At 73.1% G+C, this 56,140-nt stretch carries 53 protein-coding genes (1 of these 53 only partly in view); 36 read left to right on the top strand and 17 right to left on the bottom strand.

The features are described from left to right. Positions 1–1,006 carry the 5' portion of an ABC transporter ATP-binding protein gene (locus tag ACFWIC_RS18865; RefSeq protein WP_380519466.1) on the bottom strand. Its footprint begins 728 nt before the window's first position, so only the first 1,006 of its 1,734 coding nucleotides appear in the window; its start codon is at positions 1,004–1,006; its stop codon lies off the left edge, out of view. A gap of 339 nt (positions 1,007–1,345) precedes the next feature. Between ACFWIC_RS18865 and ACFWIC_RS18860 the strand changes: the two genes are divergently transcribed. Together ACFWIC_RS18860 and hemW are read left to right on the top strand one after the other, a co-directional pair. Next, positions 1,346–3,268 carry an AMP-dependent synthetase/ligase gene (locus ACFWIC_RS18860; RefSeq protein ID WP_380353952.1) on the top strand — a complete coding sequence of 641 codons (1,923 nt, stop codon included), beginning with the start codon at positions 1,346–1,348 and terminating at the stop codon, positions 3,266–3,268. Positions 3,269–3,325: 57 nt separating this feature from the next. Continuing rightward, positions 3,326–4,555 carry a radical SAM family heme chaperone HemW gene (gene hemW / locus ACFWIC_RS18855; RefSeq protein ID WP_380519464.1) on the top strand — a complete coding sequence of 410 codons (1,230 nt, stop codon included), beginning with the start codon at positions 3,326–3,328 and terminating at the stop codon, positions 4,553–4,555. A 50-nt stretch (positions 4,556–4,605) separates the two neighbouring features. Here the strand turns inward: hemW and ACFWIC_RS18850 are convergent, their stop codons facing one another. From ACFWIC_RS18850 to htpX, 3 genes are read right to left on the bottom strand one after another with little or no spacing between them, the layout of a single operon-like run. Then, positions 4,606–5,433, bottom strand: coding sequence for a DUF3097 domain-containing protein (locus tag ACFWIC_RS18850; RefSeq protein WP_380519462.1), 828 nt, complete (start codon positions 5,431–5,433; stop codon positions 4,606–4,608). A 30-nt stretch (positions 5,434–5,463) separates the two neighbouring features. Next, positions 5,464–6,048 (bottom strand): hypothetical protein, encoded by a 585-nt coding sequence (locus tag ACFWIC_RS18845; RefSeq protein ID WP_329885177.1) that lies wholly within the window; start codon positions 6,046–6,048, stop codon positions 5,464–5,466. Between the two features lie 30 nt (positions 6,049–6,078). After that, the gene (htpX, locus tag ACFWIC_RS18840; protein WP_329885178.1) at positions 6,079–6,999 is read right to left on the bottom strand and encodes a zinc metalloprotease HtpX; all 921 of its coding nucleotides are present in this window, start codon (positions 6,997–6,999) and stop codon (positions 6,079–6,081) included. A gap of 259 nt (positions 7,000–7,258) precedes the next feature. On the opposite strand from htpX, the gene hrcA reads away from it, so the two are divergent. The 15 genes from hrcA to ACFWIC_RS18765 all read left to right on the top strand — a co-directional run bounded on the left by hrcA (position 7,259) and on the right by ACFWIC_RS18765 (position 21,885). After that, the gene (gene hrcA, locus ACFWIC_RS18835; RefSeq protein ID WP_329885179.1) at positions 7,259–8,293 is read left to right on the top strand and encodes a heat-inducible transcriptional repressor HrcA; all 1,035 of its coding nucleotides are present in this window, start codon (positions 7,259–7,261) and stop codon (positions 8,291–8,293) included. A 75-nt stretch (positions 8,294–8,368) separates the two neighbouring features. After that, complete coding sequence (gene dnaJ, locus ACFWIC_RS18830) at positions 8,369–9,505, top strand: molecular chaperone DnaJ (protein ID WP_329885180.1); 1,137 nt, start codon at positions 8,369–8,371, stop codon at positions 9,503–9,505. A 90-nt stretch (positions 9,506–9,595) separates the two neighbouring features. Next, positions 9,596–10,345, top strand: coding sequence for a 16S rRNA (uracil(1498)-N(3))-methyltransferase (locus tag ACFWIC_RS18825; protein ID WP_329951502.1), 750 nt, complete (start codon positions 9,596–9,598; stop codon positions 10,343–10,345). 128 nt (positions 10,346–10,473) lie between these two features. Then, on the top strand, positions 10,474–13,749 hold the full coding sequence (locus tag ACFWIC_RS18820; protein WP_329951503.1) for a S41 family peptidase: 3,276 nt from the start codon (positions 10,474–10,476) through the stop codon (positions 13,747–13,749). A gap of 325 nt (positions 13,750–14,074) precedes the next feature. Then, positions 14,075–14,428, top strand: a complete 354-nt coding sequence (locus tag ACFWIC_RS18815) for a histidine triad nucleotide-binding protein (protein WP_329885184.1) — start codon at positions 14,075–14,077, stop codon at positions 14,426–14,428. Positions 14,429–14,432: 4 nt separating this feature from the next. Then, positions 14,433–15,356 carry a ribonuclease Z gene (locus tag ACFWIC_RS18810; RefSeq protein ID WP_329885185.1) on the top strand — a complete coding sequence of 308 codons (924 nt, stop codon included), beginning with the start codon at positions 14,433–14,435 and terminating at the stop codon, positions 15,354–15,356. Between the two features lie 230 nt (positions 15,357–15,586). After that, on the top strand, positions 15,587–16,705 hold the full coding sequence (locus ACFWIC_RS18805; RefSeq protein WP_380353965.1) for a PhoH family protein: 1,119 nt from the start codon (positions 15,587–15,589) through the stop codon (positions 16,703–16,705). Positions 16,706–16,719: 14 nt separating this feature from the next. After that, entirely contained in the window at positions 16,720–17,214 is a 495-nt protein-coding gene (gene ybeY / locus ACFWIC_RS18800) for an rRNA maturation RNase YbeY (protein WP_238741059.1), read from the top strand. 19 nt (positions 17,215–17,233) lie between these two features. Continuing rightward, positions 17,234–18,559: a hemolysin family protein gene (locus tag ACFWIC_RS18795; RefSeq protein ID WP_329885186.1), complete on the top strand. Its 1,326-nt coding sequence runs from the start codon at positions 17,234–17,236 to the stop codon at positions 18,557–18,559. Between the two features lie 33 nt (positions 18,560–18,592). Further along, entirely contained in the window at positions 18,593–18,829 is a 237-nt protein-coding gene (locus ACFWIC_RS18790; RefSeq protein WP_329885187.1) for a hypothetical protein, read from the top strand. Positions 18,830–18,841: 12 nt separating this feature from the next. Beyond that, positions 18,842–19,381, top strand: coding sequence for a DUF4383 domain-containing protein (locus tag ACFWIC_RS18785; protein WP_329885188.1), 540 nt, complete (start codon positions 18,842–18,844; stop codon positions 19,379–19,381). Positions 19,382–19,416: 35 nt separating this feature from the next. Beyond that, positions 19,417–19,770 (top strand): cytidine deaminase, encoded by a 354-nt coding sequence (locus ACFWIC_RS18780; RefSeq protein WP_329885189.1) that lies wholly within the window; start codon positions 19,417–19,419, stop codon positions 19,768–19,770. 208 nt (positions 19,771–19,978) lie between these two features. Then, on the top strand, positions 19,979–20,140 hold the full coding sequence (locus tag ACFWIC_RS18775) for a hypothetical protein (protein ID WP_329951505.1): 162 nt from the start codon (positions 19,979–19,981) through the stop codon (positions 20,138–20,140). A gap of 55 nt (positions 20,141–20,195) precedes the next feature. Next, positions 20,196–21,125, top strand: coding sequence for a GTPase Era (era, locus tag ACFWIC_RS18770; protein ID WP_329885191.1), 930 nt, complete (start codon positions 20,196–20,198; stop codon positions 21,123–21,125). Between the two features lie 46 nt (positions 21,126–21,171). Beyond that, positions 21,172–21,885, top strand: coding sequence for an alpha/beta fold hydrolase (locus ACFWIC_RS18765; RefSeq protein WP_355402292.1), 714 nt, complete (start codon positions 21,172–21,174; stop codon positions 21,883–21,885). A gap of 132 nt (positions 21,886–22,017) precedes the next feature. Here the strand turns inward: ACFWIC_RS18765 and ACFWIC_RS18760 are convergent, their stop codons facing one another. Then, positions 22,018–22,284, bottom strand: coding sequence for a protealysin inhibitor emfourin (locus tag ACFWIC_RS18760; RefSeq protein WP_329885193.1), 267 nt, complete (start codon positions 22,282–22,284; stop codon positions 22,018–22,020). A gap of 67 nt (positions 22,285–22,351) precedes the next feature. Beyond that, complete coding sequence (locus tag ACFWIC_RS18755) at positions 22,352–23,371, bottom strand: M4 family metallopeptidase (RefSeq protein WP_380353972.1); 1,020 nt, start codon at positions 23,369–23,371, stop codon at positions 22,352–22,354. Positions 23,372–23,705: 334 nt separating this feature from the next. Here ACFWIC_RS18755 and leuA point away from each other — a divergent pair, with 334 nt between their 5' ends. The 4 genes from leuA to ACFWIC_RS18735 all read left to right on the top strand — a co-directional run bounded on the left by leuA (position 23,706) and on the right by ACFWIC_RS18735 (position 28,432). Next, on the top strand, positions 23,706–25,502 hold the full coding sequence (gene leuA / locus ACFWIC_RS18750; protein ID WP_380353974.1) for a 2-isopropylmalate synthase: 1,797 nt from the start codon (positions 23,706–23,708) through the stop codon (positions 25,500–25,502). Positions 25,503–25,937: 435 nt separating this feature from the next. Further along, positions 25,938–26,477, top strand: a complete 540-nt coding sequence (locus ACFWIC_RS18745; RefSeq protein WP_355402299.1) for a TerB family tellurite resistance protein — start codon at positions 25,938–25,940, stop codon at positions 26,475–26,477. A 334-nt stretch (positions 26,478–26,811) separates the two neighbouring features. Further along, positions 26,812–27,558, top strand: a complete 747-nt coding sequence (gene recO, locus ACFWIC_RS18740) for a DNA repair protein RecO (RefSeq protein WP_329885196.1) — start codon at positions 26,812–26,814, stop codon at positions 27,556–27,558. A gap of 4 nt (positions 27,559–27,562) precedes the next feature. Next, a complete protein-coding gene (locus ACFWIC_RS18735) occupies positions 27,563–28,432 on the top strand; it encodes an isoprenyl transferase (protein ID WP_329885197.1) in 870 nt (289 codons plus the stop codon). Positions 28,433–28,530: 98 nt separating this feature from the next. On the opposite strand, the gene ACFWIC_RS18730 is transcribed toward ACFWIC_RS18735, so the two are convergent. From ACFWIC_RS18730 to ACFWIC_RS18715, 4 genes are read right to left on the bottom strand one after another with little or no spacing between them, the layout of a single operon-like run. Beyond that, the gene (locus ACFWIC_RS18730; RefSeq protein WP_327676752.1) at positions 28,531–28,941 is read right to left on the bottom strand and encodes a Fur family transcriptional regulator; all 411 of its coding nucleotides are present in this window, start codon (positions 28,939–28,941) and stop codon (positions 28,531–28,533) included. A gap of 35 nt (positions 28,942–28,976) precedes the next feature. After that, the gene (locus tag ACFWIC_RS18725; RefSeq protein ID WP_355402302.1) at positions 28,977–29,897 is read right to left on the bottom strand and encodes a metal ABC transporter permease; all 921 of its coding nucleotides are present in this window, start codon (positions 29,895–29,897) and stop codon (positions 28,977–28,979) included. Continuing rightward, positions 29,894–30,661, bottom strand: a complete 768-nt coding sequence (locus ACFWIC_RS18720) for a metal ABC transporter ATP-binding protein (protein ID WP_329879026.1) — start codon at positions 30,659–30,661, stop codon at positions 29,894–29,896. Before ACFWIC_RS18720 ends, ACFWIC_RS18725 begins: the two co-directional genes overlap by 4 nt. Positions 30,662–30,678: 17 nt before the next feature. Then, positions 30,679–31,641 (bottom strand): metal ABC transporter substrate-binding protein, encoded by a 963-nt coding sequence (locus ACFWIC_RS18715; RefSeq protein WP_329951510.1) that lies wholly within the window; start codon positions 31,639–31,641, stop codon positions 30,679–30,681. Between the two features lie 191 nt (positions 31,642–31,832). On the opposite strand from ACFWIC_RS18715, the gene ACFWIC_RS18710 reads away from it, so the two are divergent. Continuing rightward, on the top strand, positions 31,833–33,215 hold the full coding sequence (locus ACFWIC_RS18710; protein ID WP_329879024.1) for a glycine--tRNA ligase: 1,383 nt from the start codon (positions 31,833–31,835) through the stop codon (positions 33,213–33,215). A gap of 187 nt (positions 33,216–33,402) precedes the next feature. Here ACFWIC_RS18710 and ACFWIC_RS18705 read toward each other — a convergent pair whose 3' ends face one another. Both ACFWIC_RS18705 and ACFWIC_RS18700 read right to left on the bottom strand, forming a co-directional pair. Further along, positions 33,403–34,854, bottom strand: a complete 1,452-nt coding sequence (locus ACFWIC_RS18705; protein WP_380519453.1) for a hypothetical protein — start codon at positions 34,852–34,854, stop codon at positions 33,403–33,405. Positions 34,855–35,053: 199 nt separating this feature from the next. Further along, positions 35,054–35,635: an NADAR family protein gene (locus ACFWIC_RS18700; protein ID WP_355402307.1), complete on the bottom strand. Its 582-nt coding sequence runs from the start codon at positions 35,633–35,635 to the stop codon at positions 35,054–35,056. 204 nt (positions 35,636–35,839) lie between these two features. On the opposite strand from ACFWIC_RS18700, the gene ACFWIC_RS18695 reads away from it, so the two are divergent. Continuing rightward, complete coding sequence (locus ACFWIC_RS18695) at positions 35,840–36,247, top strand: VOC family protein (protein ID WP_329879021.1); 408 nt, start codon at positions 35,840–35,842, stop codon at positions 36,245–36,247. A 38-nt stretch (positions 36,248–36,285) separates the two neighbouring features. On the opposite strand, the gene ACFWIC_RS18690 is transcribed toward ACFWIC_RS18695, so the two are convergent. Both ACFWIC_RS18690 and ACFWIC_RS18685 read right to left on the bottom strand, forming a co-directional pair. Next, positions 36,286–37,068, bottom strand: a complete 783-nt coding sequence (locus ACFWIC_RS18690; RefSeq protein WP_380519451.1) for an SMI1/KNR4 family protein — start codon at positions 37,066–37,068, stop codon at positions 36,286–36,288. A 147-nt stretch (positions 37,069–37,215) separates the two neighbouring features. Continuing rightward, positions 37,216–38,574, bottom strand: coding sequence for a hypothetical protein (locus ACFWIC_RS18685; protein ID WP_380353987.1), 1,359 nt, complete (start codon positions 38,572–38,574; stop codon positions 37,216–37,218). A gap of 174 nt (positions 38,575–38,748) precedes the next feature. Between ACFWIC_RS18685 and ACFWIC_RS18680 the strand changes: the two genes are divergently transcribed. The 3 genes from ACFWIC_RS18680 (at position 38,749) to ACFWIC_RS18670 (ending at position 40,286) form a co-directional block, all read left to right on the top strand. Beyond that, positions 38,749–39,186, top strand: a complete 438-nt coding sequence (locus ACFWIC_RS18680) for an ATP-binding protein (RefSeq protein ID WP_329879018.1) — start codon at positions 38,749–38,751, stop codon at positions 39,184–39,186. Between the two features lie 277 nt (positions 39,187–39,463). Next, complete coding sequence (locus tag ACFWIC_RS18675; protein WP_380519449.1) at positions 39,464–40,027, top strand: RNA polymerase sigma factor; 564 nt, start codon at positions 39,464–39,466, stop codon at positions 40,025–40,027. Then, on the top strand, positions 40,020–40,286 hold the full coding sequence (locus ACFWIC_RS18670; RefSeq protein WP_329951516.1) for a hypothetical protein: 267 nt from the start codon (positions 40,020–40,022) through the stop codon (positions 40,284–40,286). Before ACFWIC_RS18675 ends, ACFWIC_RS18670 begins: the two co-directional genes overlap by 8 nt. Before the next feature lie 175 nt (positions 40,287–40,461). On the opposite strand, the gene ACFWIC_RS18665 is transcribed toward ACFWIC_RS18670, so the two are convergent. Further along, on the bottom strand, positions 40,462–41,967 hold the full coding sequence (locus tag ACFWIC_RS18665) for an MFS transporter (RefSeq protein WP_380519447.1): 1,506 nt from the start codon (positions 41,965–41,967) through the stop codon (positions 40,462–40,464). A 101-nt stretch (positions 41,968–42,068) separates the two neighbouring features. On the opposite strand from ACFWIC_RS18665, the gene ACFWIC_RS18660 reads away from it, so the two are divergent. Further along, a complete protein-coding gene (locus ACFWIC_RS18660) occupies positions 42,069–43,016 on the top strand; it encodes a helix-turn-helix transcriptional regulator (protein ID WP_380519445.1) in 948 nt (315 codons plus the stop codon). 407 nt (positions 43,017–43,423) lie between these two features. Here the strand turns inward: ACFWIC_RS18660 and ACFWIC_RS18655 are convergent, their stop codons facing one another. Continuing rightward, entirely contained in the window at positions 43,424–44,074 is a 651-nt protein-coding gene (locus tag ACFWIC_RS18655) for a hypothetical protein (RefSeq protein ID WP_380519443.1), read from the bottom strand. 134 nt (positions 44,075–44,208) lie between these two features. On the opposite strand from ACFWIC_RS18655, the gene ACFWIC_RS18650 reads away from it, so the two are divergent. From ACFWIC_RS18650 to ACFWIC_RS18615, 8 genes are all read left to right on the top strand, one after another. Continuing rightward, positions 44,209–45,438, top strand: a complete 1,230-nt coding sequence (locus tag ACFWIC_RS18650; RefSeq protein WP_329951519.1) for a histidine kinase — start codon at positions 44,209–44,211, stop codon at positions 45,436–45,438. After that, the gene (locus tag ACFWIC_RS18645) at positions 45,426–46,070 is read left to right on the top strand and encodes a response regulator transcription factor (protein WP_329879012.1); all 645 of its coding nucleotides are present in this window, start codon (positions 45,426–45,428) and stop codon (positions 46,068–46,070) included. The genes ACFWIC_RS18650 and ACFWIC_RS18645 overlap by 13 nt, the downstream gene beginning before the upstream one ends. A gap of 3 nt (positions 46,071–46,073) precedes the next feature. Then, positions 46,074–46,958 (top strand): DUF4097 family beta strand repeat-containing protein, encoded by an 885-nt coding sequence (locus tag ACFWIC_RS18640; protein ID WP_380519441.1) that lies wholly within the window; start codon positions 46,074–46,076, stop codon positions 46,956–46,958. Between the two features lie 196 nt (positions 46,959–47,154). Further along, positions 47,155–48,324 carry a tRNA dihydrouridine synthase DusB gene (dusB, locus tag ACFWIC_RS18635; RefSeq protein ID WP_329879010.1) on the top strand — a complete coding sequence of 390 codons (1,170 nt, stop codon included), beginning with the start codon at positions 47,155–47,157 and terminating at the stop codon, positions 48,322–48,324. A gap of 563 nt (positions 48,325–48,887) precedes the next feature. Further along, complete coding sequence (gene ppdK / locus ACFWIC_RS18630; RefSeq protein WP_329879009.1) at positions 48,888–51,596, top strand: pyruvate, phosphate dikinase; 2,709 nt, start codon at positions 48,888–48,890, stop codon at positions 51,594–51,596. 363 nt (positions 51,597–51,959) lie between these two features. Continuing rightward, positions 51,960–52,511, top strand: coding sequence for a ribonuclease domain-containing protein (locus tag ACFWIC_RS18625; RefSeq protein WP_380354004.1), 552 nt, complete (start codon positions 51,960–51,962; stop codon positions 52,509–52,511). Between the two features lie 157 nt (positions 52,512–52,668). Continuing rightward, positions 52,669–53,145, top strand: coding sequence for a hypothetical protein (locus ACFWIC_RS18620; RefSeq protein ID WP_329879007.1), 477 nt, complete (start codon positions 52,669–52,671; stop codon positions 53,143–53,145). Further along, complete coding sequence (locus ACFWIC_RS18615) at positions 53,145–53,537, top strand: transcriptional regulator (RefSeq protein ID WP_329951523.1); 393 nt, start codon at positions 53,145–53,147, stop codon at positions 53,535–53,537. Before ACFWIC_RS18620 ends, ACFWIC_RS18615 begins: the two co-directional genes overlap by 1 nt. Before the next feature lie 109 nt (positions 53,538–53,646). Here the strand turns inward: ACFWIC_RS18615 and ACFWIC_RS18610 are convergent, their stop codons facing one another. Then, complete coding sequence (locus tag ACFWIC_RS18610; protein WP_380519438.1) at positions 53,647–54,648, bottom strand: hypothetical protein; 1,002 nt, start codon at positions 54,646–54,648, stop codon at positions 53,647–53,649. Positions 54,649–54,760: 112 nt separating this feature from the next. Here ACFWIC_RS18610 and ACFWIC_RS18605 point away from each other — a divergent pair, with 112 nt between their 5' ends. Further along, complete coding sequence (locus tag ACFWIC_RS18605) at positions 54,761–56,014, top strand: ADP-ribosylglycohydrolase family protein (RefSeq protein ID WP_380519436.1); 1,254 nt, start codon at positions 54,761–54,763, stop codon at positions 56,012–56,014. Positions 56,015–56,140: the final 126 nt, after the last annotated feature.

The following is a 56,140-nucleotide window of genomic DNA, read 5'->3' as shown; positions in this document are numbered from 1 at the left end:
GTTCGAGGTGGCCGCGGCGGAGCACCTCGGTGACGGGCTCGGACGGCGGGACGACGCTGGAGCCGGTGGTGAGCACCTCCTGGATCCGTTCGGCGCACACCTCGGCGCGCGGCACCATCATGAACATGAAGGTGGCCATCATGACGCTCATCAGGATCTGCAGCAGGTAGGAGAGGAAGGCCGTGAGAGCGCCGATCTCCATGTCGCCGCTGTCGATCCGGTGGGCGCCGAACCAGAGCACGGCGACGCTGGAGACGTTCACGACCAGCATCACGCTGGGGAACAGGTAGGCCATCAGCTTGCCGACCTGGAGCGAGACCCCGGTGAGGTCCTCGTTGGCGCCGGCGAACCGGGCCTGCTCGTGGTCGTCCTTGACGAAGGCCCGGATGACCCGGATACCGGTGATCTGCTCGCGCAGCACCCGGTTCACGGTGTCGATCTTCTCCTGCATGCTGCGGAAGCGCGGGCGGAGTGCCCGCACCAGCACGATGACGACCGCCCCGAGGGTGGGCACGACGGCGAGCAGCAGGCCGGAGAGCGGTACGTCCTGGTTGAGAGCCATGATGATGCCGCCGATGCACATGATCGGCGCGGCCACCATCATGGTGAAGGACATCAGGACCAGCATCTGGACCTGCTGGACGTCGTTGGTGGTCCGGGTGATCAGCGAGGGGGCGCCGAACTGGCCCATCTCGCGGGAGGAGAAGCTCTGCACGCGGTCGAAGATGTCGGCCCGGACGTCCCGGCCGACTGCCATCGCGGTGCGTGCGCCGTAGTAGACGGCGCTGATGGCGCAGAGGGTCTGGAGCACGGTGATGCCGATCATCACCGCGCCCACGCGCAGGATGTATCCGGTGTCACCCTTCACCACGCCGTCGTCGATGATGTCGGCGTTGAGCGTCGGCAGGTAGAGCAGGCCGAGGGTGGAAATCAGCTGGAGCAGCACCAGCAGGGTGATCGGTCGGGTGTACGGGCGAAGGTACGCCCTGAGCAGTCTGATCAGCACTGGCTCACTCTTGTCGTCGGCGGCGGCTTTGGCATCCCAATTCTCGTTCTTCGGCGGGCTCGTTCAGGCCATTCCCGCCAAGCGAGCCGGATCTTTGTCCAGCCCTTTGCCGAACGTTCCGGTGGGCGGGGTGGTGCCGTGCACCGGGGGATCGGGAGGGTGCCAGCTGGCCGCTCCCTCTTACGGAATGACCGGTTTCCCCCTAGGCTGCTGATTGCCCCCTTGTTACTCACCGGTACCGGCCTGGTTGCCGAAGGGGGTCGGTGACCGCCCCCACGGACGCCGCGACAATCCCTCAGAGCCTTCCCTCAGACGGCCACCCGCTCCCGGAGGTCCTCGTTGAGTTCCGCGCACTCCCTGATCGACTCCGGCCGCGCCGACATCGTCGCCGGGCGTCCTGCCTCCGTCGCCCACCTGTTCCTGGAGCGGGTCGCCGCCACCCCGGGCGCCGAGGCCTACCGTTACCCGGCCCCGGTGGACGAGCAGGCGGCGGACAGTGCCCCGGGCGCCGAGCAGTGGCGTTCGGTGACCTGGGCGCAGGCCGCGGCCCGGGTGTACGCGGTGGCGGCCGGCCTGCTGTCGCTGGGCATCCGTTCGGAGGACCGGGTCGCCCTGTCCTCCTCCACCCGGCTGGAATGGATCCTCGCCGACCTCGGCAACATGTGCGCGGGTGCGGCGACCACCGCCGTCTACCCGAGCACCAACGCCGACGAGACCGCGTTCATCCTCTCCGACTCGGGCTCCCGGGCGATGTTCGCGGAGAACGCCGTGCAGCTGGCCAAGGTGGTCGCCGAGCGTGAGCGGCTGCCCGAGCTGCAGACCGTGATCCTGTTCGACGCGCCGGCCGAGACCCCCGACGCCGCCGGGCTCAAGATCGTCACCCTCGCCGAGCTGGAGCAGCTCGGGGCCGACTACCTGGCCGAGCACCCGGGCGTCGTCGAGCGGACCGTCGCCGCGCTCGACAAGGAGCAGCTGGCCACCCTCATCTACACCTCCGGCACCACCGGCCGTCCGAAGGGCGTGCGCCTGGTGCACGACTGCTGGGCGTACGAGGGGAGAGCGCAGGAGGCGAGCGGGCTGCTGGCCGCCGACGACGTGCAGTTCATGTGGCTGCCGCTGTCGCACGTCTTCGGCAAGACGCTGATCTCGGGGCAGATCGCCACCGGCCACGTGATGGCCGTGGACGGCCGGGTCGAGCGGATCATCCACAACCTGCCGGTCATCCGGCCGACCATCATGGCCTCGGCGCCGCGCATCTTCGAGAAGGTCTACAACGGCATCGCCGGCAAGGCCCGGGCCGAGGGCGGCGCCAAGTACAGGATCTTCCTGTGGGCCGCCCGGACCGCCCGCGAGTACGCCCGGACCGCCCAGGCCAACCGGATCGCCACCGGCAGCGACCGCGTCCCGTTCGCCCTCGGCCTGAAGCACTCGCTGGCCGACCGGCTGGTGTACGCGAAGATCCGGGCGGCGTTCGGCGGGCGGCTGCGCGGTGCGGTCTCCGGCAGCGCCGCGCTCGCACCCGAGATCGGGTACTTCTTCGTCGGCGCCGGGGTGCCGATCCTGGAGGGCTACGGCCTGAGCGAGACCAGCGCCGGTTCGAGCGTCAACCGGGCGGAGGACATCCGGGTCGGCACGGTCGGCCGCCCGCTGCCCGGCACCGAGGTCAGGATCGCCGAGGACGGCGAGATCCTGCTGCGCGGCCCCGGCATCATGCGCGGCTACCACAACCTGCCGGAGAAGACCGCCGAGGTGCTGGAGGCCGACGGCTGGTTCCACACCGAGGACATCGGAGAGCTGTCGGCGGACGGCTTCCTGCGGATCACCGACCGCAAGAAGGACATGTTCAAGACCTCCGGCGGCAAGTACGTCGCGCCCAGCGAGGTGGAGGGCAAGTTCAAGGCGGTCTGTCCGTTCGTCAGCAACATCCTGGTCATCGGCAACGGCCGCAACTACTGCACCGCGCTGATCGGCCTGGACGAGTCGGCGATCATGCCGTGGGCCGCCGAGCGCGGCCTGGCCGGCAGGTCCTACACCGAGGTGGTCGCCGACCCGCAGGTCCACCAGCTGATCGACGGGTTCGTGCAGCGGCTCAACGCCGACCTCCAGCGCTGGCAGACGGTGAAGAAGTTCCACCTTCTGCCGCGCGACCTGGACGTCGAGCACGGTGAGCTCACCCCGAGCCTGAAGATCAAGCGGCCCGTGGTCGAGCGCGAGTACGCGGACGCCGTCACCGCGATGTACGCGGGCAGCAACGAGGCCTGACCGCCGCCGTCCCGTACGGACCGGAGGACCACCCGGGCCGTACGGGACAATGGGGTCATGCCCTCCGCACTCCCCGACGGCGAACCGGTGCCGTCCGACGGTTCCCTGCCCGCATCCGCGCTCGACGGACTCGGCTCCCGGCCGTTCGGCTTCTACCTGCACGTGCCCTACTGCGCGAGCCGCTGCGGCTACTGCGACTTCAACACCTACACCGCCACCGAGCTGCGCGCCTCGGGCACCGTCGCCTCCCAGGAGACGTACGCCGACAACGTGGTGGCCGAGATCCGCCACGCCCGGAAGGTGCTGGGCGGTGCCGACCTGCCGGTGCGCACCGTCTTCCTCGGCGGCGGCACCCCCACGCTCCTGCCCGCCGGCGACCTGGTGCGGATGCTCGCCGCGATCCGGGAGGAGTTCGGGCTCGCCGACGGCGCCGAGGTGACCACCGAGGCCAACCCGGAGTCGGTCGACCCGGCCTACCTCGCCGAACTGCACGCGGGCGGCTACAACCGGGTCTCCTTCGGCATGCAGAGCGCGCGGCCGCACGTCCTCCAGCTGCTCGACCGCCACCACACCCCCGGCCGCCCCGAGGCGTGCGTCGCCGAGGCCCGCGCCGCCGGCTTCGAGCACGTGAACCTCGACCTGATCTACGGCACCCCCGGCGAGTCCGACGACGACTGGCGGGCCTCCCTGGACGCCGCGATCGGCGCCGGGCCGGACCACGTCTCCGCGTACTCGCTGATCGTCGAGGACGGCACGAAGCTCGCCGCCCGGGTCAAGCGCGGCGAGCTGCCGATGATCGACGACGACGTGCACGCCGACCGCTACCTGATCGCCGAGGAGGCGCTCACCGCCGCCGGCTACTCCTGGTACGAGGTCTCCAACTGGTCCACCACCCCGGAGGGCCGCTGCCGTCACAACGAGCTCTACTGGACCGGCGGCGACTGGTGGGGCGCCGGCCCCGGCGCCCACAGCCACGTCGGCGGCGTCCGCTGGTGGAACGCCAAGCACCCCGCCGCCTACGCGCAGGCCCTCACCGGGCACCGCAGCCCCGCCCAGGGCCGCGAGCGGCTCACCGCCGAGGACCGCCGGGTCGAGCGGATCCTCCTGGAGCTGCGCCTCGCCGAGGGCATCCCGCTGGACCTGCTGACGGACACCGGCCTGAAGGCCGCCCGGCAGCACCTCGCCGACGGCCTCCTCGACGCCGGATCCCACTCCGCGGGCCGCGCCACCCTGACCCTCCGGGGCCGCCTGCTGGCCGACGCGGTCGTGCGTGACCTGGTGGACTGATCTTCGCTGGCGCCGACACCGCCGACTTCCGGACGTACGCCTGACGCGCCTCAGTCCGGCAGGGTGACGAAGTCGATCAGCTCCTCGACCCGGCCGAGCAGCTCCGGCTCCAGGTCCCTGTAGGAGTCCACCGAGGCGAGGATCCGCTTCCAGGCGGCGGGGGTGTCCACCGGCCAGCCGAGACGGCGGCAGACGCCCTCCTTCCACTCCTCGCCGCGCGGGACGGCGGGCCAGCCGGGGATGCCGACACTGGACGGCTTCACGGCCTGCCAGACGTCCACGTAGGGGTGTCCCACCACGAGCACGGCCTCGCCGGTGACCCGGGCGGCGATCCGGTGCTCCTTGGTGCCGGGCAGCAGGTGGTCCACCAGGACGCCGAGACGCCGGCCGGGGCCGGGGGCGAAGTCGGCGACGATCGCGGGCAGGTCGTCGATCCCCTCCAGGTACTCGACCACCACGCCCTCGACCCGCAGGTCGTCTCCCCAGACCCGTTCGACCAGCTCGGCGTCGTGCCGGCCCTCGACGTAGATCCGGGACCCGCGGGCCACCCGGGCACGGGCGCCGGGCACCGCGACCGAGCCGGAGGCGGTCCGGCCGGGCGTGCGCGCGGGGGCCGGCCCGGTGGGCCGGACCAGGGTGACCACATGCCCCTCCAGCAGGAAGCCGCGCGGGACCAGCGGGAAGACCCGGTGCTTGCCGAACCGGTCCTCCAGGGTGACGGTGAACCCCTCGGCGGTCTTCTCGCAGCGCACCACCGCCCCGCAGAAGCCGGTTTCCGCCTCCTCGACCACGAGGTCCCGCTCGGCGGGCACCTCGGGGGCGGGCTGCTGCCGCTTCCACGGCGGGGTCAGGTCGGGTCCGTACCGGCGGCTGTGCATGCAGCGACTATAGGGAAGACGGACGGAGGGTCAGAGCCCTGGCGCGCCCCAGACCGGGAACCAGCGGGTGAGGTCCTTCTCCAGCCGCAGGTCGTTCCCGAGCAGGGCGTTGACCTGCAGTTCCAGCGGGCTGTCGCGCTTCTCCCCGCCGCCCGCCGCCGGCGCGAAGGGGTAGAAGGTGCCGCGCTTGTACAGGTAGACCAGCGCCAGCGGCCGGCCCCCCTCGTCGCGGAAGGCGACGAGCGAGCAGAGCAGCTGCGGCCCGAAGCCGTTCGCCTCCAGCTCGCTGTTGACCGCGTGCAGGTCGTTGACCAGCTCCGGCAGTTCCCCGGGAGCGTGCCGGGCCAGCAGCCAGGAGTAGCCGTACGCGTCCTTGGACGCCTCGACGGGGACGCCGCCGCGCTCGGTGTCGGCGTCCAGGAGGGCCCGGACCTGCCGTTCGACCTCGCCGAAGGCCCCGCCCTCCACGGAGGCGAAGCAGACCGACCCGACCCCGGTGGGCCGGAAACCGGCCGCGGCCTCCAGGGTGATCGCGGCGGACGGCACGCCGAACAGCTGGTCGAGGTCGGGCCGCACGGGCTTGGTGCGGCCGAACAGGGCGTCCAGGATTCCCACGGTGGTCCCTTTCCCGGAGGAGGAGGCGGTTCAGTGGCCGAGCCGGGTGGAGATCTCGGCCAGCTGCTCCAGCCGCTGCTCCAGCGTCGGGTGGGTGGAGAGCAGCCGGCCGGCGGTCTCCCGGGCGCTCAGCGCGGGGGCGAAGTAGAAGGCGTTGTAGGCCTGCGCCTGGCGCAGGTCCCTGGTCGGGATGGCGGCGATCTGGCCGGTCACCTTGGTGAGCGCCGAGGCCAGCGCGCTGGGACGGCCGGTGAGCTGGGCGGCGGCCCGGTCGGCCGCCAGCTCCCGGTAGCGGGAGAGCAGCCGGGTCAGCAGGAAGCTGATCGCGTACACGACCACCGACACCAGCGGGACGATCAGGGCGGCGATCGCGGCGTTGGAGTCGTTGCTGTTGCGGCCGCCGCCCATGAACCCGCCGTACATGGCGATCCGGGTCATGGCTCCGGCGAGGACACCGAGGAACCCGGCGACGGTCATCACCGCGACGTCCCGGTGGGCGACGTGGGACAGCTCGTGGGCGAGCACGCCCTCCAGTTCCTCCGGCTCCAGCCGGCGCAGCAGCCCGGTGGTGACGCAGACCACCGCGTTCTTCGGGTTGCGGCCGGTGGCGAAGGCGTTCGGCATGTCGTTGTCGGCGACCGCCACCCGGGGTTTGGGCATGTCGGCCAGCGCGCAGAGCCGGTCGACGGTGCCGTGCAGCTGCGGGTACTGCTCGGGGGTGACCCGGTGCGCCCCCATGGCCCGTTCGGTGATCTTGTCGCTGAACCAGAACTGGGCGACGAACAGGCCGCCCGAGATCAGGACGACGATCGGCCAGGCGCCGCGCAGCAGCACGATCAACAGCCCGGTGAATCCGACGTACAGCAGCCCGATCACGAACATCGTGCCGACCATCCGGCCGGTCAGGCCGCGGTCCGGCGCGAAACGGGAGTGCTGGCCCGAGGTCGACATCGCTGGTCCTCCGTTCGCCGTCCGCTTCCGATGCTGCCACCAGGCCGGGCCCGCGGCATCACCCGCGCGCCGCGAACTGCGGGCAGGATCACTCCGGCCGGGCCGTTCCTGCCGTCGGACCCGGGCCTTACACTGGCAGGTAGGGTCCTGGCACTCGTATGTTCCGAGTGCCAAGCCCGGTTCCTCCCGGAACGGGCGAAGCGGCTCGAAACGGACACATGTCATATCGGACAACGCGTGAAGACGGAGGTGCGTGCCCATGGCCGGTGAGGTCCGCCAGCTGGACGACCGCAAACTCGCGGTGCTTCGCGCCATCGTCCAGGACTACGTGGGGACGGAGGAGCCGGTCGGCTCCAAGGCCCTCGTGGAACGGCACAACCTCGGGGTCTCCCCGGCGACCGTCCGCAACGACATGGCCGCGCTGGAGGAGGACGGTTACATCCACCAGCCGCACACCAGCGCCGGGCGCATCCCCACCGACAAGGGGTACCGCCTGTTCGTGGACCGGCTGGCCGAGGTCAAGCCGATGAGCGCGCCCGAGCGGCGGGCGATCCGGCACTTCCTGGACGGGGCGGTCGACCTCGACGACGTGGTCGCCCGTACGGTGCGGCTGCTCGCCCAGCTGACCCGCCAGGTCGCGGTGGTGCAGTACCCCTCGCTCTCCCGGTCCACCGTGCGGCACATCGAGCTGGTCGCGCTGGCCCCGGCCAAGGTGATGCTGGTGCTGATCACCAACACCGGCCGGGTCGAGCAGCGGATGGTGGACTGCCCCGGGGCGGTGGGCGAGACCGTCCTGGCCGACCTCCGGGCCCGGATCAACGTGCGGGCCGCCGGACAGCGGCTCCCCGAGGTCCCGGGACTGCTGGAGGACCTTCCCGCGCAGTTCGAGGCGGGGGACCGGCCGACCGTCGCGACGGTCCTGGCGACGCTCTTCGAGGCGCTCGCCGAGCAGAACGAGGAACGGATCATGCTGGCCGGCACGGCCAACCTGACCCGTTTCGGCCACGACTTCCCGTTGACCATCCAGCCGGTGCTGGAGGCACTGGAGGAACAGGTCATCCTGCTCCGCCTCCTGGGTGAGACCGCGGACGCCGGGATGACGGTCCGGATCGGGCGTGAGAACGCCTACGAGGGCCTCAATTCCACCTCCGTCGTCTCGGTCGGTTACGGTTCGGGCGACGAGAGCGTGGCCAAACTGGGTGTGATCGGTCCGACCCGGATGGACTATCCGGGCACAATGGGGGCGGTGCGAGCGGTGGCACGGTACGTGGGCCAGATCCTGGCCGAGTCGTAGGAACGGCCACCGTCAGGACCCTGACGGTGGTTCCAGTCGCAAGCACTTCTACAGGCGGAACAAGCGGAGCATTTGGTGGCCACGGACTACTACGCGGTACTCGGCGTCCGACGGGATGCGGGGCAGGACGAGATCAAGAAGGCGTTCCGGCGCCTGGCACGCGAACTGCACCCGGACGTCAACCCGGACCCGAAGACGCAGGAGCGGTTCAAGGAGATCAACGCCGCCTACGAGGTGCTCTCCGACCCGCAGAAGCGCCAGGTCTACGACCTCGGCGGTGACCCGCTGTCGCCGAACGGCGGCGCGGGCGGCTTCGGCGCGGGCGCGGCGGGCTTCGGCTTCTCCGACATCATGGACGCCTTCTTCGGCGCCGCCTCGGGCCAGCGCGGCCCGCGGTCGCGGACCCGCCGGGGCCAGGACGCCATGATCCGGCTGGAGATCACCCTGGAGGAGGCCGCTTTCGGCACCACCAAGGAACTCCAGGTCGACACGGCCGTCACCTGCACCACCTGCAGCGGCGAGGGCGCGGCCCCCGGCACCTCCGCGCAGACCTGCGACATGTGCCGCGGCAAGGGCGAGGTCTCCCAGGTCACCAGGTCCTTCCTGGGCCAGGTCATGACCTCCCGCCCCTGCCCGCAGTGCCAGGGCTTCGGCACCGTCGTGCCCACCCCGTGCCCGGAGTGCGCCGGCGACGGCCGGGTCCGCGCCCGCCGCACCCTCACCGTCAAGATCCCCGCCGGTGTCGACAACGGCACCCGGATCCAGCTGGCCGGCGAGGGCGAGGTCGGCCCCGGCGGCGGCCCGGCCGGCGACCTCTACGTCGAGATCGCCGAGACCGCCCACACGGTGTTCCAGCGGCGCGGCGACGACCTGCACTGCACCGTCACCATCCCGATGACGGCCGCCTCGCTCGGCACCCAGGTGCCGTTGCAGACCCTGGACGGGCTGGAGGAGGTCGACATCCGGCCCGGCACCCAGTCCGGACAGTCGATCCCGCTGCACGGTCGCGGCATCACCCATCTGCGCGGCGGCGGTCGGGGCGACCTGATAGTGCACGTCGAGGTGCAGACGCCCTCCAAGCTCGACCCCGAGCAGGAGGACCTGCTGCGCCGCCTCGCGGTGCTGCGCGGTGAGGAGCGGCCGTCCGGCCAGTTCGCGCCCGGGCAGCAGGGCCTGTTCTCCCGCCTGAAGGACGCCTTCAACGGCCGCTGACGGCTCCGGCGCCCGGCACTCCGCGACCTCCGTCGCCGGGGTGCCGGGCGCCGTCGTTCCACCGCCCGACCCATTCCGGAGGAAGACCCCATGACCGCGCCCGTGTTCGTCGTCGAGACCGAGCGGATCGCCACCGCCGCCCCCGGCGTGCTGGTCCGGCTGGACGGGCCCGAGGGGCGGCACGCGGCGGCGGTGAAGCGGCTGGAGGCGGGCGAGGCCGTGACCCTGGCCGACGGGCTCGGCCTCGGGGTGGACGGCACCGTCGCGGCGGTGCACGGCAAGGACGCGATCGAGGTGACGGTGACGGCCGTCCGCCGCGAGGCCGAGCCGGCGCCCCGGATCGTCGTGGTCCAGGCGCTGCCCAAGGGCGACCGCGGCGAGCTGGCGGTGGAGACCATGACCGAGGTCGGGGTGGACGTGGTGATCCCCTGGTCGGCCTCCCGCTGCATCACCCAGTGGAAGGGCGACCGCGGCGCCAAGGCGCTCGCCAAGTGGCGCGCCACCGCGCGGGAGGCCGGCAAGCAGTCCCGCCGGCTGCGGTTCCCCGAGGTCCGCGAGCCGCTGACCACCCGGCAACTGGTCCCGGTGCTGGCCGGCGCGGCGTTCGCCGCCGTGCTGCACGAGGAGGGCGCCGAGCCGCTGGCCGGGGCCGTGCTCCCGGACTCCGGGGACCTCGTGCTGGTGGTCGGCCCCGAGGGCGGCGTCTCCCCGGAGGAGCTGGCGGCCTTCGCCGAGGCCGGGGCGAAGCCGTTCCGGCTCGGCCCGTCGGTGCTGCGCACCTCCACGGCAGGGGTGGCGGCCGGGGCCCTGCTGCTGGGCCGCACCGGCCGCTGGAGCTGAGCCGACCGCACCGGGCCGTTCGAGCGGGGCGGCGGGCCGGGCGACCCCCGGATCCCCGGTCCCCCGACAGGGGGTCCTGGTCGGCGAAAACCGGGCGTGGGCCGGGCACGGGTGCCTAGGGTGGCGGTGTGAGCGAACCCGAAAGCACCCCCGCCGGCGCCTACCTGCGCCACCCGCACCTCCACGGCGACCTCCTCACCTTCGTCGCCGAGAACGACGTGTGGCTCGCCCCGCTGGACGGCGGCCGGGCCTGGAGACTGACGGCCGATCACCTCCCGGTGCGCCGCCCGAGATTCTCCCCGGACGGGCGGCACGTCGCCTTCACTTCCGCCCGCGACGGCGCACCCGAGGTGCACGTCGTCCCGGTGGACGGCGGCCCGTCCCGACGGCTGACCCACTGGGGCGACGCCCAGACCCAGCTGCGCGGCTGGACCCCGGACGGCCGGCCGATCGCCACCACCGCCGCCGGACAGGGCTCGCTGCGCCGCACCTGGGCCCACGCGGTGCCGCTGGACGGCGGTGAGCCGGAACGGCTGCCGTACGGGCCGGTCGGCGGGCTGTCCTTCGAGGCGGGCGGCTCGGGGGCGCCCCCGGCCGAAGGCGGGGGGAGGGTGCTGCTGGTCTCCGCGTTCGGCGTGGAGCCGGCCTGGTGGAAGCGGTACCGGGGCGGGCGGACCGGCAAGCTGTGGATCGGTACGGAGCGGTTCGACCGGATCCACGAGGAGCTGACCGGGAACATCGACTCGCCGCTCTGGGTGGGGGAGGCGGACCGGGCGAGGATCGCCTTCCTCTCCGACCACGAGGGCGTCGGCGACCTCTGGTCCAGCCTCCCGGACGGCACCGACCTGCGCCGCCACTCCTCCTCCCCGGACGGCTTCTACGCCCGCAACGCCGCCACCGACGGCACCCGCGTCGTCTGGCACACCGCGGGCGACCTCTGGCTGCTGGACGACCTGGCCGACGCGGCGCCGCGGCGCCTCGACGTCCGGCTGGCGGGTCCGCGCACCGGCCGCCGCCCGCGTCCGGTCCCGGCCGCGCACTGGCTGGAGACCGCCGCGCCCGACCGCACCGGCCGGGCCGGCGCCGTCGTGGTGCGCGGGACCGTGCACTGGCTGACCCACCGGGAGGGCCCGGCCCGCGTCCTGGACGAGTCGCCGGGCGTGCGCGGCCGACTCGCCCGCGTGGTGCCCGGTTCGGGCGAGGACGGCGGGCAGGGCGTGGTCTGGGTGACCGACGCCGAGGGCGAGGACGCGATCGAGTACGCCCCCGCGGTGCTCGGCACCGAGCGTCGCCGGCTGGCCGCCGGGCAGCTCGGCCGGGTCCGGTCGCTGCTCGTCTCGCCGGACGGCAAGCAGGTGGCGGTCGGCGCGCACGACGGCCGGGTCCTGCTGGTCGCCCTGACCGACGGCGTCGTGCACGAGCTGGCGCACAGCACCGACGGCGAGGTCAGCGGCCTGGCGTTCAGCCCGGACTCGGCCTGGCTGGCCTGGTCCCAGCCCGCCCTCGGGCCGTGGTCGCTGCGCCAGATCGTGCTGGCCAACCTGACCACCCGGACGGTGTCCGAGGCCACCCCGCAGCGGTTCATCGACACCTCGCCGGCCTTCACCACGGACGGCCGGCACCTGGCGTTCCTCTCGGTGCGCAACTTCGACCCGGTCTACGACTCGCACGTCTTCGACCTGTCCTTCCCGAACGGCTGCCGCCCGTACCTGATCACGCTGGCCGCCGACACGCCGTCCCCGTTCGGGCCGCGGCGGGCCGGTCGGCCGGTCGGCGGCGAGGACGACGAGCCCAAGGGCAAGAAGACGGAGGGCGAGGAGGGCACGGCCGACGCGCCGCCGGTCACCCGGGTCGACCTCGACGGCATCGCCGACCGGATCGTGCCGTTCCCGGTCGAGGGCGGCCGGTTCGGCTCGCTGCGGGCCGCCAAGGACGGCGTGCTCTGGACGCGCGTCCCGCTGGTCGGCGAGCTCGGCGACGAGGCGGCCTCGCTGGAGGACGAGCGGCCGCGCCCCACGCTGGAGCGGTTCGACCTCCGCAAGCGCCGGGCCGAGCAACTGGTGGACGGGCTGGACTCGTTCGCGGTGAGCGGCGACGGCACCCGGCTCGCGGTGCTGGACGAGGGCGAGCTGCGGATCGTGCCCGCCGACCACAAGGCGGTCGGCGAGGACGACGAGATCGAGGTCGACCTCGCCCGGCTCCGGGTGACCGTCGACCCGGCCGCCGAGTGGCGGCAGATGTTCGACGAGAACGGCCGCCTGATGCGCGACAACTTCTGGCGCCCGGACCTCGACGGCGTGGACTGGGCGGGCGTGCTGGCCCGGTACCGGCCGCTGGTGGACCGGATCGGCTCCCACGACGACCTGGTCGACCTGCTCTGGGAGGTGCACGGCGAGCTGGGCACCTCGCACGCCTACGTGCTGCCGCACGGCCTGCACACCGAGCCGGCCCGCCGACAGGGCCTGCTCGGCGCCGACCTCGTCAAGGACGGCGACGCCTGGCGGATCTCCCGGATCCTGCCCGGCGAGTCCTCCGACCCCCGGGCCCGCTCGCCGCTGGCGGCGCCCGGTGCCGCGATCCGCCCCGGGGACGCCGTCCTGGCGGTCAACGGGCGCCCGGTCGATCCGGTGACCGGCCCGGCGCCGCTGCTGGCGGGCACCGCCGGGCAGCCGGTCGAGCTGACCGTGGCCGGCAAGGACGGCACCGACCGGCGTCACCCCGTCGTCGTCCCGCTCGCCGACGAGGAGCCGCTGCGCTACCACGACTGGGTCACCGGCCGGCGGGCCGCCGTCCGGGAGCTGTCCGACGGGCGGCTCGGCTACCTGCACATCCCCGACATGCAGACCACCGGCTGGGCGCAGATCCACCGGGACCTGCGGTCGGAGATGGCCAGGGAGGGCGTGATCGTCGACATCCGGGGCAACCGGGGCGGGCACACCTCCCAGCTGGTGATCGAGAAGCTGGCCCGGCGGATCGTCGGATGGGGCATCGCCCGGGACATCGCCAGCCCGGCGCCGTACCCGGAGGACGCGCCGCGCGGGCCGGTCGTCGCGCTGGCCGACGAGTACTCGGGTTCCGACGGCGACATCGTCAACGCCGCCATCCAGGCACTCGGCATCGGCCCCGTGGTCGGCACCCGCACCTGGGGCGGGGTGATCGGCATCGACAGCCGGTACTCGCTGGTGGACGGCACCCTGGTGACCCAGCCCAAGTACGCGTTCTGGTCCGAGCGGTACGGCTGGGGCGTGGAGAACCACGGGGTCGACCCGGACGTCGAGGTGCTGTTCCCCCCGCACGCGTGGGCGGCGGGGGAGGACCCGCAGCTCGCCGAGGGCGTCCGGATCGCCCTGGCGGCGCTGGACCGGGCTCCGGCCAAGGCGGCGCCGGCGCTGCCCTGGGTGTAGGCACCGCCCGGCGGGGCGGGAGGCCGGCGGCGGGTCCGGCCTCCCGTACCCGGCCTCCCGTACCCGGCTACCCGCCCCCGCGCACCCGCCCCTGGGGGCCCGTCCCGCCGAAGGTCGGCCTGCTCACCGAGGAGCCCGGAGCCGGAGGGCACCGCCGCCGGGGTCCGCGTGGTCCGCCGGAGGCACCCGCGCGAGTACCAGCAGGCCGGGGCACGGCTCGGCTAGCATGCCGCCGTACGCCCCGACCGGCAGCGGGCCCGACGCCGGGCCCGGTTCCGGACCCGGGTCCCAGCCCCACCCCGACCGACAGCGCGAGGAGACCCCGATGGCCGGCGAGCCGCAGCCCGACTGCCTGTTCTGCAAGATCGTGGCCGGCGAGATCCCGGCCACCGTGGTGCGCAAGACCGACCGCGTCCTGGCCTTCCGCGACATCGCCCCGAAGGCGCCGGTGCACGTGCTGGTCATCCCGCACGTCCACTACCCGAACGCCGCCGCGCTGGCCGACGCCGAGCCGGAGATCGCCGGTGAGCTGCTCGCCGAGGCCGGCCGGGTCGCGGCGGACGAGGGCATCGCGGACTACCGCCTGATCTTCAACACCGGGGCCGGCGCCGGGCAGACCGTCTTCCACGCCCACGTCCACGTGCTCGGCGGTACGTCGATGACCGAGCGCATGGTCTAGCCGCGTGTCGCAGCGCGAACTCGTCGTCCTCGGCACCGCCAGCCAGGTCCCGACCCGGCACCGGAACCACAACGGCTACCTGCTGCGCTGGGACGGCGAGGGGCTGCTCTTCGACCCGGGCGAGGGCACCCAGCGGCAGATGCTGCACGCCGGGGTCTCCGCCACCCAGCTCACCCGGATCGCCGTCACGCACTTCCACGGCGACCACAGCCTGGGCCTGGCCGGGGTGATCCAGCGGATCAACCTGGACCGCGTCCCGCATCCGGTCGACGTCTACTTCCCGGCCTCCGGCGAGGTCTACTTCGAGCGGCTGCGGCACGCCACCGCCTTCCACGAGACGGCCGTGCTGCGCCCCCGCCCGATCGAGGAGTCCGGGCCCGTGCCCGCGCCCGGCGCCCGGTTCGTGCTGGACGCCGTCCGGCTCTCCCACCCCGTCGAGTCCTTCGGCTACCGGCTGAGCGAGCCGGACGGCCGCCGGCTGGTGCCGGAGCGCCTCGCCGACCTGGGCGTCTACGGTCCGGCCGTCGGCCGGCTCCAGCACCAGGGCGAGACCGAGGTGGACGGCCGGCGGGTCACCCTGGACGAGGTCAGCGAGCCCAGGCCGGGCCAGCGGTTCGCCTTCGTGATGGACACCCGGCTCTGCGAGGGCGTCCACGAGCTGGCCGAGGGCGCCGACCTGCTGGTCATCGAGGCGACCTTCACCGACGCCGACGCGCGGCTCGCCGACGACCACGGCCACCTCACCGCCGGCCAGGCCGCCAAGGTCGCCGCCGAGGCCGGTGCGCGGACCCTGGTGCTGACCCACTTCTCCCAGCGCTACCCGGACCTCGGCCAGCACCTCGCCGACGCCCGCAAGCACTTCGAGGGCCCGATCGTGCTTGCCGAGGACCTCGTGCGGGTACCAGTACCGCCCCGGCACCGCGGGTGAGGGGCCGCGCGGACCGCCAGGGCCGCGACGGCGGTCGCGGTGATGTCGGGAGCGGCCCGTGAACAGCACGGAAAACCGCTCGCGCCGCCTCCCGATCTGCCGGAGCATCGTCGCGTGCGGCCCCGCCGCCCGCCGCGGCGATCACGTCCGCGGCGTACCCTGGTGCCCCGGAGAGACCGAGCGGCACCCACGAGACACGGATGGGATGAGGCAGGCCCCAGCGCCGACCTATGAGTGACACATCGCATACCCGTACCAACGGACAGTCGCGCCCCGAACCGGCGGACGACGGCGGCTCCGTCAGCGCCCGGATCGTCATCCCCGAGAAGCATCCGATGGTCACCCTGCTCGGCACCGCGGACTCGCTGCTGCGCGTGATCGAGCGGGGCTTCCCCGCCGCCGACATCCACGTCCGCGGCAACGAGGTGACCGCCACCGGGGAGCGGGCCGAGGTCGCGCTCGTCCGGCAGCTCTTCACCGAGATGATGCTGGTGCTCCGCACCGGCCAACCCCTGACGGAGGACGCCGTGGAGCGTTCCATCGCCATGCTCCGGAGCGGCGTCGACGACCCGGACAGCCCGGCGCCGTCGCAGGTGTTCACCGCGAACATCCTGTCCAACCGCGGCCGGACCATCCGCCCGAAGACCCTCAACCAGCAGCGCTACGTCGACGCGATCGACAAGCACACCATCGTCTTCGGCCTCGGCCCGGCCGGTACCGGCAAGACCTACCTCGCGATGGCCAAGGCCGTCCAGGCCCTCCAGGCCAAGGAGGTCAACCGGATCATCCTGACCCGTCCGGCCGTCGAGGCGGGGGAGCGGCTGGGCTTCCTGCCCGGCACCCTCTACGAGAAGATCGACCCGTACCTGCGCCCGCTGTACGACGCGCTGCACGACATGATGGACCCGGACTCCATCCCGCGCCTGATGGCCGCCGGGACCATCGAGGTCGCCCCGCTCGCCTACATGCGCGGTCGCACCCTCAACGACGCCTTCATCATCCTGGACGAGGCCCAGAACACCTCGCCCGAGCAGATGAAGATGTTCCTCACCCGCCTCGGGTTCAACTCCCGGGTGGTCGTCACCGGCGACACCAGCCAGATCGACCTCCCGGGCGGCACCCGCAGCGGTCTCAAGGTCGTCCAGGAGATCCTGGTCGACGTGCCCGACATCCACTTCTCCGTCCTCACCAGCACCGACGTGGTCCGCCACAAGCTGGTCGGCCGGATCGTGGACGCGTACGAGCGCTGGGACGCCCGGCAGGAGGCCGAGGAACACCCGGTCCCGGCCAAGCCGGCCCAGCGTCGCGGCTCGCGCGCACCCCGACAGTCCCATCGCACCGAAAGCTGAGTAACCAGCCCGTCATGTCGATCGACATCGCCAACGAGTCCGGTTGGGACGCAGACGAGGAAGCCATCCTCGACGTCGCCCGCTACGCCCTGGACAAGATGCGGATCCACCCGCAGTCCGAACTGTCCGTGATCCTGGTGGACGGAGCGGCGATGGAGGAGCTGCACATCCAGTGGATGGACCTCCCCGGCCCGACCGACGTGATGTCGTTCCCGATGGACGAGCTGCGCCCCGGCAAGGAGGGGGAGGAGCTGCCGCAGGGCCTGCTCGGCGACATCGTGCTCTGCCCCGAGGTCGCCGAGCAGCAGGGCAAGGCGGCCCCGTCCAAGCACTCGATGGACGAGGAGCTCCAGCTGCTCACCGTCCACGGCGTGCTGCACGTCCTCGGGTACGACCACGAGGAGCCGGACGAGGAGGAGGAGATGTTCGGCCTCCAGAAGGCGATCCTCGACGGCTGGCGGGCCGGGCGCGGCCTCGGCGGCATCTCGCCCGCCCCCACCACCCACTGAGCGCGGAGCCCGAACCCCTGTGAGTGGTGAGAGTACGAGTTTCATCCTCGGTGCCGTGCTGCTGGTGGTGCTCGGCTGGCTGGCCGCGTGCGCCGAGGCGGGCATCTCCCGGGTCTCCCGGTTCCGCGCGGAGGAGGCCGTCCGGTCCGGCCGGAAGGGGTCGGCCCGGCTGCTGGCCCTGGCGTCGGACCCGATCCGCTACCTCAACCTGGCGACCCTGATCCGGGTCGCCAGCGAGATGGCGGCGGCCGTCCTGGTCACCGTGGTCTGCGTGCGCAGCCTGGACTCGACCTGGCAGGCCGTGCTGCTGGCCTTCGGGGTGATGGTGCTGGTGTCGTTCGTCGCGGTCGGCGTCTCGCCGCGCACGATCGGGCGCCAGCACCCGCTCAGCACCGCGACGGCCGCGTCCTTCGTGCTGCTGCCGCTGGCCCGGATCCTCGGTCCGATCCCACGGCTGCTGATCCTGCTCGGCAACGCGCTCACCCCCGGCAAGGGGTACAAGGAGGGGCCGTTCGCCTCCGAGGCCGAGCTGCGGGCGCTGGTCGACCTCGCCGAGAAGAACGACGTCATCGAGGACGACGAGCGCCGGATGGTGCACTCGGTCTTCGAGCTGGGCGACACCATCGTCCGCGAGGTGATGGTGCCGCGGACCGACCTGGTGATGATCGAGCGGCACAAGACCGTCCGGCAGGCGCTCACCCTGGCGTTGCGCTCGGGCTTCTCGCGGATCCCGGTGGTCGGCGACAACGAGGACGACGTGGTCGGCATCGTCTACCTCAAGGACCTGGTGCGGCGCACCCACATCAACCGGGACTCCGAGTCCGACGAGGTGGGTGCGGTGCTGCGGCCGGCCGTCTTCGTGCCGGACTCCAAGCCGGCCGCCGACCTGCTGCGCGAGATGCAGCAGATGCGCTCGCACGTGGCGATCGTGATCGACGAGTACGGCGGTACCGCCGGGCTGGTCACCATCGAGGACGTCCTGGAGGAGATCGTCGGTGAGATCACCGACGAGTACGACCGGGAGATCGCGCCGGTCGAGGACCTCGGGGACGGCTCGTACCGGATCACGGCGCGGCTGCTGGTCGAGGACCTGGGCGATCTGTTCGGGATCGAGCTGGAGGACGAGGACGTCGAGACCGTCGGCGGCCTGCTCGCCAAGCACCTGGGACGGGTGCCGATCCCGGGTTCGTCCTGCGAGATCCCGGTGCCGGAGGAGATCCCGGGCGGGCTGACCGCGATCCGGCTGACCGCGGAGAGCTCGGCGGGCCGCCGCAACCGGATCGGCTCCGTGGTGGTCGCGCCGGTCAGGGCGCAGGCCGACGCGGCGCAGGCGGCCGGCGAGTAGCGCTCCCGTCCTCCGGGGGCGACGATTGGGGGTATGACTCACCAACTTCGCGCGGAGTACGGCCCGCAGGGGACGGCGGGCGGGGTCAAGGTCTGGCACGTGGTGCGGGACGGGGACCCGGCCACCGCCCTGTGCGGGCGCACCATGCCCGCCGACGCCGAGACACGGCCGGAACAGGAGTGGGGGACCGGGCTCCGGTGCTGCCAGCAGTGCGGCTCGCTGTACATGCACGAGGTGCCGCACATGCACGGAAGCCACCCCTACGCCTAGGCGGAGGTAGCCATGAAGTTGCAAGACGAACTGCCGGTGGACCACAAGCTCGCGACGGTCTGGCGGATCGGGGCGGGGCTCGGCGGGATCTTCCTGATCGTGTTCGGCTGCCTCGGGCTGGCCGACCATCCGGGCTTCCTGTCCACCAGCGGTGACGGCATCGCCGGGATGTCGACCAACGGGGCGTTGAGCATCCTGTCCATCGTGGTGGGCGCGATCCTGGTCGGCGGCGCGGTCGTCGGCGGGAACTTCGCGTCCAACCTCAACATGGTGGTCGGCGTGCTGTTCGTGCTCTCCGGCTTCTACGGGCTGACGGTGCTCGGCCGGCCGGACGCCAACATCCTGAACTTCCGGATGTCGAACGTGCTCTTCGCGTTCGTCTTCGGGCTGGTGATCACCACGTTCGGCATGTACGGGCGGGTCAGCAGCCACCTGCCGCACGACAACCCGTACTGGCGCCGGCGGGCCGAGGACGAGGAGCCGCTGCCGTCCGGTCCCAAGACCTTCGTGAAGGTGCTGCGGCCGGGGCCGCCGAACCCGATCGGGCACTGATCCGGGGCCGTGGACGGGCGCCTATGCTCCTGGGCATGAGTGACATCGTCGAACTCGACCCCGAAGACAAGAAGATCATCACCCTGGCCCGCTCCGCCCGCGCCCGCAACGGCGTCGCGGAGGGGGCCGCGGTGCGTGACGAGACCGGCCGGACGTACGTGGCCGGGACGGTCGCCCTGGAGTCGCTGCGGCTCAGCGCGGTGCAGACGGCGGTGGCGATGGCGGTGGCCAGCGGCGCGAGGTCGCTGGAGGCCGCGGCCGTGGTGAGCGAGGCGGAGCAGCCCTCGGAGGCCGATCTGGCCGCGGTCCGGGACCTCGGCGGCGCCGGGACGCCGCTGCTGCTGGCGGGGCCGGACGGGACGCTGCGGGCCTCGGTCGAGGCGCGCTGAGCGGTGCGCCGGACGCGGCCGCGGGGGCGGCCGGTCGACGCCGCTCCGGCGCCGTCCGGCCGGCGGTCCGCGGTCCGGGTCCGCGGACCGGACCGCAGTCCGGTCGCAGTCCGCTCCGGGCGCTCGGGGAGGCGGCCCCCGGGCGCTCTGCTGTATCGGTTCAGCGGATAATCTCACCGGGGAGTTGCTGCGGTGAGGGGGCTTACCGATGGGGCCGTTCGCGTTCTTCGCGGGACTGCTGCTGGGCGTGATGGGGATGGGCAAATGGCAGGAGACCGGCTCGCCGTTCTGGCTCTGGGGTTCGGTCTCGTTCCTGCTGATCGTGCTGGTCTGGGGCCTCGCCTCGGTCCTCGGAGGGGGGAAGAAGTGACCGCCCGGGGCGGCCCGGTCCGTCCCGCTCCCCGTGATCAGGGAGAATGGGGCGCATGAGTGCCCCTTCCTCCTCGTACCGCTCCGGCTTCGCGTGCTTCGTCGGCAGGCCCAACGCGGGCAAGTCGACCCTGACCAACGCCCTGGTGGGGACGAAGGTCGCGATCACCTCCGACCGTCCGCAGACCACCCGGCACACCGTGCGCGGCATCGTGCACCGCCCCGAGGCCCAGCTCGTCCTGGTCGACACCCCCGGCCTGCACAAGCCGCGCACCCTGCTCGGCGAGCGTCTGAACGACCTGGTCCGCTCCACCTGGGCCGAGGTCGACGTGATCGGCTTCTGCCTTCCCGCCGACCAGAAGCTCGGCCCCGGTGACAAGTTCATCGTCAAGGAGCTCGCCGAGCTCAAGAAGACCCCCAAGGTCGCCATCGTCACCAAGACCGACCTGGTCGACTCCAAGCGGCTGGCCGAACAGCTGATCGCCGTCCACCAGCTCGGTGCCGAGCTGGGCTTCGAGTGGGCCGAGATCATCCCGGTGTCCGCCGTGGGCGACAAGCAGGTCGACCTGGTCGCCGAGCTGATCACCAAGCTGCTCCCGGAGGGCATGCCGCTCTACCCGGACGGCGACCTCACCGACGAGCCCGAGCAGATCATGGTCGCCGAGCTGATCCGCGAGGCGGCCCTGGAGGGCGTCCGGGACGAGCTGCCGCACTCGCTGGCGGTCGTCGTCGAGGAGATGCTGCCGCGCGAGGGCCGGCCGGCGGACCGTCCGCTGCTGGACATCCACGCCAACGTCTACATCGAGCGCCAGAGCCAGAAGGCGATCGTGATCGGGGCCAAGGGCGCGCGGCTCAAGCACGTCGGCACCACGGCCCGCAAGCACATCGAGGCGCTGCTCGGCACGCCGGTCTTCCTGGACCTGCACGTCAAGGTGGCCAAGGACTGGCAGCGCGACCCGAAGCAGCTGCGTAAGCTGGGCTTCTGAGCAGTCCGGACCAGCGGGGGCCGGACCGGACGGCAGGGGGCGGGAATTGAAGCTGCACACCTGTGAGTGGGGCTCGGGAGACCGGCTCGCCCTGCTGGTCCACGGGATCATGTCCGACCACCGCAGCTGGCGGTCGGTCGGTCCGGCGCTCGCCGCGCGCGGCTACCGGGTGATCGCCGTGGACCTTCGCGGCCACGGTGCCAGCCCGCGCGGCGAGGGCGCCACCCCGACCGACCGGTACGCGCCCGAGCGGCTGGCCGAGGACCTGGTGGACACCCTGCCGACCGGCGCGGAGCTCGCCGTCGGTCACTCGCTCGGCGGCCTGGCCCTGCTGCAGGCGGTCGAGCGGCTCCGACCCGCCCGGGCGGTCTACTCCGACCCGGCCTGGTGCTTCGCCCAGTCCGACCTGTTCGACCCGGGCGTCTTCACCCACTTCAAGCGGGCGACCCGGGAGCAGATCGCCGCGCTCGCCCCGCGCTGGGACGCGGCCGACGTGGACGTCGAAGTGGCGACGCTGGCCGCCTGGGACCCGGACAGCGCGCTGGGGCTCGCGGGCTTCTACGCGCAGGCGGTCCTGCCCGGCGCCCCCGCGGTGCCGTCGCTGCTCCAGCTCCCCGACCGGAGCTTCCTGACCGGGCCCGAGGACGCCGAGCGGCTGCGCGGCGTCGGGTACGAGGTCCGGAGGGTGCCCGGCGCCGGGCACACCATCCACCGTGACGACCTCACGGGCTTCCTGGCCTCGCTCGACGGCTGGCTCTGACCGGCGCGCGCCCCCGTACGGGGGCGCGGGCGGACGGGAGTGCTGCCGCCGCTGCGGGCCGTCCGGATGCCGCGCCGGTGCCCGGGGCCGGGCCCCGGCGCCCGGGGAGTGGCCCCGGGCACGCGGGCAGCGCTACGCGCCCTCGCGCAGCACCAGGGAGACCAGCTCGCGCTGCGACTCGGTGAGTTTCGGGTCGGCGCAGTGCACCGTCCGCCCGTCGACGGTGATCTCGTAGTGGAAGCCGTCGGGCACGCCGTACGAGGGGGACCGCAGCCCGCCCGCGACGGCCTCGCGGGCGAGTGCGTGCACATGCGGGGCGTCCGTCCGCTCGGTGGTGTCTAGCTCCGCGTGGCGGACGAGTCCCGCGAAGCCGCCGGTCCGGGTCACCTGGATGCGCATGGTGTCCATGGTGCTACCCGGGGAAGCCGTTTGCCGGGGTTTTCCCGGACCTTGACTTAAGCGCGGCTCAACCCGGACTGATGCCCACCTTCGCCCAGGCCGCGGTCACCGTGTCCGCCACCTCCGGTTCCGGGTAGCGGGCCGCGGCCGCGGCCACGGTGGACCGGGCGAAGGCGGTGAAGTCGGCGTCGGGGGGCAGCCGGCGGCCGGTGAGCGCGTCGTACCAGATCCGCCCCGCGCGTTCCCAGGCCGGACCGCCGAGTGCGGTGGCCAGCAGGTAGAAGGCGTGGTTGGGGATGCCCGAGTTGATGTGCACGCCGCCGTTGTCCCGGGTGGTGTGCACGTAGTCGCGCAGATGGGCGGGCTGCGGGTCCTTGCCGAGCCGGGGGTCGTCGTAGGCGGTCCCGGGCGCCTTCATCGAGCGCAGCGCGACCCCCTGCACGCCGGGGGCGAGCAGTCCGGCGCCGATCAGCCAGTCCGCGTCGGCGGCGTCCTGCCGCAGCGCGTACTGCTTGACCAACGAGCCGAAGACGTCCGAGACCGACTCGTTGAGCGCGCCGGACTGCCCCCGGTACTCCAGGCCGGCGGTGAACTGCGTGACACCGTGGGCGAGTTCGTGGCCGATGACGTCGATGCAGGCGGTGAAGTCGCCGAACACCTCGCCGTCGCCGTCGCCGAAGACCATCCGGTGGCCGTCCCAGAAGGCGTTGTCGTAGTCCCGGCCGTAGTGCACGGTGGCGTCGAGGCGCAGACCCTGGTCGTCGACGGAGTGCCGCCCGTACACGTCGGAGAACAGCGCGTAGGTGGCGCCGAGGCCGTCGTAGGCGTGGTTGACGGACTGGTCGGGGAGGGCCGGATCGCCCTCCCGCCGGACGACCCGGCCGGGCAGGCGCTCGCGGTGTCCGGCGTCCGAGATCACCCGCTCCAGACGGTCGGCGGCGGGCTGGCGGGGGACGGCGGTGAGCCGCGTGGTGCGGTGGACGGCGTCCAGGGCGAGGGAGCGGGTGGCGGGGGCGTGACCGTCCTCGGCGAGGCGGTCCAGGACGTACGGCGGAACGATCGCACAGAGCGGCGGTTCGGCTGTCATGTGGCCAAGCGTGAGGCATTGATGACGTGTTGTCACCGGCGCGGACGGAACCGTGCGCCGTCTCAAGGGGTGGAATGTCCGCCCGGCTCACTTCGGGGGCGTGCGGCCCTGGGTTACGCTGGGGACCATCATGCGCAATGGGCTGCTTCTTCTTAGCTGCCGCGTCGAGGGCCTGTAGTCCACCAAGGGCCGGCTCCCTCGCCGCGGGGACTGTGCTGCGCGCTGAATCGGGCGACCGTACGACGGGTCGCGAGCGGCAGCAGGCCGGCCGAGTCGGGTGACCGTCCCACCCCGACCAGCCCCGCATCACCACAGGAAGCCGAGACTCACCTCCATGACCGAGCAGAGCTCCGCCGTGTCCGTCACCGCCGGTCGCGCGTTCGTCGACCGCCCCACCCCGATCACCGCCGGGTCCGTACGCCAGCAGCCGTCCGGCATGCGGTACGGCCGGTACCTGCCGTTCGGCACCGTCGACCTGCCGGACCGCACCTGGCCGTCGAAGGTGATCACCAAGGCGCCGCGCTGGCTCTCCACCGACCTGCGGGACGGCAACCAGGCGCTGATCGACCCGATGTCCCCGGCCCGCAAGCGGCAGATGTTCGACCTGCTGGTCCGGATGGGCTACAAGGAGATCGAGGTCGGGTTCCCCTCCTCGGGGGCCACCGACCACGCGTTCGTCCGCTCGCTGATCGAGGAGGGGGCGATCCCCGCGGACGTCACCATCTCGGTGCTGACGCAGGCCCGCGAGGAGCTGATCGAGAAGACCGTCGAGTCGCTGGTCGGGGCCCCGCGCGCGACCGTCCACCTGTACAACGCGACCGCGCCGCTGTTCCGCCGGGTGGTGTTCCGCAACGACCGGGCCGCCACCAAGGCGATCGCCGTCGACGGCACCCGGCTGGTGATGGAGTACGCCGACAAGCTGCTGGGCGAGGACACCGTCTTCGGCTACCAGTACTCGCCGGAGATCTTCGTCGACACCGAGCTGGACTTCGCGCTGGAGGTCTGCGAGGCGGTGATGGACGTCTGGCAGCCCGGCGAGGGCCGCGAGATCATCCTGAACCTGCCGGCCACCATCGAGCGGGCCACCCCGAACGTCCAGGCCGACCAGTTCGAGTGGATGTCGCGCCACCTGTCGCGGCGCGAGTCCGTCTGTCTGTCGGTGCACCCGCACAACGACCGCGGTACCGCCGTCGCCTCCGCCGAGCTGGCCTACATGGCCGGTGCCGACCGGATCGAGGGCTGCCTGTTCGGGCAGGGCGAGCGGACCGGCAACGTCGACCTGGTCACCCTGGGCATGAACCTGTTCTCGCAGGGCGTCGACCCCGAGATCGACTTCTCCGACATCGACGAGGTCCGCCGCACCGCCGAGTACTGCAACCAGATGGAGGTGCACCCGCGCCACCCGTACGCCGGCGACCTGGTGTACACCTCCTTCTCGGGCTCGCACCAGGACGCCATCAAGAAGGGCTTCGACGCCCTGGAGGCGGACGCCGCGGCGGCCGGCGTGCCGGTCGGTGAGCACACCTGGGGCGTGCCGTACCTGCCGATCGACCCGAAGGACGTCGGCCGCACCTACGAGGCGGTCATCCGGGTCAACAGCCAGTCCGGCAAGGGCGGCGTGGCGTACGTCCTGAAGAACGACCACAAGCTGGACCTGCCGCGCCGGATGCAGATCGAGTTCTCCCGGATCATCCAGGCCAAGACCGACGCCGAGGGCGGCGAGGTCACCCCGGCCGCGATCTGGGCGGTCTTCGAGGACGAGTACCTGCCGACCACCGGCAACCCCTGGGGCCGCATCGCGCTGAGCGGCTCGCGCACCCTGACCACCGAGGACGGCCGGGACGCGCTGACCGCCGAGGCCGTGGTGGACGGCGTGCCGGTCCCCCTGTCCGGCACCGGCAACGGCCCGGTCTCCGCCTTCGCCGACGCGCTGGGGCAGATCGGCGTGGACGTCCGGGTGCTGGACTACGCCGAGCACGCGCTGAGCGAGGGCGGCGACGCCCAGGCCGCCGCGTACGTGGAGTGCGCGGTGGACGGCCGGGTGCTGTGGGGCGTGGGCATCGACGGCAACACCGTGCTGGCCTCGCTGAAGGCGATGATCAGCGCCGTCAACCGGGCGCAGCGCGGGTAGTTCGTACGGGTGGTGGCTGCCGGGCCGTCCTGCGGGGCGGCCCGGCGGCGTTCGCGGTGGTGTTCGCGGAGGCCGGGGCGGGGCTGCGGGCGGCCCGGTCTGGCAGGTTGTGGCCTGCGCCACATTTTTTCGGTGATCGAGCCGTTCGAGGTACTGACACGTGTCGGCAACCGTGGCAACATCGACCCACCGGTAAGCCGGGTCGGTGGGACGGCCCGGTGGCCGGTCGCGTGACCTGCCCATTGTTGTGCAGGCCGCCTGCCATGTCTGGGGAGTGGCGCCGTGACAGGGATGTGGGGTGTTCGCCCGAGGTGGCGGACTGACGTTCTCGGTGACTTCTACTGTCCGGGCTGCGGCGGCGACCGCAACTACCGCCGGCAGCACGGCCGGCGGTGGCTGCGGTTGTTGGGGACCCCGGTGCTTCCGCTCGGTCCGGTGGTCGGCAGCGTGCAGTGCACCAGCTGCCACGGCCGGTTCGGCGTGGAGAGCCTGGAGCAGCCCACCTGCGTGCGTCTGGGCGGGATGCTGCGCGACGCGCAGTACACCGTGGCGCTCGTCATGCTGGCGGCCGGCGGAACCGCGCACCGCGCGGCCCGCGAGGCGGCCTGCGCGGCCGTCCGGGACGCCGGCTTCGAGGACTGCGGGGAGGCCCAGGTGCTGGCCGCCCTGGCCGCGCTCTCCGGCCTCGGCGGGGAGCTGTACGAGGCCCACGAGGTGGGGGGAGCCCCCGGCGACAGGTTGGACGATTCCGGCGGCCTGGCCGTGGAACTGCACGCCGTGCTCGAACCGCTCGCCCCGCACCTGGCCCACCAGGGCCGTGAACGGCTGCTGCTCCAGGGCGCGGCGATCGCGCTGGCCGACGGCCGCTACCGGCCGCAGGAGCGGGACGCGCTGGCCGCCGTCGGGCGCTGTCTGGACCTGCCGCAGGCGCGGGTCGGGGTGCTGCTGGAAGCGGCGACCCGCACCTCGCACTAGACCCGCACCTCGCACTAGACCCGGACCTCGCACTAGACCCGGACCCGACCGCCCTCCCGTCCGTCCTCTCCCGCGTCCGGCCCGCCCTCGGGTCCGTGTTCTCCCGCCCGCGCCTTCCCGTCCCCGCCCTTCCGTCCGCACCACCTGGCCGTGAGGAACGACTCCGGCCGACCCCGGACCCCCACAAACCGGGCCCTACCCCCCCAGGGCCCGCCGTGACCCGCACCGATCGGGCGTCCCCCCACGGCCCCGGTGCGGGCACACGGCTGTCCCCGCCGGTGGGGGAGAATGGTGGGATGTCCACACTGTTCGACGGCCGCGGCGAGGCGGTGGCATGAGCCTGTTCCGGGACGACGGCGTGGTGCTCCGGGCACAGAAGCTCGGCGAGGCCGACCGGATCATCACCCTGCTCACCCGCCACCACGGCAAGGTCCGCGCGGTGGCGCGCGGGGTGCGCAAGACCAAGTCCAAGTTCGGTGCGCGCCTGGAGCCGTTCTCGCACGTGGACGTGCAGTTCTTCAGCCGGGGGAGCGACCTGATCGGCCGCGGGCTGCCGCTCTGCACCCAGGTGGAGACGATCGCCCCGTACGGCGGCTCTATCGTCACCGACTACGGCCGCTACACCGCCGGCACCGCGATGCTGGAGACGGCGGAGCGGTTCGCCGAGAACGAGGGCCAGCCGGCCGTCCAGCAGTACCTCCTCCTGGTCGGCGGGCTGCGCACGCTGGCCGCCGGGCTGCACGAGTCGCACCTGGTGCTGGACGCCTTCCTGCTGCGCTCGCTGGCGGTCAACGGGTACGGCGCGACCTTCGACGACTGTGCCAAGTGCGGCCTGGAGGGCCCCAACCGGTTCTTCTCGCTCCAGGCGGGCGGGGTGCTCTGCCCGGACTGCCGGGTGCCCGGATGTGCCGTACCCTCCCCTGAGACACTGGTACTGCTCGGGGCACTGCTGTCAGGGGACTGGCAGACGGCCGACGCCTGCGAGCCGAGGTACTGGCGGGAGGGCAGCGGCCTGGTCGCGGCCTACCTGCAGTGGCACCTGGAGCGGGGCATCCGCTCGATGAGATACGTGGAGAAGTGAGCACATGGCAGCGCGACGGCTCTTCGGTGGAGGCGAAAGCAGCTGGGGGTCCCCCCGGCCGAAGGCCGGGGGCGAGTACCTCCCCCCGACCCCGCACCCCAGCGGCGCCCGGCCCCCGCAGATCCCCGCCGAGCTGGTCCCCCACCACGTCGCGATCGTCATGGACGGCAACGGCCGCTGGGCCAAGGAACGCGGGCTGCCGCGCACCGAGGGCCACAAGGTCGGCGAGGCCGTGGTGCTGGACGTCCTCAAGGGCGCGATCGAGCTCGGCGTGAAGAACATCTCGCTGTACGCGTTCTCCACCGAGAACTGGAAGCGCTCGCCCGACGAGGTGAAGTTCCTGATGAACTTCAACCGGGACGTCATCCACCGCCGCCGGGACGAGATGGACGCGATGGGCGTGCGGGTCCGCTGGGCCGGCCGGATGCCGAAGCTGTGGAAGAGCGTCGTCCAGGAGCTCCAGGTCGCCGAGGAGCAGACCAGGGACAACGACGCCGTCACGCTGTACATGTGCGTCAACTACGGTGGCCGGGCCGAGATCGCGGACGCCGCGGCGGCCCTCGCGGCCGATGTCGCGGCCGGGAAGCTGGACCCGAAGAAGGTCAACGAGAAGACCCTCGGCAAGTACCTGTACCACCCGGACATGCCGGACGTGGACCTCTTCCTGCGCCCCAGCGGCGAGCAGCGGACGTCGAACTTCCTGCTCTGGCAGTCGGCGTACGCCGAGTTCGTGTTCCAGGACGTGCTCTGGCCGGACTTCGACCGCCGGGACCTCTGGCGGGCCTGCGAGCAGTACGCGAGGCGTGACCGCCGGTTCGGCGGGGCGGTGCCGAACGAGGTCGAGGCCGGGCCCGAGCTGCCGGCGCAGCGCTGAGCCCGCAGCGTTGCGCCACGGCGGTGGTGGCCCGGTCCTCCCGGGCGTGCGGAAGGGCCCGTGGGACGGTTCCCACGGGCCCTTCCGCGTCGGCCGGTTCAGGCCTTCTTGGCGCACTCCGCGCAGGTGCCGAAGATCTCCAGGGTGTGTGCGATGTCACTGAACCCGTGCTCGGCGGCGACCGAGTTGGCCCAGCGTTCCACCGCCGGACCCTCGACCTCGACGGTGGCACCGCACTGGCGGCAGACCAGGTGGTGGTGGTGCCCGCTGCTGCACCGGCGGTACACGGCCTCGCCGTCGGCGGTGCGCAGCACGTCGACCTCGCCGGCGTCGGCGAGTGACTGCAGGGTCCGGTAGACGGTGGTCAGGCCGACCGAGTCACCCCGGTGCTTGAGCATGTCGTGGAGCTCCTGCGCGCTGCGGAAGTCCTCGATCTCGTCCAGGGCCGCCGAGACGGCGGCTCGCTGCCGGGTCGAGCGGGCACGCGGCGACGGGCCTGCGGTGGTCACCGTGGGTCCTCCTGGGGTGGTGGGCGTCTCGCACCTCATTGTGCCAGCCCCGCACTCGACGTCGGAGCGGTCGCGTCGGACCGGTCCGGGCCGGGCAGTTGGACGTCGCAGACCTGCGGCCCCGCGTCGGGGGTGTCCCGGTGCCTGCGCCTGGCCAGGGGTGCGGCGATCGCGCTGAACACGGCGAACACCGCGATGGCGAGCAGCACGATGGCCGGGCCGGAGGGCACGTCCAGGTGGTAGGAGCCGGTGACGCCGGCCAGCGCGACGAGCACGCCGACCGCGATCGAGCCGGCCTGGGTGGCGGCGAAGGACCGGGTGAGCTGCTGGGCCGCGACCACCGGGACCACCATCAGCGCGCTGACCAGCAGCAGGCCGACCACCCGCATGGCGACCGTGACGGTGACCGCCGCCATCACGGCGAGCAGCAGGTTGAGGAACCGCACCGGTACGCCGGTGACCTTGGCGAAGTCCTCGTCCTGGCAGATCGCGAAGAGCTGGCGGCGCAGGCCGAGGGTGACGGCGATGACGACGGCGCCGAGTGCGCCGATGGTGGCCAGGTCGGAGGGCGAGACGGTCAGGATGGAGCCCCAGAGGTAGCTCTCCAGCGAGCCGGCCCCGGCCTGGGCGGACTTGGAGACCAGCAGCTTCCCGCAGGCCATGCCGCCGTAGAAGAGCATCGCCAGGGCGATGTCGCCGCGCTGGTTGCCGCGCGAGCGGACCAGCTCCATGGTGACGGCGCCGAGCACGCAGACCAGGACGGCCATCCAGACCGGGCTGGTGTTGAAGATGAAGCCGAGGCCGACGCCGGTCATCGCGACGTGCCCCATGCCGTCGCCCAGCAGGGCCTGGCGCCGCTGGACCAGGTAGATGCCGACGGCGGGCGCGGTGATGCCGACCAGGACGGCGGCGAGCAGCGCCCGCTGCATGAAGTCGTAACTGAGCATCTCGGTCATGCCAGCAGTCCCCGGGTGTGGTGAAGATCGGCGTGCGGGTGGACGTGGTCGTGGCCGGGCAGGGCGTGCAGGCCGGTGTTGGGGACGGGCGGACCGTCGTGCGCGACGCAGCCGTCGCGGAGCACCACCGCGCGGTCGATCAGCGGCTCCAGCGGCCCGAGTTCGTGCAGCACGAGCAGCACGGCGGCGCCGCGGGCGACCTCGGTGCGCAGGGTGTCGGCGAGTACCTGCTGGCTGGCGGAGTCCACCCCGGCCATCGGCTCGTCCATGATCAGCAGGTCCGGGGTGCCGGCCAGGGCGCGGGCGATCAGCACCCGCTGCTGCTGGCCGCCGGAGAGGTCGGCGACGCCGTCCCGGGCCCGGTCCAGCATGCCGACGGCGGCCAGGGCGCGGTCGACGGCGGCGCGGTCCCGGCGCCGGAACGGCAGCAGGCGGTGCAGCGGCAGCCGCCCGGTGGAGACGACCTCCCGGACGGTGGCCGGGACACCGGAGGCGGCCGTGGTGCGCTGCGGCACGTACCCGATGCGGTGCCAGGAGCGGAACCGGGCGAACGGGGTGCCGAACAGCTCCAGCCCGCCGCGCTCCAGCGGGACGGCGCCGGTGACGGCCTTGACGGTGGTGGACTTGCCGGAGCCGTTGGCGCCGAGCAGCGCGACGACCTCACCGGGGCGGACGGTGAGGTCGACGCCGCGCAGCACCGGCCGGCCGCCGCGCGAGGCGACGGCGTCGTGGAGGCGGACGGCCGGGGGTGTCGGGGAGGTCATGGCGTGGTGTCGTCCCGTCAGCTGGCGGCGCTGGTGGTCGCGCCGAGGGCGGCCTGGAGGTTGGTGAGGTTCTGCTTCATGACCGTGAGGTAGGTGTCCTTGGCCGGGTCCTTGACGCCCTCCAGCGGGTCCAGGACGGCGGTCTTGAGGCCGAGGTCCTTGGCGACGGTGTCGGCGAGCTTGGGGCTGACCAGGGTCTCGAAGAAGATCGTGGTGACGCCGTTCTCCTTGGCGGCCTTCTGCACGTCGGCGAGGCGGGCCGGGGTGGGCTCGGACTCCGGGTCCACGCCGTTGATGGCGACCTGGGTGAGGCCGTAGTGCTCGGCGAGGTAGCCGAAGGCGGCGTGGCTGGTGACGAAGGTGCGGGTCCTGACGTCCTTGAGGCCGTCCCGGAACTCCTGGTCCAGGGTGGTCAGCCGGCCGACCAGCTCGTCGGTGTTCTTCTGGTAGTCGGCGGCGTGGGCCGGGTCGGCCTTGGCCAGTTCGGCGCCGACGCTCTTGGCGACCGCCGCGTAGCGGGTCGGGTCGAGCCAGATGTGCGGGTCGCCCGCGGCCTCGTCGTGGTCGTGGCCGTCGCCCTCGGAGTGGCCCTCCGCCAGGTGGTGGTCCTCCAGCGGGCTGGCGGCGGTGGCATCGACCTTGTGCTTGGCGCCGGAGTCGGCGACCGCCTTGTCGACGGTGGGCTGGAGGCCCTTGAGGTAGACGACCGCGTCGGCCTTCTTGACGTTGGCGACCTGCTTGGCGGTGAGCTCCAGGTCGTGCGGCTCGACGCCGGCGGCGGTGAGGCCGGTGACCTTCACGTGCTCGCCGCCGATCTGGGTGGCGAGGAACTCCATGGGATAGAAGGACGCGACGACGTTCAGCTTGCCGTCCGAGCCCTGGGCGCTGCCGGTGCTGCCGCAGGCCGTCAGGGCGAGGGCGGCGGTGAGGGCGGTGGCGGTCAGGGCTATGGCACTGCGAGTACGTCGTCGGATCATCATGACAACCATTCTCAGATTAGATGGAAATGATTGTCAAATCACTCGGACGGGTGAACGGGTGGTGACGGTGGGTGGGCAGGTACCGGCGATACCGATTTGAACCCTGTACCCATATGGCCGGTAACCTGAGGTATTCGGGTACGCGCAACCAGCCGTGCCCTGACCGTGCCGTCCGTACTGAAGAGAGCACTGTGGCAGCCGACAAGATCGAGACGATCGTCAGCCTGAGCAAGCGCCGTGGCTTCGTCTACCCCTGCAGCGAGATCTACGGTGGCACGCGTGCCGCCTGGGACTACGGGCCGCTGGGCGTGGAGCTCAAGGAGAACATCAAGCGCCAGTGGTGGCGTGCGATGGTCCAGGCCCGTGAGGACGTCGTCGGACTCGACTCGTCGGTGATCCTGGCCCGCGAGGTCTGGGAGGCCTCCGGCCACGTCGCCACCTTCAACGACCCGCTGACCGAGTGCCTCTCCTGCCACAAGCGCCACCGGGCCGACCACCTGGAGGAGAAGTACGAGGCCAAGCACGGCTTCCCGCCGCCGAACGGCCTCCAGGACGTCAACTGCCCCGACTGCGGCGTCAAGGGCCAGTTCACCGCGCCCAAGGACTTCTCGGGCATGCTGAAGACCCACCTCGGTGTCACCGAGGAGGCGAGCGGCCTGGCCTACCTGCGCCCGGAGACCGCCCAGGGCATCTTCACCAACTTCAAGGCCGTCCAGACCACCTCGCGCAAGAAGCCGCCGTTCGGCATCGCCCAGGTCGGCAAGAGCTTCCGCAACGAGATCACCCCCGGCAACTTCATCTTCCGGACCCGCGAGTTCGAACAGATGGAGATGGAGTTCTTCGTCAAGCCGGGCGAGGACGAGCAGTGGCACGAGTACTGGCTCCAGCAGCGCTGGGACTGGTACGTCGACCTCGGTCTGCGCACCGACAACATGCGCCTGTTCGACCACCCGAAGGAGAAGCTCTCCCACTACGCCAAGCGCACGGTGGACATCGAGTACCGCTTCAACTTCGGCGGTACCGAGTTCTCCGAGCTGGAGGGCATCGCCAACCGCACCGACTACGACCTGACGGTGCACAGCGAGGCCTCCGGCCAGGACCTCAAGTACTTCGACCAGGAGTCCGGCGAGCGGTACTTCCCGTTCGTCATCGAGCCGGCGGCCGGCCTCAACCGCGCCATGCTGGCCTTCCTGATCGACGCCTACTTCGAGGACGAGGCGCCGAACGCCAAGGGCGTCCTGGAGAAGCGCGTCGGCATGCGGCTCGACCCGCGGCTGGCCCCGGTCAAGGTCGCGGTGCTGCCGCTGTCGCGCAACGCCGACCTCTCGCCGAAGGCCCGCGGCCTGGCCGCCGACCTGCGCACCGCGTGGAACGTCGAGTTCGACGACGCCGGCGCGATCGGCAAGCGGTACCGCCGCCAGGACGAGATCGGCACGCCGTTCTGCGTCACCGTCGACTTCGACACGCTTGAGGACAACGCGGTGACCGTGCGCGAGCGCGACACCATGGCGCAGGAGCGCGTCTCGCTGGACCAGGTGAAGTCGTACCTGGCGGCGCGGCTCATCGGCTGCTGACGTCCGACTGATGCCGGCCGTCGCCGGCCGTTCGTCGCGGGGAGCCCCCGTTCGCCTTCGGGCGGGCGGGGGCTCTTCGCGTGCGCCTGCGGCCGGCGACCTCGGGCGCCGTCCGGACCCAGGCGCTGGCCGGTCCCAGGGCCTGTCCGGACCCGGGGCCTGTCCGGTCCCAGGGCCGCGGCCGGGTCTAGCGGCGGCCCCAGCGGGAGCGGGGCGGCGGGGTCGGGGCGGTCGGCAGGCCCTCCGTGCGGAGGGCGGCGAGGGTGGCGCGGTGGCGGGCGGCGTCCGCGAGCAGTGTGGTCAACAGCTCGTCGTACAGCTGCCGGTGGCCGGCCGTGTGCAGCGCGGCGGCCAGCCCGACCAGTTCGGCCGGCGGGCGCAGCGCCGCCAGCTCGCCCAGCAACAGGCCGGGGAGCGGCGGGGCGAGAGCGGTGACGAGGCCCACCAGGTCGGCAGTGGGCCGGCCCGCGGCCTGGCGGAGCAGCGTCCGGGCGTCGGCGGCGCGGTCCGACCGGTGCAGGTGGACGGCCAGGGCGGCCAGTTCGGCGGGCGGGGCGGAGCCCCACTCCCAGAGCAGGGTGGCGCTGTCGGCGTGCTGTCCGGCGCGTTCCAGCGCGTTCAGCAGAGCGGGAAGCGCGGTGACCGGGTAGGACCAGAGGGTGTGGAAGAGCTCGGTCGCCTCCTCGGCCAGCCCGGCCTCGCGCAGTTCGGCCAGGGTGGTGGCAGCGTGCTCCGGAGCGCCCTGGGCCGCGCTCCGGGCGAGCTGGAGGGACGCGCCGGCCGAGCCGCGACGGGACAGCAGGGCGGCCAGACGGGCGGTGTCGTGCGGGGTGAGGCGGGTGGCGGCCCGGGCGAGCAGGTCGGCGGCCTCCCGGGAGGCCGCCTGCCGGGGTGGCGCGTGGTGGTGGGCCTGTTGGGGGGCGTGGCCGCCGGTGGCCTGCTGGTAGAGGCCGATGATGCGGTCGGCCAGGGTGGTGAGCTCGTCGGGGGAGCGGCGACGGGGCGGTTCGGCGGCCGGGGGCGGCGGGGGTGGGGACGTGGTTGCGGCGGGCCCAGGCACGGCTCCTGCCGGTCCGGCCTGCTCTGCGGGCCAGGTCGGTCCGGTCGGCCCTGCGGGTCCGGTCGGGTCCGTCGGCCCCTTGGCCTTCTGGGCCTGGGCGGTGAACCGGCCGAACCGTGCTCCGGTAGCGCGCGGCGGCGGGGGTGCGGGTGACATCGACGGGGCGGACGCCTCGTCGTACGCGCCCCCGCCGAACCGTGCCCCGGTGGGCTGGCGGGGCATCCGCAGGCGCGGAGCCGGTTGCCGCAGGTGATCCTCCAGGACCTTCAGCTGGTCGCTCAACTCCAGGCAGCGGGCCGCGAGTCCCTCGCGCAGCGTCCGCGCCTGGGCCAGCTGTCGCGTCAGCTCACCGTCCGGGTGCTGCCGTTCCGGCAGCGCCCGGACGGCCTCGAAGAGCCGGCGCTCGCGCTGGCCCGCGTACTGGCGGGCACGCAGTAACTCGTCCAGCTCGGCGCGGAGTTCCAGCGCGTCCTGCTCCGTGCCGCCGCCCGTGCCCGCGTCCGCGTGCGCGTTGGTGTCCGCGTCCGCGTCCGCGCCGGCGTCCGGGAAAGGGGGTTGTTCTGTGTGCCGTGTACGCATGATCACCGCAACCTGTCCAACTAGGCCCTGACTGCAAGTCATCCTGGCGTCGGTATACGGCGGCCGCGTTACGGCAGTGCGTCCAGAGGTTTGCGAGTGGAGTCCGGGAGCGCGGAGGGCGTGAGAAAGGCGAACTCCGCGGGGCGCGCGCCCCTCGGCGGGGCCGTGGCCCCGCCGTTCGGCACCGGTGCGCCCGCGCTCACCCGGCCAGCCGCTCCCGGGCCTCCATCAGTGCGAAGCCCAGCAGGTTCTGCCCGCGCCAGGCCGCCGGCTCCTGAGCCCGGGCGTCGTCGGCGGCGAGCCCGATGCCCCAGATCCGGTCCACCGGGCTGGCCTCCACCAGGACGCGTCGTCGGGTCGACAGCAGGTACCCGCGCAGCGCCTCGTCCTGGGCGAACTTGGCGACGTTGCCGCGCACCACCAGCTCGAACCGCCCGGCCGTCCAGGCCGCGTCGTCGAACCCCCTGACCTGCCGGCCGAGCTTCTTCGCCTCGGCCGGGCTCGCGGCCCCGAGGATCCGCGCCAGCATGCCCTCGTCCCCGAACATCCGCGCCTTGCCGGCCATCATCCAGTGCTCGGCGGTCGCGTACTCCACCCCGTCGACGGTGAACGGGTGCTCGGGCCACCACTGGCTCAGCACCCCGGGCCCGACGGACCCGTCCCGCTGCGCCCGGTGGCCCCAGAACATCAGCCACTTGGGCTGGACGCCGACGGCGACCAGGGCCGTCAGGTCGGCGCGGTTGCGGGTGTCGGCAGGATCGTCGACGAGTTCGTTGCTCATATCGTCATGCTGACACAAAGGGGCGCCCGGCAGCCACGGCTTTTCCGGTGACGGGGGCGGCGCGCGCTCCCCGTCACCGAGGAGGGAATCGGCTCGGGGGGCGGGGGGTTCACGGTTCGGTGGCGGTCGTCGCACACCGCGCCCGCGGTCCGCACCTCCGGGATCGCGCAACCTCGTCGCCCGACGTCATCGCAAGGAGCAGGCATGTCCGAGGAAGCCCCCGCCGTCCGTGAACTCCGTCTGGTGGTCACGGCGGCCGACTACGAGCAGGCGCTCCACTTCTACCGCGACGTGCTGGGCCTGCCCGAGCGCGGCGCCTTCTCCTCCCCGGACGGCCGGGTCACCATCCTCGAAGCCGGCCGCGCCACCCTGGAGATCGCCGACCCGGGGCACGCCGACTACATCGACGACGTCGAGGTCGGGCGGCGGGTGGCGGGCCACCTCCGGGTCGCGTTCCAGGTGGACGACGCGACGGCCACCACCGCCACGCTCGCCGCCGCCGGCGCCGAGGTGATCGCCGAGCCCGTCCGTACCCCCTGGAACTCCCTCAACTCCCGCCTGGAGGCCCCCGGCGCCCTCCAGCTGACCCTCTTCACCGAACTCGGCGAGTAGCTCCCGGGGCCGGGCCGTCGGAGGAGCCCGGCGCCGGCTCAGCCGGCGGCACCGGCCTCCTCCAGCCAGGTGAGCAGGTCGTCCGTCACGAGCTCGCCCTCCGTCTCGACGTTCTCGTCGATCGCGCCCAGACCGAGGCGGTACACGCGGGTGCGGTCGCGGCCGTGCCGGCGCATGAACAGTCCGGTGCCGCCGCTGTCGTCGCCGATCAGCACCCACTCGGGCGCGTAGCGGGCCACCTCGAACGTCTCGTTGCGCTCCCGGATGCCGTGCGGCCCGTACACGAGCACGCCGCTGTCGAGCAGTACGCCGGGGGTCGACCGCCACAGCCGGGCGATCGTGGGGTTGGGGCCGTCGCCGAGTCCGCGCGATCGCGCCTGGTGGACGGCCAGGAAGCCCGCGAAGGACTCCGCCTCCGGGTACTCCTCGCCGTCGAGGCCGTCCCGGCGGACCACCGGGAACTCGCCCGCCCCGGCCTCTCCCGTCCGGTCGAGGGCGAAGTGGTACTCGTTGCCGCCGTCGGGCTCGCCGGCGAAGCGGAGCCGGTCGGCGGACCGCCGCCAGGGCGCGCTGACGGCCTCGTGGACGTCCTCGGCGCATTCGGGCGGGACGACCGTCGCGATGTCCGCCCCGAGCGTCCGCCCCCGGCCGTACTCGGCGAGCCACCACCGGTAGGACGGCGGCAGTGCCGTCCCGATCCGTGCCTCGGCGTCGCGGAGCCATTGTTCCGGCGCGGGGCGGGTCGGCCTCCGTCCGAGTTCCGGTGAGTCCTCGACGAGTTCGCGCAGCAGGGTCAGGTCCGGTCGCAGGGCGCGTCGCATGGCGCCGAGTCTGCCAGGAGGGTGCGTCACCGGGCCCTGCCCCGACCCCCGGGTCTTGAGCACCGGGCCGTGAGCCCCGGGTCTTGAGCACCGGGCCTTGAGCGCCGGTCGCCGGTCGCCGGTCGCCGGCCGGGTGGGGCGGGGCCGCTACGCGGTCTTCTGGCGGGCCACCTCGTCGGTGCGCTGCCGAAGCCGGCGGACCACCCCGGGGCTGCCTGCGCGGGCGGCCAACGACGTGCCGAGCGCCCGGAAGTGCTCGTCGCCGCGGACGGAGCTGAGGGTGACGTAGTCGTCCAGGAACGCGTGCCACGTCGCGCACGCCGCCTCGACGTGGCCCAGCTCCGTCTGCCGCCGGGCGAGCAGCCCGTTGGCGTGCACCCGGCCCTGCTTCTCGTTGGCCGGACGGACCCGGTTGGAGATCTGAAGTTCCTGCACGGACCCGGCGAGGTCGCCGAGTTCGTACAGGACGTGCGCGACGTGGAAGTGGTAGGCGGCCTGGTCGTAGCCGCCGACCGCGTCGTTGCGGCCGTCCGCCCTGGCGAGCGCGGCCTCGGTCTCGGCCAGCCGCGCGAACGCCTGGCGCCGGTCCTTCACCATGGCCGCGCCGTGCGCCTGCTGGCCGGCGAGGAAGGCACGCAGGCGCGGCCCTGCCGCAGGGGCGGCCTCGGCGGCGGAGTCGGCGAGTTCCAGCGCCCTGGGACCGTAGCCGAGGTTCGACGCCTGCAGGGCCATGCCGCGCAGCGTGCGGCAGTAGGTGACGTGGTCCCGGGCCTCGCGGGCGAGCTTGAGCGCCTGGACGTAGTACTGCTGCCCGAGCCCGTGCGCCGTCTCGTACATGGCCATCCACCCGGTCAGGTAGGTGAGGTCGGCCGCTGCCGCCAGCAGGTCGGCCTTCACCTGCTCGCTGCCGGACGCCCGGAGCCACGGCCCGACCGAGTTGACCAGGAACGCCGCGGCCATCGGCCGGGCGTGGGCGGCGCCCAGTTCGTCGAGGATGCCGGCGATCCGGCCCGTCATCGCCCGTACGGTCTCCACCTCGCCCGGCCCGATCCGGACGGTGCGCCCGGCGCCGGTACGGGTGACCCGGTCGGCGGCGTCCGGGTCGTCGAACCCCGGCAGGGCGAGCGCGACGGAGTAGAGCCCGGCGGAGAGCACTCCCCGGCGGGACGGGTCCACGTCGGCCTTGCCGATCGACATCAGATCGGACAGCGTGCTGCCGCCCGGTGCGCCGCCGCCCTGCTGGACCGGATCGCCGAACCCGGTCTCCTCCGGGGTCACGGGGCGCCCGAGCCGGCGCGCGAACGCCTCCCGGACCACCTCGCGCACCTCCGCACGCGGGCGCGCGCCGGAGAGCCAGTGCGAGACGGACGACTTGTCGTAGGTGAGGCCGAGCCCCTGTTCCCCGCCGACCCGGTTCACCGCCCGGGCGAGCTGGTCGTTGCCCCAGCGGGCCTGGAGGAGGAGAGCGGCCAGTCCGGTGTTGGGTGTGCGCGGTCGTCTCGCCATCGCGATCCCCGTCCTTCGTTCAACCGGTTCAACGCTCCGACCAGCATCGCCGGTTCTCCCGTCCTGTGTACCCGCGTTGAATGGATGTCAGCCTCACGGGTGGCGGAGCGGTCGGAATCGCAAGGGACTTCGCAGAGACGGAGAGCAACAGTGATCACAAGCGGTACGCCTTGCGTGAGGGACGTCCCGCCGGACCCTGCCGCGGTCCCGGCGGCGCGCCGCCATGTCGCGGACACCGCCCGCGCCTGGGACCTGCCGCTGTCGGACGACGCCCTGGCGGACGTCGAACTGTGCGCGGGCGAGCTCATCGCCAACGCCGTCGAGCACGCGGGCGGTCGCTGCACCCTCACCGTCCGGTGGTCCTCCGCCCTCCTCCGCATCGAGGTCGCCGACACCTGCCCGACCCTCCGCCGGCCCGCCCCGGCCCCCGAGCCCGACCAGGACGCCACCGACGGACGCGGCCTCCTCCTGGTGGAGGCCCTGGCGGCGGCGTGGGGCTGGGAGCCCGCAGGCACCGGCAAGGTGGTCTGGTTCACCTACGCCCCCGACCTCCCGCTCCCCGGTCCGGCCCCCGCACCGGCTCCCCGCACCCTCGCCGCCCAACCGGCCTGACGGCCCCGCCCCTCCGGGCCTTCCCGCGAGCCGGTGCCTCCGCCGAGCCCGAGACGTCGGCGGGCGGGACGCGGCCGGAAAGAAAGTGGGGGCGGGGCAGAATCCTTTGACCGGCGGCGACTCTCCTATGAATGTCTTCGACGGACGGACGGACGTTCGGACAGGCGTCGGAGCAGGACTTGGGAGGTCGTCGTGGTCGTGGGAATCGCTGTCGGTGTCGTCGTGGTGCTGCTGTGCACGTGCAGCGTGGTCGTGCTGCGGAAGCGGGGGCGGGGCCGTGGCTGAGTCCGCCGCCTGGCCGGGGGAGGTACTGGTCCGCGCGGCGCAGCGGGGCGACGTTGATTCGCTCGCCGCGCTGGTGTCGGGTGCGCACCCGCACGTGCAGCGGTTCGCGCGGTCGCTCTGCGCCTCGCCGCAGGACGCCGAGGACGCGGCGCAGGAGGCGCTGATCATCCTGTACCGGAAGATCGGGATGTTGCGGGCGTCCGGTGCGCTCGCGTCGTGGACCTTCCGGATCGTCCGCAACGAGTGCCTGCGCCGGGCACGCACGCTGCTGCGGGACCGGCCGCAGGTGGAGGAGGCCGTCGCCGTGTCGGCCGAGGACGAGGTGTTGAACCGCCTGGAGGCCGGCCGGGTGGCGGCGGCGATCGCCGCGCTCCCGGACGACCAGCGGAGCGTCCTGGTCATGCGGGACGTTCAGGGTCTCAGCGGGCGGACGGTCGCCGATGCGCTGGGCCTGAGCGGCGCCGCGATGAAGTCGCGGCTGCACCGTGCCCGCGCGGCGGTCCGGCAGTCGTTGTGGGACGCTGCCCGGCCTCCTGCGGGAGGTGGCGATGACTGACCGTCCGGACTTCGCGAGCGCCTCGCTGCCCCGTCATCTGCTGCGCGGTGCGGTGGGTTTCGGCTCGCTGGTCGGCGCGTTCGCGCTGGTCCCGGTGGTCGGACCGGTCGCCCTGCTGCTCCTCCCGGTCGGTGTGCTCGCCCTGCGGGGCTGCCCGATGTGCTGGACGATCGGGCTGCTGGAGACCGTCTCGCGGGGCCGCTTGAAGCGCTCCTGCGCGGACGGGAGCTGCACGCTCACCTCCGGGCGACCGGGCTGAGCGCGGCGGTCGGAGAAAGCGGCGAGGAGAAGGGACGGCGAAGAGGAGGGACGGCGAAGAGGGGCGGCGCGGAGGAGGGCGGCGCGGCTTGGGTGGTCTCACAGCCGCGTGCCCGCCTCCGCCGAGGCAGGCGGGCACGCCGCTACGAGGCGCCGCCGAACCCGGTCGTCCACCGTCATCCGATGGAGCGGGGGAGACGGAGGGTGAGGCAGAGGATGGCGAAGGAACCGAGGAGCTGGATGCCCAGGCAGAGGGCGAGGGCGCGGTCGAGGCCCAGCGTCGGGGAGAGGGCGAGGTAGAGGGTGCCGAGGGTGGCGACGCCGAGCGCCAGGCTGGACTGCTGGCTGGTGGCGAGGACGCCGCTGCCGACGCCGGCCCGGTCGGCGGGGACCTTGGAGAGGATGACGCGGAAGAGCGGGGTGCCGATCAGGCCCTGGCCGATGCCGGCGAGCGCGACGCCGGGGGCCATCCGGAGCGGGGAGAAGTGCGACCAGTCGGCGAGGACGGTCACGGCCAGGGTGGCGAGGCCGACCGCCTGGACGACGGCGCCGGCGGTGAGGACGCGGCTGCCGAAGCGGCCGATCAGACGAGGACCGGCGAGCGAGGCGGTGAAGTAGCCGACGGCCATCGGGACCAGCGCCCAGCCGGCCGCGACCGGGCCGAGGTGGAGGCCCTGCTGGAGGGCGACGGCGATGACGAACATGAAGCCGCCGAAGCCGCCGAAGTAGGGGAGGGCGATACCGAGGCCGCGCCGCATCTCGGGGATGCGCAGCAGGGTGGGCGGCACCAGCGGGGAGCCGCCGCGCCGTTCGGCCCGCAGCTCGACCAGGACGAACGCGGTGGCGAGGACGGGCGACAGCGCCAGCAGCAGCCAGGACCACAGCGGCCAACCGGCGGCGCGGCCCTCCATCAGGGGGACCAGCAGGGCGAGCATGGTGGCGGTGAGCAGGACGGTGCCGGCGATGTCGACCTTGGCGGCCTGCTCGGCCCGGCTCTCCGGGACGTAACGGAAGGCGAGGCCGACGGTGAGCAGGGCGAAGGGGACGTTCAGGAGGAAGACCGAGCGCCAGCCGGTGCCGAAGAGGTCGGCGGCGACCAGGATTCCGCCGAGGACCTGGCCGATCACCACCGAGATGCCCGCGACCGCGCCGTAGACGGAGAGTGCGCGGCCGCGCCGGGCGCCGTGGGTGGCGGCGGTGATCGTGCCGAGGACCTGGGGGACCAGCAGGGCGGCCGAGGCCCCCTGGGCGGCGCGGGCGGCGACCAGAGTCCAGGCACCGGGAGCGAGTCCGCAGGCGAGCGAGGTGACCGCGAAGGCCGCGGCACCGACGACGAAGAGGCGGCGACGACCGTAGATGTCGCCGAGCCGGCCGCCGAGGACCAGCAGCACGGCGAAGGCGATGCCGTACCCGGCCGCGACCAGTTCCAGGACGGCGGGGCCGGCGGCGAGGTCGTGGTCGATGGTCGGCAGGGCGACGTTGACGATGAAGAAGTCCAGCATCGGGAGGAATGCCCCGAGCAGGACGGTGACCAGTCCGGCGGTGCCGAGTGCGGAGTGGGCGGAGGAGGCGGTGGCCCTGGACACGGTGGCTGTGGAGACGGCGTCGGCCGGGGCGGCGGGGCGGGCGGATGCCGGGAGGGCGGTGGCGGTGGACTTGGCGACGGTGAGTTGTTGGGTCACGAGTCATACGATCCGACGCGCCGGACCCTGGTACCAGAGTGTGCTTATCCAGGTATAAGGAGTACCTGGCAACAGGATGGCGGGTGGCGCATGCTGGGGGGATGAGCCTGACGACTGCCGCCCCGACCGGTACGGCCACCGGCGGTACGGCCGCCGCGAACACGGGCAAGGTACCTGCCGCCGATGCTCGCCGCCACGAGCTGGCGGCCTTCCTGCGCAGCCGTCGCGAGCGGATCGCCCCGGAGCAGGTGGGCCTGCCGATGACCGGCCGCCGCCGGACTCCGGGCCTGCGCCGCGAGGAGGTGGCGCAGCTCGCCGCGGTCGGGGTGACCTGGTACACGTGGCTGGAGCAGGGGCGGTCCATCCAGGTGTCCGTCCAGGTGCTGGACGCGGTGGCCCGGGCTCTGCTCCTCGATCCGAGCGAGCGGGCCCACCTGTTCGCGCTGGCCGGTGCCGAGGATCCGACGCCGGTGGTGGAGTGCCCGACCGTGACACCGGGCGTCCGGACGGCCCTGGACCAGTTGGCCCCCTACCCGGCCGCGGTGATCAACTCCCGCTACGACGTACTCGCCCACAACGCGCCGTACGCCGGGATCGTGGGCGACCTGGGCGCGCTGCCGCACGAGGACCGCAACCTGATGTGGCTGGCCTTCACCCCCTCGCGGTTCCGCGACGTGCTGGTCGACCACGAGTACGAGCGGGACGTCATGGTGGCCCGGTTCCGCTCGGGCATGGGCGAGCACACCTCCGAGCCCGCCTGGCGGACGCTGCTCTGCCGGCTCCGCAAGGCCTCTCCGGACTTCGACGCGGCCTGGCAGCGGCACGACGTCCTGCGGCCGGGCAACGGGCTGAAGCGCTTCCTCGTGCCGGAGGTCGGGCTGCTGAGCTACGAGTACACGAGCCTCTGGCTCGGCCCGGGCCAGGGCCCGCGCATGGTCGTCTACACACCTCGGGACGAGGAGACCCGCGCGCTGACGGCCCGGCTCCCGACCCGGACGGCGGCGACCCGGACGGCGGCGACCAGGGCGGCGGTGGTCGGGACGCTTTGACCGGTCGGCGGCCCGCGCCCGTCCGAGGGCCAGACAGAGGGCGGCCAGCGGCAGTTCGACGCAGCCGGCCATCATCAGCGCGACGAGCGTCTCGTGGCCGGGGCCGGCGGTGGCGAGATCGAGCAGGGCGTCGGTGGTGAGCAGCAGGGTCACCGCGGTCGCGGGCCGTGCGGCGGCCCGGCCGCGTTGGCGCAGCGAGGCGTCCAGCCTGAGCAGGGCGGCGAGTTCGAGCAGGTCGAGGACGACCCAGACCGTCTCGCCGGCGGCCACGAGCACGGCCAGCCAGGGCAGCAGCGCCAGCGCGGCGATCGCCGGTACCCGCTCGGCGCGGGCGCGGGTGCGGGCGCCGACGGCGAGGTGGAGGGACCACCGGGGCAGACCTCCCGGCCGGACGGGGAGGACGGCGCTCATCCGGCACCTCCGCACTCGGCGAGGGCGTCCGCCCCGGCCCGGTGGCGGACCCGCTCCAGTGGCCGTCGTTCGGACGCGGCGCCGTCCGCCGTCTCGACGAGCACGCCGCCGAACACCCCCTCGGCCCAGGCCAGCCACAACTGTCCGGCCACCGTGACCACCTCGGCCACCTCGACGACCGGGGCCGACCGCCCCGGCCGGCGCAGCAGTCGCCCGGCGGCCGGGGCGGCGGTGAACCCGACGGACGGCGCCGCGCCGCCGCGCGGCAGCCGCCCCCAGGCCATCCCGTGCCGGACCCGGCGCCTGCCGCTGCCCGCGAACCGCCCGGCGCCGCCACGGCCGCCCGGCCCGGGGACCGTCCAGCACCGGGCGCCGCGCAGCAGCCCGGCGCCGAGCCGGGACGCGACGAGCACGTCCACCAACTCGCCGTACTCGTAGACCTCCAGGGCCGTCCGGCCACGGCTCCGGCCCGCCCGCACGCTGCGCACCGACCACGGCCCGGCCGGGCCGACGGGCACGCCCGGCAGGTCACCGGTCGGCCCGACCGGCAGCCGCCCCTCGGCGACGGCGGCCGCGGCGGAATGGGCCGGGCAGCAGACGGGGTACCCGTGCGGCGGGTGGGCGGAGTGCGGTGCGAGGCTCGTCATACCGACAAGCGTGGCGTCGGCGGGCGTCGCTGTCGGTAGTGCGCCGAACCGAATCGAGGGTGTACCCAGGTACACCCTTTCTCGGCAGCCCCCTTCATGGTGGGTGACGATCATGCCGCCCTAGGCTGTCGGCCATGCCCTCCACGACGCTGCGCCGCGCGCTCGCCAGGGGCGCCGCCCGGCCCCCGTGGTCGGCCGCCGCCCGGCGTGACACCCTCTTCATCGCCTCCGGCATCCCGCCGGCCCTCCCGGTCCTGACCGCCGCCGTGACACCGAAACTGACCTTCCTCCTCCTGGGTCTGGTCCTGCTCTGCCTGCGCCCGCTGACGACCGCCCAGCGCAGCCGACTGCGGGTGCTGCGCGGCGTGGAGGTGCGCCCGCTGCTGCGGCCGGTCGGCGTCCCGTCCGGCCTCCTGACGAGGCTGCGCACCGGGGTCAGCTGGCGGCAGGTCGGCTACCACCTGGTGGCCGGCCCCCTGCTCGCCGTCGGTGCGATGGGGGCCGTGTACGCCTGGGGCGCGGCCCTGGTGGCGAGCACCGTGTTCGGCTGGGCCTGGCTGATGCCGCACTCCACCCCGGTCCGGCAGAAGTGGTTCCAGCTGGACGTCCCGCTCACCGTGGGCGGTCTAGTGATCCTCGCCGTGCTGCCCTGGGCGGTGGCCCTGCTGGCCCGGCTGGAGAAGGTCGCGGCGGTGCGGTTGCTCGGGCCGGGTCGGGCGGAGGCACTGGAGCACCGGATCGAGGAGGTGGTCGAGAGCCGGGCCGGCCTGGTGGACGCCGTCGACGCGGAACGCCGCCGGATCGAGCGCGACCTGCACGACGGCACCCAGCAGCGCCTCACCTCGCTCGCGATGAACCTGGGCCTGGCCCGGCGCACGCTCAAGGACGTCCCGCCCGAGGCCATGCAGGTGATCGTCGAGGCGCACGAGGAGGCCCAGGCGGCCATCGACGAGCTGCGCGACCTCGTCCGCGGCCTGCACCCGGCGGTCCTGGAGGACCGCGGCCTGGACGCGGCACTCTCCGGTATCGCGGCCCGCGCCCCGCTCCCGGTGCGGGTGGACGTCGACCTGGCCGAGTACATAGCGCCGACCGTCGAGGCGGTCGCCTACTTCACCGTCTCCGAGGCGCTGACCAACGTCGCCAAGCACGCCAAGGCCTCCCGGGTGCAGCTCTCGGTGCGGACGGCCGGCGGTCGGCTGCGGTTGGTCGTCAGCGACGACGGCGTCGGCGGGGCGGACGCCTCGCGGGGCACCGGGCTGACCGGTCTGCGCAAGCGCACCGCCTCGGTCGACGGCACCCTTTCCGTTCTCAGCCCCCTCGGGGGCCCGACCACCATCTCCGTGGAGTTGCCGTGCGTGCTGTGATCGCCGAGGACTCGGTCCTGCTCAGGGTCGGCCTCGTCAAGGTGCTGGAGGCGGTGGGCTTCGAGGTGGTCGCCGCGGTCGGGGACGCCGAGGCACTGCTCGCCGCGGTGGAGGAGCACCGCCCGGGGGTGGTGGTGGCGGACGTACGGATGCCGCCGGGCTACAGCGACGAGGGCGTCCGGGCCGCACTGCTGATCCGCCGGCAGTGGCCGGAGGTGGCGGTGCTGCTGCTCTCCCAGTTCGTGGAGGAGCGGTACGCCGCCGATCTGCTGGCCACCAACACCAGCGGGGTCGGATACCTGCTCAAACAGCGGGTGGCCAACGTGGACGACTTCGTGGACGCGCTGCAGCGGGTCGCCGACGGCGGTACCGCGCTCGACCCGGAGGTGGTCGCCCAGCTGCTGGTCCGCCGTCACCGCGATCCGCTGGAGCGGCTGACCCCGCGGGAGCGGGACGTGCTGGGCCTGATGGCGGAGGGCCGGTCGAACACCGCGATCGCTGCCGCTCTTGTGGTCAGCGACAGCGCGGTGGCCAAGCACATCAACTCGATCTTCGCCAAGCTCGACCTGCCGCCGGCCGACGACAGCCACCGCCGGGTGCTGGCGGTGCTGCGGTTCCTGGAGGTCGGGTAGTCCATGGCGGGAAGGCGGCGCGACCAGGAGCAACGAGAGCAACGAGAGCAGCACGAGCAGCACGAGCCAAGGGAGAAGGGGACGGGGAACGGCACCGGGAGGCGGGTGCACCGGATGTGGCGGGTGCTCGGCGTCCTGGCTCTGGCCGTGACGCTGGTCATCGGCGCGGTACAGACCTGGGCGATGGCGGTGCAGCAGCGGACGGAGTCGGAGAAGTCCTACCCGGTGGCGGTGAGCAAGGTGGTGCTGGACACCGGTTCGGCGACGGTCCGGATCAGTCCGGGGCGGGAGGGCGAGGTGGTGGTCCGCCAGGAGCTGGACTGGATGATCAGACCGCCCGTCATCTCGGTGCTCTTCGACCGCGGCGACCTCAGGGTGGAGATGCGCTGCAGCCAGGTGATGCCGGTGGCGAAGCTCGGCTGCGGCGCGGAGATCGAGCTGGAGGTGCCGGTCGGTGTCTCGGTGGAGGGCACGGGATCCTCCGGCAGCCTGTCCGTGCGGGGGGTGACGGGGGAGGTCCGGCTGGATTCCACCTCGGGGTCGATCCTGCTGGCCGACCTCTCCGGCCCGGTGGTCGCCGGCACCACCTCCGGTGCGGTGAAGGGCGCCGGTCTCACCTCCGCCGCGGTGGAGGTGAGGGCGACCTCGGGCTCGGTCGACCTCTCCTTCGCCCAGGCGCCGCGCACCGTGGACATCGGCGCCACGTCGGGGTCGGTGACCCTGGGCCTGCCGCGCGGTTCGGTCTACCGCTTCAACGGGGGCACCGTCTCGGGGAGCCGCCACATCGACCCGCTGCTGGCCGACCAGTCCAGCACCAACCAGGTCCGTGTCTCGGTGACCTCCGGTTCGGTGACGGTCCTCTCCTCTCCCGGCGCGTCGGGCGGCTGACCCGGCCCGTGCCCCCGCAGCTCGTGCCCCCGCGGCCCGTGTCTCGCGGCCTGCGGCCCGCGGCCCGGCCACGGGGGCTCCGCCAACGCCGCCGTCCGCCGGCCGTCCGGGCCCCGCGGCGGCCTACTCCCGGTCCCGTCCGCCGGGTGGGGGACAATGAAGAGTCCCGAACCCCCTTCCCCGAGGTCAGCCGCGCATGACAGTCACGCCCGCACCCACCGCGACCAGCACCGAGTTCGCGCCGCTGAACATCGGTCCGATGCAGGTCTGGCCGCCCGTCGTGCTGGCGCCGATGGCCGGCATCACCAACGCGCCGTTCCGCACCCTCTGCCGTGAGCAGAGCGGCGGCAAGGGGCTGTACGTCTCCGAGATGATCACCACGCGGGCTCTGGTGGAGCGCAACGCCAAGACCATGCAGCTGATCAAGTTCGACCCGAGCGAGAAGCCCCGCTCGATCCAGCTGTACGGCGTGGACCCGGTGACCGTCGGCAAGGCGGCGCGGATGATCGCCGACGAGGGCCTGGCCGACCACATCGACCTGAACTTCGGCTGCCCCGTCCCCAAGGTGACCCGCAAGGGCGGCGGCTCGGCGCTGCCGTACAAGCGCAACCTGTTGCGCGAGATCCTCCGTGAGGCCGTGGCCAACGCCGGCGACCTCCCGGTGACCATGAAGATGCGCAAGGGCATTGACGACGACCACCTCACCTTCCTCGACGCCGGGCGGATCGGCGCGGAGGAGGGCGTGTCGGCGATCGCCCTGCACGGGCGCACCGCCGCCCAGCACTACGGCGGCACCGCGGACTGGTCGGCGATCGCCCGACTGCGCGAGGCCGTTCCGGCGGACGTCCCGGTGCTCGGCAACGGGGACATCTGGTCGGCGGACGACGCGCTGCGGATGATGCGCGAGACCGGTTGCGACGGTGTGGTGGTCGGGCGCGGTTGCCTGGGCCGTCCGTGGCTGTTCCGGGACCTGGTGTCGATCTTCGAGGGCGAGGTGGACTACGCCCGTCCGACCTTCGCCGACGTGGCGCGGGCGATGGTCCGCCACGCGCAGCTGCTCGGTGAGTGGCTGGGCGACGAGGCCCGCGGTGTGATCGACTTCCGCAAGCACGTCGCCTGGTACACCAAGGGCTTCTCGGTCGGTTCGGAGCTTCGCGTGAAGCTCGCCAATTCCTCCTCCCTGGCCGAACTGGCCGAAACCCTCGCCCTGGTGGAGCAGTCGCAGGCCTGGCCGGCCGGTGCCGACGGCCCCCGCGGACGGACGAGCGGCAACAACCGGGTGGTTCTGCCCGAGGGATGGTTGGACGATCCGTATGACTGCGCCCGCCCGGGTGCAGACGCCGAATCGGACACATCTGGCGGATGATCTGTCCATAGCGGCGAAATGGCCCCTCGAAGGCCTCTCGCCACCCTGTCCCAGCCCTCTTGGCCAATCTGGCCAAGAGGGCTCCCTTTTGGCAACCGAACATCACGGAGAGAGCACGTTTCTGGACGGAGTGCGACGATCGGCGGATCCGGTCTACGCTCAAGCGGTGAGATGCGCTGGTGACGCTTGCCACATACGGTGCCGGTAGAAGGCGGCCGACAGGACGAAATGAACAAGTCGCCGGCGAATCGCTTCCCGAAGGGGGTGGCGGCGGATCGCGCGCTCAGGGTGCAGGAAATCAAGCCGAGGCGTCAGCTTGCACGGCCGACCGCTACCCTGCGTCCCGCCTGTGTGATCTTCCTGTTTCGTAGCGTTCAAGACTTGAACACTAGCTCGCGTCATCCGGACGATTTCGCCAACAGAGGTGAACGCCTTTAGGTGCATTCGATCTATCGGGTTACCCCTGGGTACCAGCCTCGTACGGCCTATTGGCGGCGCAGAAGTGCCTTCGAAATGGGTATGTTCTCCGGCGTCAGGGCAACCGTGTGCGAGGAGACCGACCCGTGTCGTCCCAGCAGAAGTTTGTTTACTCCTTCACTGAAGGAAACAAGGACCTCAAGGACCTTCTCGGCGGCAAGGGCGCGAACCTGGCCGAGATGACCAACCTGGGGCTCCCCGTCCCTCCGGGGTTCACCATCACCACCGAGGCCTGCAAGGTCTTCCTGGAGACCGGCAGCGAGCCCGCCTCCCTCCACGAGGAGATCGGCGCCCACCTGGACGCCCTTGAGCAGGAGATGGGCAAGAAGCTCGGCCAGGCCGACGACCCGCTGCTCGTCTCGGTCCGCTCGGGCGCCAAGTTCTCCATGCCCGGCATGATGGACACGGTCCTGAACATCGGCCTCTCCGACGCCTCCGTGGTCGGCCTGGTCGCGCAGTCCGGCAACGAGCGGTTCGCCTGGGACTCCTACCGTCGCCTGGTCCAGATGTTCGGCAAGACCGTGCTGGGCGTCGACGGCGAGCTGTTCGAGGAGGCCCTGGACGAGGCCAAGCACGCGAAGGGCACCACCAACGACCTCGACCTGGACGGCGCCGACCTCCGGCAGCTCGTCGAGGTGTTCAAGGCGATCGTCGAGCGCGAGACCGGCCGGGCCTTCCCGCAGGACCCGCGCGAGCAGATGGACCTCGCGATCCACGCCGTCTTCCACTCCTGGAACGGCGACCGGGCGCGCCTCTACCGCCGCCAGGAGCGCATCCCGAACGACCTGGGCACCGCGGTCAACGTCTGCAGCATGGTCTTCGGCAACCTCGGCGAGGACTCCGGCACCGGTGTCGCCTTCACCCGTGACCCCTCCACCGGCACCCAGGGCGTCTACGGCGACTACCTCTCCAACGCGCAGGGCGAGGACGTCGTCGCCGGCATCCGCAACACCCTGCCGCTGGCCGAGCTGGAGAAGCTCGACAAGAAGTCGTACGACGAGCTCATGGCGATCATGCAGAAGCTCGAGAACCACTACCTCGACCTCTGCGACATCGAGTTCACCATCGAGCGCGGCAAGCTCTGGATGCTGCAGACCCGGGTCGGCAAGCGCACCGCCGCCGCCGCGTTCCGGATCGCCGTCCAGCTGGTCGACCAGGGCCTGATCGACCTGGACGAGGCCCTGATGCGGGTCACCGGCGGCCAGCTCTCGCAGCTGATGTTCCCGCGCTTCGCACCCGACTCCACGTCCAAGCAGATCGCCTGGGGCCTCGCCGCCTCGCCCGGCGCCGCGATCGGCAAGATCGTCTTCGACTCCTACACGGCGGTGAAGTGGTCCCGCTCCGGCGAGAAGGTCATCCTCGTCCGCCGCGAGACCAACCCGGACGACCTGGACGGCATGATCGCCGCCGAGGGCATCCTCACCTCGCGCGGCGGCAAGACCTCGCACGCCGCCGTGGTCGCCCGCGGCATGGGCAAGACCTGTGTCTGCGGGGCCGAGGAGCTGGAGGTCGACACCAAGCGCCGCCGGATGACCACCGCCGACGGCCTGGTGCTGGAGGAGGGCGACGTCGTCTCGATCGACGGCGCGACCGGCAAGGTCTACCTCGGCGAGGTACCCGTGCTCCCCTCCCCGGTGGTGGAGTACTTCGAGGGCACCCTGCACGCGGGCGCCGACGTCCAGGGCGGTCTGGTCCAGGCCGTGCACCGGCTGATGTCGCACGCCGACGGCCGTCGCCGGCTCGCCGTGCGTGCCAACGCGGACAACGCCGAGGACAGCGGGCGCGCCCGCCGGTACGGCGCCCAGGGCATCGGCCTCTGCCGCACCGAGCACATGTTCCTCGGGGAGGAGCGCCGCAAGGAGGTCGAGCACCTGATCCTCGCGGACAACGACAAGGACCGCGAGACCGCGCTCTCCACCCTGCTGCCGCTGCAGAAGGGCGACTTCCTGGAGCTCTTCCAGGCGATGGACGGCCTGCCCGTCACCGTCCGGCTGCTCGACCCGCCGCTGCACGAGTTCCTGCCCGACATCACCGAGCTGTCGGTGCGCGTCGCCCTCGCCGAGGCCCGCAAGGACCCGAACGAGAACGACCTGCGCCTGCTCCAGGCAGTGCACAAGCTGCACGAGCAGAACCCGATGCTCGGTCTGCGCGGCGTCCGCCTCGGCCTGGTCATCCCCGGTCTGTTCGGCATGCAGGTCCGCGCCATCGCCGAGGCCGCGGCCGAGCGGAAGCTGGCCGGCGGGGACCCGCGCCCCGAGGTGATGATCCCGCTGGTCGGCACCGTCCAGGAGCTGGAGCTGGTCCGCGACGAGTGCGAGCGCGTCCTCGCCGAGGTCGCCCAGTCCACCGGCGTCCAGCTGGACATCAAGCTGGGCACCATGATCGAGCTGCCGCGCGCCGCCGTGACGGCCGGCCAGATCGCCGAGGCCGCCGAGTTCTTCTCCTTCGGCACCAACGACCTCACCCAGACGGTCTGGGGCTTCTCCCGCGACGACGTCGAGGCCTCCTTCTTCACGGCCTACCTGGAGAAGGGCATCTTCGGGGTCTCCCCGTTCGAGACCATCGACCGCGACGGCGTCGGCGCGCTGGTCAAGCACGCCGTCGAGGCCGGCCGGGCCACCCGCCCCGACCTCAAGCTCGGCGTCTGCGGCGAGCACGGCGGCGACCCGGAGTCGGTGCACTTCTTCCACGAGGTGGGGCTGGACTACGTCTCCTGCTCCCCCTTCCGGATCCCGGTGGCGCGTCTGGAGGCAGGCCGCGCCGCCATCGAGACTGCGGGCAGCGACTCGCGCTGAGGGCTCTGAGCCCCTCGGCACGGTCGAATCGCTGACCGTATCCCCTCCACCCGGGAGGGGCGTACACCGGAGCTCGGCGCAGGAGAACCGGCGTACGTGAGGCGGCCGGGGCGGGAACGGACAACGGCGTCCGTCCCCGTCCCGGCCGCTGCTTTTTCCACGGCCGGGCTCGGCCGGGCTCGGCCGGGCCACCACGGCCGGACCGCGAGCGGACGACCGCCGGGCCGGGCGGGTCGGGCGGGCCGGCGGGCCCGCCACCCCCTCACCCCGCAGCCCTCCTCGGAACAGCGGTGCCGGCGGGTGTGTCGGCGGCCACGCGCGAGGTTGCCCGGTCCGGGCCCGGGTGGCTGCCAAGCTGGGCCCATGACCAGCAGAAACCGCCTGTTCACCGCCCTGGCCGTGCTGCTCTGCGTGCTCGCCGCCGCAGTCGGGTACGTCCTGTCGGACGACGCCGGCGACAGCACGCCCGAGGCCTCCGCGACGTCCTCGACCGGTCCGGCGACGCCGAAGTCCACCGGGCCCAGGCCCACCGCACCGAGGTCCACCGCACCGAAGCCGTCCCCGCCCGCGGGCACCGCGTCCGCCCCGGGCACGCCCGCGCCCGCCGGCACCTGGGTGCCGACCGACCCGGCGATGGCCGACGTCTGCCGCACCGGGCTGCCGGTCCAGGCCCGTGACACGCTCGGCCTGATCGCCAAGGGCGGCCCGTACCCGTACCGCTCGGACGGCATCGTCTTCGAGAACCGTGAAAGCCGCCTGCCCCGCAAGACCTCCGGCTACTACCACGAGTTCACCGTCGTCACCCCCGGCTCCGCCGACCGTGGCGCCCGTCGCGTGGTCACCGGCGAGTCCGGCGAGCAGTTCTGGACCGCCGACCACTACGCGACCTTCCAGGAGATCGACGTCCGCTGCTGACGGTGCCGCCACCGGCGGTCCGGCCGCCGACCGGTCCGGCCGCCGACGGGCAGTGCCGAGCGGTCCACCAGCGAAAGTACTTTCCAGCTCGGAAAGTAGATGCCATAGTGAGAGCATCACGGCGCTCTCCCGGAGGGCCGCACCGCAGGGGGATCCCATGAGCAGCTCCGAGCCCGTCCGACCCGCGCTTCCCGCAGCCGAGGCGCTGCGCCTCGCCGACCGCGCCAAGGCGGCCGCCCAGGCCTCCGGCCGGCTCCCCGGCTGGTACGGCCCGGCCTTCGCGGTGGCGTTCACCGTCTACGGGACCGGCGTCGGTCAGGCGATCGGGGCCGGGGTCTCCTGGCTGAGCGGCGTGTTCGGCGTGGTCTTCGCCGCCCTGACCGGTGCGCTCGCCCGGATCGCGATGCGCGAGGCGGGCATCGTGCACCGGCCGGCTCCCGGTTACGGCGGCCTGATCGTGCTGGCCGTCCTCGGGGTGTTCGCCGCGGCCGGGGCCGCCTCGGGCCTGGTCCTGCTGGCCGGTGGCGGTGTGCGCTGGATAGGTGCGGCCGCCGGTCTCGCGGCCGGTGCGGCGTTCTGGGCGGTCACCGGGTGGCTGGCGGAGCGGATCCGGCGCGACGCGGCGGCCCACTGATGGCGGCCCCGTTCGATCCGCTGCTCCAGCACCCGACCAGGCTCACCGTGCTGGCCTTCCTCAGCGCCTGCGCGGAGGCCGAGTTCGGCACCGTCCGCGACCACTGCGAGGTCTCCGACTCGGTGCTCAGCAAGGCCGCGACCGCGTTGGAGCAGGCCGGCTACCTCAAGGTCAGGAAGGGCGCGGTCGGCAGGCGTCCGCGCACCTGGCTCGTCGCGACCAGGGCCGGTCGGCGGGCCCTCACCGAGCACCTCGCGGAACTCCAGCGCCTGGTGGCCGCCGCCGAGGCCGCCGGCGCCGCCACTGCCGCCACCACGGCGACCGCCCCCGCCGACACCGTCCCCCCGCCCACCGACGCCGCGCCCACCGACGTCACGCCTGCCGTCTCCTGACCCGCCGCCCCCTGCCCGTCCCTGCGTACGCCGTCGGCCGCCGCCGGGCGTCTCCGCGTCTTCGCATCTCCGCGTCTCCGCGCAGCCCGTGGGGCCGGCCGCGCCGGGATCACCGGGCCCGCCGCCAGGTGATCCGGGCCCGAGGGCCGTGCGGTCCCCCGGCGAGCAGCACGGCCAGCTCCCGCAGCACGGGCGCCGGGTCGCGCCGCAGCTGGAGCGGGGTCGTGCGGACCACCGGCAGGCCGGCCACGGTGAGCCGGTTGGCCCGGGTCAGGCTCCGCTCGTGGTCGGCCGGGCGCAGGTGCCAGGCCCGGGAGTCGATCTCCAGCGCGACGCAGGCCTGCGGCCAGTAGGCGTCGGGCACGGCCAGGAACCGCCCGTCCAGCAGGAGGACCGGGTTCCAGAGCGGTTCCGGGAGCCCGGAGCCGCGCACCGCGTCCCGGGCCTCGCCCTCGACCACCGAGCGGACCCCGGCGGCCAGTTCCTCCACCACCCCGGCCAGCCCGGTCAGGTCGAGCGCGTCCGGCCGGGCCATCAACTGGTCCAGCAGCTCGCCGAGTTCGCAGTGCCGCCGCTGGACGGCCTCGGCGCAGAGCGCCCGGAACCGGCGCCGTCCGCTCTCCCGGGGTGCGAGGTCGGCCAGCGCCCGGGCGACCGTCGTGCTCCGGAGCCCGTCGTCGCGCTCGTACCCGCCCGGCATCGCTCCGGCCGCACGGTGGATCCGCACGAACCCCCGGTCGGAGACCCGTCGTGGGCCCGGGATCAGGACGTCCACCGAGGTCAGGTCGGCCGGGTGCCCGGCCGACGGCAGCCCCGCGTCGGCCAGGACGGCCGTGCCGGTCAGCAGCACGTCTCCGGCGGGCCCGTCCGCCCGGCCCTTGGGCGTCGCGTACGCGAGTGCCGCGCGCAGTCGTTGATGGGACGTCAGCCGTCCGGTCTGCAGGCAGATCACCCGGGGAAGCACCTGTTGCCACGGTCCGCCCGGCCGCAGGCGGTGGGCGATGGTGCCGGACGGGACGCCGAGCCCGTGCAGTTGTGCACGGGTGACGATGTGCTGTTGGTCGGCGCCGAGCAGCAGCAGCGGGTCGACGGGTCCGATGGCGCGGGTCATGCCCGGGGTGCTTCCCGCCCGGGTCGGCGGTATGCGAAACGTCGCCCGTGCGGGGAGTCATGGGTCATGCGGGGTTGACGCAGGACCGGTCGGACGGGTGGGCTGGGGCCCGATGACGACTCCTCACGCCGGCCCCGCGCTCGACGCGCTCGACGGCCTCTCGGTCGGCGACGCCTTCGGCGCGCAGTTCTTCGTTCCCGCCACGGCCAGGGCCCACCTGGCCGCCCGCACCGCCCCGCCCGGCCCCTGGCCGTGGACCGACGACACCGAGATGGCCTGTTCGGTGTACGCCGCGCACACCGAGCGCGGGGCCGTCGACACCTTCGACCTCACCCACGGCTTCGCCCGGCGCCACGACTTCGACCGCGGCTACGGCCCGGCCGCCAACCGGCTGCTCCGGCTGGTCCGCGAGGGCGGTGACGCCAAGGTACTGGCCGCCGAACTCTTCGACGGCCAGGGCTCGTACGGCAACGGCGCCGCGATGCGGGTCGCCCCGCTGGGGGCGGCGTACGCCGACGACCCGGGGGCGGCGGTCGAGCCGGCCGCCGACAGCGCGGCGATCACCCACACCCACCCGCAGGCCGTGGACGGCGCGATCGCCGTGGCGGTGGCCGCGGCCTGCGCGGTACGGGCCCGCGCGGAGCCCGTGACCGCGAGGGGCTTCCTGGAGTCGGTGCGGGACCTCACGCCGTTCGGAGCCGTGCGGGACGGCCTGACCGAGGCGGTCGCACTGCTGGACGAACGTGACCTCGGGGCCGTGGCGAAGGTGCTCGGCAACGGCAGCCGGGTCAGCGCCGCCGACACCGTCCCGTACGCGCTCTGGTGCGCGGCCCGCCGTCTCACCGACTACCGCGGGGCGCTCTGGGAGGCCGTGAGCGCCGGCGGGGACATGGACACCGTGGCAGCGATCACCGGCGGTGTGGTCGCGGCCCGTACCGGGGCGGGCGGCATCCCCGCCGCCTGGACGGCGGCCCGCGAACCGCTGCCCGCCTGGGCCTTCGTCGAGCCGGGCGGTGTGGCGAACGCGCCGGAGCGCGGCTCCCCGAAGCCGTTGCGGCTGCCGCGCCCGTGTCCCGTCCCGGACGTGGTCTGGAGCGAGGACGAGTGGCAGCGGATCAGGCGAGGCCTGCGCCCGCGCGGGACGGAGCAGCCGTGGGAGTCCTACACCTCCGAGGGGGTGCTCCACCTGCACCGTGCCCGGACCGGGTTCGCGATCTGGGCGGTCCGGGTGGCCCCCGTGCGGGGCGGCGGCCGGCGGCCGGTGTCGGCGCTGGTCGAGGCGCATCCCGCCCACGTCGGGAGCGCGGACGGTCCGGAGCTCCTCGGCGAGGTCCTGGCCCTCGCCACCCGGGGGTACCGGCCCTGAGCACCGGTCGCCCCGGAGGGCCGTGACCGGGCCCCCGCGGGCGACCGGACCCCCGGCACGAGGGCGGCCCCGAAGCGCCCGCAGGTGGCCCCGCCGCCCGCCGGCGGTCGTGTCGCCGTGACCGCC

This window comes from Kitasatospora sp. NPDC127035 (genome assembly GCF_042726075.1).
In the GTDB taxonomy this organism is placed as follows: Bacteria; Actinomycetota; Actinomycetes; order Streptomycetales; family Streptomycetaceae; genus Kitasatospora.
Note: the sequence above shows the minus strand (reverse complement) of the source record. Positions and strands in the feature narration are given on the sequence as shown.

What these genes read in the sequence shown, in the direction of transcription:
- ACFWIC_RS18605 (WP_380519436.1), top strand. Translation starts at nt 54,761, where the DNA reads ATGACGACTCCTCACGCCGGCCCCGCGCTCGACGCGCTCGACGGCCTC.
- ACFWIC_RS18640 (WP_380519441.1), top strand. Translation starts at nt 46,074, where the DNA reads ATGGCGGGAAGGCGGCGCGACCAGGAGCAACGAGAGCAACGAGAGCAG.
- ACFWIC_RS18655 (WP_380519443.1), bottom strand. Translation starts at nt 44,074, where the DNA reads ATGACGAGCCTCGCACCGCACTCCGCCCACCCGCCGCACGGGTACCCC.
- ACFWIC_RS18690 (WP_380519451.1), bottom strand. Translation starts at nt 37,068, where the DNA reads ATGCGACGCGCCCTGCGACCGGACCTGACCCTGCTGCGCGAACTCGTC.
- hemW (WP_380519464.1), top strand. Translation starts at nt 3,326, where the DNA reads ATGCCCTCCGCACTCCCCGACGGCGAACCGGTGCCGTCCGACGGTTCC.
- recO (WP_329885196.1), top strand. Translation starts at nt 26,812, where the DNA reads ATGAGCCTGTTCCGGGACGACGGCGTGGTGCTCCGGGCACAGAAGCTC.
- htpX (WP_329885178.1), bottom strand. Translation starts at nt 6,999, where the DNA reads ATGTCGACCTCGGGCCAGCACTCCCGTTTCGCGCCGGACCGCGGCCTG.
- ACFWIC_RS18720 (WP_329879026.1), bottom strand. Translation starts at nt 30,661, where the DNA reads ATGACCTCCCCGACACCCCCGGCCGTCCGCCTCCACGACGCCGTCGCC.
- ACFWIC_RS18815 (WP_329885184.1), top strand. Translation starts at nt 14,075, where the DNA reads ATGGCCGGCGAGCCGCAGCCCGACTGCCTGTTCTGCAAGATCGTGGCC.
- ACFWIC_RS18625 (WP_380354004.1), top strand. Translation starts at nt 51,960, where the DNA reads ATGACCAGCAGAAACCGCCTGTTCACCGCCCTGGCCGTGCTGCTCTGC.
- ACFWIC_RS18780 (WP_329885189.1), top strand. Translation starts at nt 19,417, where the DNA reads ATGAGTGACATCGTCGAACTCGACCCCGAAGACAAGAAGATCATCACC.
- ACFWIC_RS18805 (WP_380353965.1), top strand. Translation starts at nt 15,587, where the DNA reads ATGAGTGACACATCGCATACCCGTACCAACGGACAGTCGCGCCCCGAA.
- ACFWIC_RS18715 (WP_329951510.1), bottom strand. Translation starts at nt 31,641, where the DNA reads ATGATGATCCGACGACGTACTCGCAGTGCCATAGCCCTGACCGCCACC.
- ACFWIC_RS18685 (WP_380353987.1), bottom strand. Translation starts at nt 38,574, where the DNA reads ATGGCGAGACGACCGCGCACACCCAACACCGGACTGGCCGCTCTCCTC.
- ACFWIC_RS18695 (WP_329879021.1), top strand. Translation starts at nt 35,840, where the DNA reads ATGTCCGAGGAAGCCCCCGCCGTCCGTGAACTCCGTCTGGTGGTCACG.
- ACFWIC_RS18790 (WP_329885187.1), top strand. Translation starts at nt 18,593, where the DNA reads ATGACTCACCAACTTCGCGCGGAGTACGGCCCGCAGGGGACGGCGGGC.
- ACFWIC_RS18650 (WP_329951519.1), top strand. Translation starts at nt 44,209, where the DNA reads ATGCCCTCCACGACGCTGCGCCGCGCGCTCGCCAGGGGCGCCGCCCGG.
- ybeY (WP_238741059.1), top strand. Translation starts at nt 16,720, where the DNA reads ATGTCGATCGACATCGCCAACGAGTCCGGTTGGGACGCAGACGAGGAA.
- ACFWIC_RS18785 (WP_329885188.1), top strand. Translation starts at nt 18,842, where the DNA reads ATGAAGTTGCAAGACGAACTGCCGGTGGACCACAAGCTCGCGACGGTC.
- ACFWIC_RS18610 (WP_380519438.1), bottom strand. Translation starts at nt 54,648, where the DNA reads ATGACCCGCGCCATCGGACCCGTCGACCCGCTGCTGCTGCTCGGCGCC.
- dusB (WP_329879010.1), top strand. Translation starts at nt 47,155, where the DNA reads ATGACAGTCACGCCCGCACCCACCGCGACCAGCACCGAGTTCGCGCCG.
- ACFWIC_RS18615 (WP_329951523.1), top strand. Translation starts at nt 53,145, where the DNA reads ATGGCGGCCCCGTTCGATCCGCTGCTCCAGCACCCGACCAGGCTCACC.
- leuA (WP_380353974.1), top strand. Translation starts at nt 23,706, where the DNA reads ATGACCGAGCAGAGCTCCGCCGTGTCCGTCACCGCCGGTCGCGCGTTC.
- ACFWIC_RS18850 (WP_380519462.1), bottom strand. Translation starts at nt 5,433, where the DNA reads ATGCACAGCCGCCGGTACGGACCCGACCTGACCCCGCCGTGGAAGCGG.
- ACFWIC_RS18825 (WP_329951502.1), top strand. Translation starts at nt 9,596, where the DNA reads ATGACCGCGCCCGTGTTCGTCGTCGAGACCGAGCGGATCGCCACCGCC.
- ACFWIC_RS18700 (WP_355402307.1), bottom strand. Translation starts at nt 35,635, where the DNA reads ATGAGCAACGAACTCGTCGACGATCCTGCCGACACCCGCAACCGCGCC.
- ACFWIC_RS18620 (WP_329879007.1), top strand. Translation starts at nt 52,669, where the DNA reads ATGAGCAGCTCCGAGCCCGTCCGACCCGCGCTTCCCGCAGCCGAGGCG.
- ACFWIC_RS18755 (WP_380353972.1), bottom strand. Translation starts at nt 23,371, where the DNA reads ATGACAGCCGAACCGCCGCTCTGTGCGATCGTTCCGCCGTACGTCCTG.
- ACFWIC_RS18670 (WP_329951516.1), top strand. Translation starts at nt 40,020, where the DNA reads ATGACTGACCGTCCGGACTTCGCGAGCGCCTCGCTGCCCCGTCATCTG.
- hrcA (WP_329885179.1), top strand. Translation starts at nt 7,259, where the DNA reads ATGGCCGGTGAGGTCCGCCAGCTGGACGACCGCAAACTCGCGGTGCTT.
- ACFWIC_RS18725 (WP_355402302.1), bottom strand. Translation starts at nt 29,897, where the DNA reads ATGACCGAGATGCTCAGTTACGACTTCATGCAGCGGGCGCTGCTCGCC.
- era (WP_329885191.1), top strand. Translation starts at nt 20,196, where the DNA reads ATGAGTGCCCCTTCCTCCTCGTACCGCTCCGGCTTCGCGTGCTTCGTC.
- ACFWIC_RS18775 (WP_329951505.1), top strand. Translation starts at nt 19,979, where the DNA reads ATGGGGCCGTTCGCGTTCTTCGCGGGACTGCTGCTGGGCGTGATGGGG.
- ACFWIC_RS18660 (WP_380519445.1), top strand. Translation starts at nt 42,069, where the DNA reads ATGAGCCTGACGACTGCCGCCCCGACCGGTACGGCCACCGGCGGTACG.
- ACFWIC_RS18735 (WP_329885197.1), top strand. Translation starts at nt 27,563, where the DNA reads ATGGCAGCGCGACGGCTCTTCGGTGGAGGCGAAAGCAGCTGGGGGTCC.
- ACFWIC_RS18705 (WP_380519453.1), bottom strand. Translation starts at nt 34,854, where the DNA reads ATGCGTACACGGCACACAGAACAACCCCCTTTCCCGGACGCCGGCGCG.
- ACFWIC_RS18760 (WP_329885193.1), bottom strand. Translation starts at nt 22,284, where the DNA reads ATGCGCATCCAGGTGACCCGGACCGGCGGCTTCGCGGGACTCGTCCGC.